The organism is Lachnoanaerobaculum orale, from assembly GCF_003862485.1.
Classification (GTDB): domain Bacteria; phylum Bacillota; class Clostridia; order Lachnospirales; family Lachnospiraceae; genus Lachnoanaerobaculum; species Lachnoanaerobaculum orale.
The window spans coordinates 307,567-365,237 of sequence record NZ_RRCM01000001.1; the positions used below are offsets into that span (position 1 = coordinate 307,567).

53 protein-coding genes (2 of these 53 only partly in view) are annotated in these 57,671 nt (G+C 38.3%); 44 read left to right on the forward strand and 9 right to left on the reverse strand.

Annotated elements, in window-relative coordinates:
- From accD to EHW90_RS01735, 36 genes are all read left to right on the forward strand, one after another.
- Positions 1 to 293 carry the final stretch of an acetyl-CoA carboxylase, carboxyltransferase subunit beta gene (gene accD, locus EHW90_RS01560; protein ID WP_124950703.1) on the forward strand. 1,408 nt of this gene lie to the left of the window's left edge, so 293 of the gene's 1,701 nt are visible here — the last part of the coding sequence; its start codon lies off the left edge, out of view; the stop codon is at positions 291 to 293.
- Between the two features lie 16 nt (positions 294 to 309).
- A complete protein-coding gene (locus EHW90_RS01565; protein ID WP_124950705.1) occupies positions 310 to 1,491 on the forward strand; it encodes an NAD(P)H-dependent flavin oxidoreductase in 1,182 nt (393 codons plus the stop codon).
- A gap of 257 nt (positions 1,492 to 1,748) precedes the next feature.
- Positions 1,749 to 3,092, forward strand: a complete 1,344-nt coding sequence (locus tag EHW90_RS01570) for a serine hydrolase (RefSeq protein ID WP_124950707.1) — start codon at positions 1,749 to 1,751, stop codon at positions 3,090 to 3,092.
- A 7-nt stretch (positions 3,093 to 3,099) separates the two neighbouring features.
- Positions 3,100 to 3,960, forward strand: a complete 861-nt coding sequence (locus EHW90_RS01575) for a metallophosphoesterase (protein ID WP_124950709.1) — start codon at positions 3,100 to 3,102, stop codon at positions 3,958 to 3,960.
- Positions 3,961 to 4,005: 45 nt separating this feature from the next.
- A complete protein-coding gene (locus EHW90_RS01580; RefSeq protein ID WP_124950711.1) occupies positions 4,006 to 4,800 on the forward strand; it encodes a segregation and condensation protein A in 795 nt (264 codons plus the stop codon).
- Positions 4,793 to 5,389: an SMC-Scp complex subunit ScpB gene (gene scpB, locus EHW90_RS01585; protein ID WP_124950713.1), complete on the forward strand. Its 597-nt coding sequence runs from the start codon at positions 4,793 to 4,795 to the stop codon at positions 5,387 to 5,389. Before EHW90_RS01580 ends, scpB begins: the two co-directional genes overlap by 8 nt.
- Before the next feature lie 10 nt (positions 5,390 to 5,399).
- Complete coding sequence (locus EHW90_RS01590; RefSeq protein WP_124950715.1) at positions 5,400 to 5,831, forward strand: dUTP diphosphatase; 432 nt, start codon at positions 5,400 to 5,402, stop codon at positions 5,829 to 5,831.
- On the forward strand, positions 5,803 to 6,648 hold the full coding sequence (locus tag EHW90_RS01595; RefSeq protein ID WP_124952611.1) for a tetratricopeptide repeat protein: 846 nt from the start codon (positions 5,803 to 5,805) through the stop codon (positions 6,646 to 6,648). Before EHW90_RS01590 ends, EHW90_RS01595 begins: the two co-directional genes overlap by 29 nt.
- A 7-nt stretch (positions 6,649 to 6,655) precedes the next feature.
- On the forward strand, positions 6,656 to 7,900 hold the full coding sequence (gene hflX / locus EHW90_RS01600) for a GTPase HflX (RefSeq protein ID WP_124950717.1): 1,245 nt from the start codon (positions 6,656 to 6,658) through the stop codon (positions 7,898 to 7,900).
- Positions 7,901 to 7,994: 94 nt separating this feature from the next.
- Positions 7,995 to 8,690 (forward strand): lecithin retinol acyltransferase family protein, encoded by a 696-nt coding sequence (locus tag EHW90_RS01605; RefSeq protein WP_124950719.1) that lies wholly within the window; start codon positions 7,995 to 7,997, stop codon positions 8,688 to 8,690.
- Positions 8,691 to 8,783: 93 nt separating this feature from the next.
- Entirely contained in the window at positions 8,784 to 9,428 is a 645-nt protein-coding gene (locus EHW90_RS01610; protein WP_124950721.1) for a YigZ family protein, read from the forward strand.
- Between the two features lie 32 nt (positions 9,429 to 9,460).
- Entirely contained in the window at positions 9,461 to 10,360 is a 900-nt protein-coding gene (locus EHW90_RS01615) for a magnesium transporter CorA family protein (protein ID WP_124950723.1), read from the forward strand.
- Positions 10,361 to 10,447: 87 nt separating this feature from the next.
- On the forward strand, positions 10,448 to 11,563 hold the full coding sequence (locus tag EHW90_RS01620) for a carbohydrate kinase family protein (protein WP_124950725.1): 1,116 nt from the start codon (positions 10,448 to 10,450) through the stop codon (positions 11,561 to 11,563).
- Positions 11,564 to 11,572: 9 nt separating this feature from the next.
- Complete coding sequence (locus tag EHW90_RS01625; RefSeq protein ID WP_124950727.1) at positions 11,573 to 12,415, forward strand: class II fructose-bisphosphate aldolase; 843 nt, start codon at positions 11,573 to 11,575, stop codon at positions 12,413 to 12,415.
- A gap of 150 nt (positions 12,416 to 12,565) precedes the next feature.
- A complete protein-coding gene (locus EHW90_RS01630; protein WP_124950729.1) occupies positions 12,566 to 13,579 on the forward strand; it encodes a sugar ABC transporter substrate-binding protein in 1,014 nt (337 codons plus the stop codon).
- 93 nt (positions 13,580 to 13,672) lie between these two features.
- Positions 13,673 to 15,157: a sugar ABC transporter ATP-binding protein gene (locus tag EHW90_RS01635; RefSeq protein WP_124950731.1), complete on the forward strand. Its 1,485-nt coding sequence runs from the start codon at positions 13,673 to 13,675 to the stop codon at positions 15,155 to 15,157.
- A gap of 8 nt (positions 15,158 to 15,165) precedes the next feature.
- Complete coding sequence (locus EHW90_RS01640) at positions 15,166 to 16,122, forward strand: ABC transporter permease (protein WP_124950733.1); 957 nt, start codon at positions 15,166 to 15,168, stop codon at positions 16,120 to 16,122.
- Positions 16,123 to 16,253: 131 nt separating this feature from the next.
- Positions 16,254 to 17,084, forward strand: a complete 831-nt coding sequence (locus tag EHW90_RS01645; RefSeq protein ID WP_243113882.1) for a sugar ABC transporter substrate-binding protein — start codon at positions 16,254 to 16,256, stop codon at positions 17,082 to 17,084.
- Position 17,085: 1 nt separating this feature from the next.
- The gene (locus tag EHW90_RS01650; protein ID WP_124950737.1) at positions 17,086 to 18,417 is read left to right on the forward strand and encodes a sensor histidine kinase; all 1,332 of its coding nucleotides are present in this window, start codon (positions 17,086 to 17,088) and stop codon (positions 18,415 to 18,417) included.
- Positions 18,410 to 19,063: a response regulator transcription factor gene (locus tag EHW90_RS01655; protein WP_124950739.1), complete on the forward strand. Its 654-nt coding sequence runs from the start codon at positions 18,410 to 18,412 to the stop codon at positions 19,061 to 19,063. The genes EHW90_RS01650 and EHW90_RS01655 overlap by 8 nt, the downstream gene beginning before the upstream one ends.
- Entirely contained in the window at positions 19,060 to 20,376 is a 1,317-nt protein-coding gene (locus EHW90_RS01660; RefSeq protein WP_124950741.1) for an ABC transporter substrate-binding protein, read from the forward strand. Before EHW90_RS01655 ends, EHW90_RS01660 begins: the two co-directional genes overlap by 4 nt.
- Positions 20,373 to 21,056, forward strand: a complete 684-nt coding sequence (locus tag EHW90_RS01665) for a D-lyxose/D-mannose family sugar isomerase (protein WP_124950743.1) — start codon at positions 20,373 to 20,375, stop codon at positions 21,054 to 21,056. Before EHW90_RS01660 ends, EHW90_RS01665 begins: the two co-directional genes overlap by 4 nt.
- An 89-nt stretch (positions 21,057 to 21,145) precedes the next feature.
- Positions 21,146 to 22,147: a LacI family DNA-binding transcriptional regulator gene (locus EHW90_RS01670; protein ID WP_124950745.1), complete on the forward strand. Its 1,002-nt coding sequence runs from the start codon at positions 21,146 to 21,148 to the stop codon at positions 22,145 to 22,147.
- Between the two features lie 25 nt (positions 22,148 to 22,172).
- Positions 22,173 to 23,564, forward strand: coding sequence for an ABC transporter substrate-binding protein (locus tag EHW90_RS01675; protein WP_124950747.1), 1,392 nt, complete (start codon positions 22,173 to 22,175; stop codon positions 23,562 to 23,564).
- A gap of 53 nt (positions 23,565 to 23,617) precedes the next feature.
- Positions 23,618 to 24,517, forward strand: coding sequence for a carbohydrate ABC transporter permease (locus EHW90_RS01680; protein WP_124950749.1), 900 nt, complete (start codon positions 23,618 to 23,620; stop codon positions 24,515 to 24,517).
- A gap of 11 nt (positions 24,518 to 24,528) precedes the next feature.
- Complete coding sequence (locus tag EHW90_RS01685) at positions 24,529 to 25,368, forward strand: carbohydrate ABC transporter permease (RefSeq protein ID WP_124950751.1); 840 nt, start codon at positions 24,529 to 24,531, stop codon at positions 25,366 to 25,368.
- Between the two features lie 11 nt (positions 25,369 to 25,379).
- Positions 25,380 to 27,668, forward strand: coding sequence for a glycoside hydrolase family 65 protein (locus EHW90_RS01690; RefSeq protein WP_124950753.1), 2,289 nt, complete (start codon positions 25,380 to 25,382; stop codon positions 27,666 to 27,668).
- A 16-nt stretch (positions 27,669 to 27,684) separates the two neighbouring features.
- A complete protein-coding gene (pgmB, locus tag EHW90_RS01695; RefSeq protein WP_124950755.1) occupies positions 27,685 to 28,329 on the forward strand; it encodes a beta-phosphoglucomutase in 645 nt (214 codons plus the stop codon).
- A gap of 12 nt (positions 28,330 to 28,341) precedes the next feature.
- Positions 28,342 to 30,723 (forward strand): glycoside hydrolase family 31 protein, encoded by a 2,382-nt coding sequence (locus EHW90_RS01700; RefSeq protein WP_124950757.1) that lies wholly within the window; start codon positions 28,342 to 28,344, stop codon positions 30,721 to 30,723.
- Positions 30,724 to 30,881: 158 nt separating this feature from the next.
- The gene (locus tag EHW90_RS01705) at positions 30,882 to 31,469 is read left to right on the forward strand and encodes a hypothetical protein (protein WP_009663219.1); all 588 of its coding nucleotides are present in this window, start codon (positions 30,882 to 30,884) and stop codon (positions 31,467 to 31,469) included.
- On the forward strand, positions 31,462 to 31,716 hold the full coding sequence (locus EHW90_RS01710; protein ID WP_242822875.1) for a hypothetical protein: 255 nt from the start codon (positions 31,462 to 31,464) through the stop codon (positions 31,714 to 31,716). The genes EHW90_RS01705 and EHW90_RS01710 overlap by 8 nt, the downstream gene beginning before the upstream one ends.
- A gap of 43 nt (positions 31,717 to 31,759) precedes the next feature.
- Positions 31,760 to 32,104 carry a protein-export chaperone SecB gene (locus EHW90_RS01715; RefSeq protein WP_243113883.1) on the forward strand — a complete coding sequence of 115 codons (345 nt, stop codon included), beginning with the start codon at positions 31,760 to 31,762 and terminating at the stop codon, positions 32,102 to 32,104.
- A 90-nt stretch (positions 32,105 to 32,194) separates the two neighbouring features.
- Positions 32,195 to 32,545 (forward strand): arsenate reductase family protein, encoded by a 351-nt coding sequence (locus EHW90_RS01720; protein WP_124950759.1) that lies wholly within the window; start codon positions 32,195 to 32,197, stop codon positions 32,543 to 32,545.
- Positions 32,536 to 34,755, forward strand: a complete 2,220-nt coding sequence (locus tag EHW90_RS01725; RefSeq protein WP_124952612.1) for a glycoside hydrolase family 3 protein — start codon at positions 32,536 to 32,538, stop codon at positions 34,753 to 34,755. Before EHW90_RS01720 ends, EHW90_RS01725 begins: the two co-directional genes overlap by 10 nt.
- Positions 34,756 to 34,909: 154 nt before the next feature.
- On the forward strand, positions 34,910 to 35,824 hold the full coding sequence (locus EHW90_RS01730; RefSeq protein WP_124950761.1) for a dihydrodipicolinate synthase family protein: 915 nt from the start codon (positions 34,910 to 34,912) through the stop codon (positions 35,822 to 35,824).
- The gene (locus EHW90_RS01735; RefSeq protein WP_124950763.1) at positions 35,821 to 36,771 is read left to right on the forward strand and encodes an ROK family protein; all 951 of its coding nucleotides are present in this window, start codon (positions 35,821 to 35,823) and stop codon (positions 36,769 to 36,771) included. The genes EHW90_RS01730 and EHW90_RS01735 overlap by 4 nt, the downstream gene beginning before the upstream one ends.
- A gap of 49 nt (positions 36,772 to 36,820) precedes the next feature.
- Here the strand turns inward: EHW90_RS01735 and EHW90_RS01740 are convergent, their stop codons facing one another.
- The 7 genes from EHW90_RS01740 to EHW90_RS01770 form a co-directional block, all read right to left on the reverse strand.
- Positions 36,821 to 38,185, reverse strand: a complete 1,365-nt coding sequence (locus EHW90_RS01740; RefSeq protein ID WP_124950765.1) for a TrpB-like pyridoxal phosphate-dependent enzyme — start codon at positions 38,183 to 38,185, stop codon at positions 36,821 to 36,823.
- 164 nt (positions 38,186 to 38,349) lie between these two features.
- Entirely contained in the window at positions 38,350 to 39,681 is a 1,332-nt protein-coding gene (locus EHW90_RS01745) for a uracil-xanthine permease family protein (RefSeq protein ID WP_124950767.1), read from the reverse strand.
- Positions 39,682 to 39,695: 14 nt separating this feature from the next.
- Entirely contained in the window at positions 39,696 to 40,643 is a 948-nt protein-coding gene (gene arcC / locus EHW90_RS01750) for a carbamate kinase (protein WP_124950769.1), read from the reverse strand.
- Positions 40,644 to 40,782: 139 nt separating this feature from the next.
- A complete protein-coding gene (gene ygeW, locus EHW90_RS01755) occupies positions 40,783 to 41,979 on the reverse strand; it encodes a knotted carbamoyltransferase YgeW (protein ID WP_124950771.1) in 1,197 nt (398 codons plus the stop codon).
- Between the two features lie 119 nt (positions 41,980 to 42,098).
- Positions 42,099 to 43,427: a YgeY family selenium metabolism-linked hydrolase gene (locus EHW90_RS01760; protein WP_124950773.1), complete on the reverse strand. Its 1,329-nt coding sequence runs from the start codon at positions 43,425 to 43,427 to the stop codon at positions 42,099 to 42,101.
- Positions 43,428 to 43,463: 36 nt separating this feature from the next.
- Positions 43,464 to 44,657 carry a diaminopropionate ammonia-lyase gene (dpaL, locus tag EHW90_RS01765; RefSeq protein WP_124950775.1) on the reverse strand — a complete coding sequence of 398 codons (1,194 nt, stop codon included), beginning with the start codon at positions 44,655 to 44,657 and terminating at the stop codon, positions 43,464 to 43,466.
- 36 nt (positions 44,658 to 44,693) lie between these two features.
- On the reverse strand, positions 44,694 to 45,356 hold the full coding sequence (locus EHW90_RS01770) for a helix-turn-helix transcriptional regulator (protein WP_124950777.1): 663 nt from the start codon (positions 45,354 to 45,356) through the stop codon (positions 44,694 to 44,696).
- A gap of 376 nt (positions 45,357 to 45,732) precedes the next feature.
- Between EHW90_RS01770 and EHW90_RS01775 the strand changes: the two genes are divergently transcribed.
- The gene (locus EHW90_RS01775; protein ID WP_124950779.1) at positions 45,733 to 46,242 is read left to right on the forward strand and encodes a hypothetical protein; all 510 of its coding nucleotides are present in this window, start codon (positions 45,733 to 45,735) and stop codon (positions 46,240 to 46,242) included.
- Between the two features lie 2 nt (positions 46,243 to 46,244).
- Here the strand turns inward: EHW90_RS01775 and tadA are convergent, their stop codons facing one another.
- Complete coding sequence (tadA, locus tag EHW90_RS01780; protein WP_009447238.1) at positions 46,245 to 46,724, reverse strand: tRNA adenosine(34) deaminase TadA; 480 nt, start codon at positions 46,722 to 46,724, stop codon at positions 46,245 to 46,247.
- A 192-nt stretch (positions 46,725 to 46,916) separates the two neighbouring features.
- Here tadA and EHW90_RS01785 point away from each other — a divergent pair, with 192 nt between their 5' ends.
- From EHW90_RS01785 to prfB, 4 genes are all read left to right on the forward strand, one after another.
- Positions 46,917 to 47,612, forward strand: coding sequence for a response regulator transcription factor (locus EHW90_RS01785; RefSeq protein WP_040458430.1), 696 nt, complete (start codon positions 46,917 to 46,919; stop codon positions 47,610 to 47,612).
- Positions 47,605 to 49,884, forward strand: coding sequence for a sensor histidine kinase (locus EHW90_RS01790; RefSeq protein ID WP_124950781.1), 2,280 nt, complete (start codon positions 47,605 to 47,607; stop codon positions 49,882 to 49,884). The genes EHW90_RS01785 and EHW90_RS01790 overlap by 8 nt, the downstream gene beginning before the upstream one ends.
- A 140-nt stretch (positions 49,885 to 50,024) precedes the next feature.
- Positions 50,025 to 51,836 carry an ATP-dependent zinc metalloprotease FtsH gene (ftsH, locus tag EHW90_RS01795; RefSeq protein ID WP_124950783.1) on the forward strand — a complete coding sequence of 604 codons (1,812 nt, stop codon included), beginning with the start codon at positions 50,025 to 50,027 and terminating at the stop codon, positions 51,834 to 51,836.
- 82 nt (positions 51,837 to 51,918) lie between these two features.
- Positions 51,919 to 53,053, forward strand: a protein-coding gene (gene prfB / locus EHW90_RS01800) for a peptide chain release factor 2 (RefSeq protein WP_124950785.1) whose coding sequence is annotated in 2 segments (ribosomal slippage) — positions 51,919 to 51,993 and positions 51,995 to 53,053 — 1,134 coding nt in all. Because the reading frame shifts where the segments join, the coding sequence is not laid out codon by codon here.
- A gap of 49 nt (positions 53,054 to 53,102) precedes the next feature.
- Here prfB and EHW90_RS01805 read toward each other — a convergent pair.
- The gene (locus tag EHW90_RS01805) at positions 53,103 to 53,741 is read right to left on the reverse strand and encodes a hypothetical protein (RefSeq protein WP_243113884.1); all 639 of its coding nucleotides are present in this window, start codon (positions 53,739 to 53,741) and stop codon (positions 53,103 to 53,105) included.
- Positions 53,742 to 53,881: 140 nt separating this feature from the next.
- Between EHW90_RS01805 and EHW90_RS01810 the strand changes: the two genes are divergently transcribed.
- From EHW90_RS01810 to EHW90_RS01820, 3 genes are all read left to right on the forward strand, one after another.
- Positions 53,882 to 54,949 (forward strand): ABC transporter substrate-binding protein, encoded by a 1,068-nt coding sequence (locus tag EHW90_RS01810; RefSeq protein ID WP_124950787.1) that lies wholly within the window; start codon positions 53,882 to 53,884, stop codon positions 54,947 to 54,949.
- 135 nt (positions 54,950 to 55,084) lie between these two features.
- The gene (locus tag EHW90_RS01815) at positions 55,085 to 56,206 is read left to right on the forward strand and encodes an ABC transporter ATP-binding protein (RefSeq protein ID WP_124950789.1); all 1,122 of its coding nucleotides are present in this window, start codon (positions 55,085 to 55,087) and stop codon (positions 56,204 to 56,206) included.
- Positions 56,196 to 57,671 carry the 5' portion of an ABC transporter permease gene (locus EHW90_RS01820; RefSeq protein ID WP_124950792.1) on the forward strand. It continues 180 nt past the right edge of the window, so only the first 1,476 of its 1,656 coding nucleotides appear in the window; it begins with the start codon at positions 56,196 to 56,198; the stop codon falls past the right edge of the window. Before EHW90_RS01815 ends, EHW90_RS01820 begins: the two co-directional genes overlap by 11 nt.

The window sequence follows — 57,671 nt, forward strand, 5'->3', positions numbered from 1 at the left end:
TTGAGCATTCCATATATTCAATACTTTCACCTGAGGGCTTTGCATCAATACTTTATAAGGATGCAAAGAAGAATAAAGAGGCTGCCGAGGTAATGAAAATCACTGCAAAAGAGTTGAAAGAACTCGGAGTTGTAGACAGGGTTATAAAAGAAAATATTCCTTTGACAATAGATACTATAGATGATGTTGTAGACGAGCTGTCTTCAAATATGGATGATTTCTTTGAGAAAAATGCAGTCAAGTCAGGCGAAGAGATTGCTAAAGACAGGTACAACAGATTTAGAAAATTTTAATAGCTGAAAGGTAAATATGGAAGTGTTAAAAATAGGTGACAGAAGTTTACTCTATCCTATTATACAAGGCGGAATGGGTGTCGGTATAAGCCTTTCCTCCTTGGCGGCACATGTGGCCGGAAACGGTGGAATGGGGATTATCTCTACGGCACAGATAGGCTTTAGGGATGATGACTTTTATAAAAATCCTATACCTACAAATCTTCGTGCTATAAAGACCGAGCTTTATAAGGCGAGAGCTTTGGCGGCGCAGGTGTTTGAAAAATTCAAGGATTCAAACAGGGCGGCGAAGTTTTTGGATAAATTAAAAGATTATGTGCCTTTTATAGGCTTTAATATAATGGTGGCAACCAATAAATATGCGGACTATGTAATAGAGGCTGTAAAAGCCGGAGCGGATATTATTATATCAGGTGCAGGATTGCCGATAGATTTGCCTGAGCTGGTGCAAAAGGGACAACAGATAAGCGGAAATGAGAAAAAAACCTGTATCGCACCTATAGTTTCAAGCAGAAAAAGTGCCAAAGTCATATTAAAGATGTGGGACAGAAAGTATAAGACCACCGCAGATGCTGTAGTTATAGAAGGACCGCTTGCAGGCGGACACTTAGGTTTTTCATATGATGAGCTTCATGAACTGGGTGCGGACACTATGGCGAGCAAAAACTACAAAAGAGATAAGTATGATGCCGAAATAAAAGAAATTATAGAAGAAGTAAGAATCTATGAAGAAAAATTCGGCAAAAAGATTCCCGTATTTGTTGCAGGCGGCATATATACAAAAGAGGATATAGAACATGCCATGAGTCTGGGTGCGGACGGTGTACAGATGGGTACAAGATTTGTAACCACATATGAATGTGATGCTCCGGATGATTATAAGCAGACATATATAGACGCGAAAGAAGAGGATATAGTTATTACAAAATCTCCTGTCGGTATGCCGGGAAGGGCAATAAGAAACGACTTTATGGACAGATTAAAGAGCGGACCTGTTCCGATAAGGCGTTGTTGTAACTGTCTTTCCACTTCGGTATGTGACAGAAAGACAATACCTTACTGTATCACCGAGGCACTTTGTTGTGCCGCAAACTCGGACGAGAGTCATGCACTATTGTTTTGCGGAGCCAATGCATACAGGGCAAACAAGATTGAGCATGTAGCGGACATTATAAATGAACTTACAGAAAATATATAGATAATATAATAAATTTTCAGACCGGGCTTTAGGAGCTCGGCCTTTTTATATTACGATTTTCTTAATATTATTCGTTTATACTTTACTAAATTACTCCGGTTTAGTATAAAGTCATAGCTATGTAAGATTTACTTAATATTTGCGTTCAATATATGTGATACAATATTAACACATGAGGCATAATCATACAGAAGCTCATTATAGTATTTTTGCTGTGATTAGAGATTGTCCTCAATAAAATAAAGTAGGAAGGAAATATGAGACTTAAGAGAATAATTTCAACCGGATTGGCTATAGTCTTATCCGTAACTGTAATATCTTTTGTACCTGAATCTATAGCTGTATATGCGGCGACACCGCCAAGTATAGGCGCACAGGGAGCGGCGGTATACAATGCCAATACAGGCGAATTTTTATATGAGAAAAACGGCGATACTCAGTTTGCGCCGGCATCCATCACAAAGATAATGACAGGCCTGCTTACAGTGGAACAGGCAAATCTTGACGACACGGTATACTTTAACAGTTCGGCTGTCGCAAATCTTGAGAGCGGTGCAACAGTTTTACCTGTCAGAGTCGGAGACAGTATGAGTGTAAGAGATGCACTCTACGCAATGATGTTGGCATCGGCCAATGAAGTATCAAACGGGCTGGCGGAACATATAGGAGGGTCTGTTGCAGGATTTTCAAATATGATGAACAACAGAGCAAGAGAGCTTGGAGCGACTCATACAAACTTTGTAAATCCGAACGGACTTAACAATCAAAACCACAAAACGACAGCCAAGGATATGGCGCTTATTGCGGCTGAAGCATTTAAAAATCCGACATTCAGGGCTGCGGCAGGCGCGGGAAGTTATACTTTCACAGCTACAAATTCAAAGTCTGCGCCTTCTTCCGTAAAGATGCACCACAAGATGGTTACGGGAGAGATAAGTTGTGACGGAGTAATAGGCGGTAAGACCGGATATACAAAGAGTGCCGGGAATACTCTTGTAACGGCTGCCGAAAGAAACGGTATCAGACTGGTAGTGGTAGTTCTTAAATGTAAGGGCACTCACTATGACGATACGAAGAAATTGCTTGACTACGGCTTTTCTATAGCAAATAGCGGAGGAGTAAACATTGCTTCAAAGGACACAGGCAGAGCAGTTGCAAAAAGTCAGGCTGTTTCGGCAAAACAGGAGCAGAATATTACAATGGCGGACAGTGCAAAGGTTGAGCTTGCACCGAAGCAAATCAGAACATCTGTGATGAAGTCTGAAAACTACGGTCCGGGAATGGCACCCGATGTCGGTTGGAAGGAAAACAATGGCAACTGGTTTTATATAAAGTCTGACAATACAAGTGCCAGAGCGGAGGTTCTTAATATCAACGGTAAAAAGTACTGGTTTGATGCGGACGGACGCATGGCAAGAGGCTGGAGACAGGATACCGGCGGTTCATGGTACTATATGGAAGATTCAGGTGCTATGAACTCTTCATCCTGGCTTAATTATAACGGACTATGGTATTATTTGGGAAGTGATGGTAAAATGTTGACAAATACCACCACACCGGACGGATATGTATTAAACAGCGATGGAGTCTGGGTAAGCTAGGAGTTTGATGAAAAATATATTTTCTAAAATTACAGGATTGGGAGCAGTGGGGTGTAGTGCCTTGCTGCTCCGTTCTTTTTATGAGAGAAAAAAGTTTAAGGTAGTACATTACAATATATCTACCGACAAGATAAAAGGCGGCAAAAAAATAGTCTTTTTGACCGATTTACATAACAACAGCTTCGGTAAAAACAATATAAAGCTTCTTGAGGCGATAGATAAAATATCTCCGGATATCGTATTGATAGGCGGAGATATGATTACGGTAAAAAGTAAGCTTGGAATAGAGAATGTCTTGCCGCTTTTAAAGAGACTTTCAGATAAATATACCTGTATATATGCAAACGGAAACCATGAGCAGAGGCTGTCTGAAAACAAGTTCGGGCTAAGTTATAGCAGATATAAGCAGATATTGGAAGATATGGGTATAGTATATCTGTCTGATGACAGTGTGGACATCGGTGAGAATATTCGTATTCACGGGCTTGACCTTGAAAAAAAGTATTATCTGCGAAGGTTTAAAAAACCGCTTGATATAGATTATATAAAGGAGAGGCTGTGTATTAAAAGGTCACATTATAACATACTTATGGCACATTCACCTCTTTTTATAAAAGACTATGAAAGAAGCGGCGTGGATCTGACACTTTGCGGACATTTTCACGGAGGAACGATAAGACTGCCGGCAGGAATCGGAGTAATGACTCCGCAGTTTCATTTTTTCAACAGATTGGTAGTGGGAATGAAAAGACTTGGAAACATGACAGAGATAATAGGAGCGGGGCTTGGTACACACAGTATAAATATCAGGCTCAATGATATGTCGGAGCTTGTGGTAATCAATCTTAAAGGTCGCAAAAGAGCTTGAAATTTGATACAATGATAAGGTTGAGTGAGTTGATGAGAGGTGAGTATGGAGATTTCATACAAATTGGAGAGATTTGAAGGTCCGCTGGATCTTTTGCTGTATCTTATAGAGAGAGACAGGGTGGACATATACGATATTCCGATAGTGAGTATAACCGAGCAGTATCTGAATTATATGAATCATTTGGAGACGGACGACCTTGACCTTATGAGTGAATTTATAGTGATGGCTACAACACTTTTGGATATAAAGGCGAGGATGCTTTTGCCTCTTGAAGAGGATGAAGAGACAAAGGAAGTCATTGACCCGAGAGCCGAGCTGGTGGAGAGATTGCTTGAGTATAAGAAGTACAAGCTTATGGCAAATGAACTTGCCGGTAAGTACTTTGATGCAGAGAAGATACTTTATAAGAGTCCGACTATTCCTGATGAGGTGGAACAGTACAAAGAGCCTGTAGACCTTGACGAGCTTTTCGGAGATTTGAATCTGCATAAGTTAAGACAGGTCTTTGACCGCGTGATGAAGCAAAAGGACAACCGAATAGATAAGGTAAGAAGCAATTTCGGCACTATAAAAAAGGAACCTGTATCGCTTGAGGCGAAGATAAAGGATGTAATGGAGTATGCCAGAAAACATAGGAAGTTTACCTTTAGAGCATTGCTTGAAGATCAGCCTACAAAGCTTGAGGTCGTTGTCACTTTTTTAAGTGTGCTTGAGCTGATGAAAATAGGTAAGATTGCACTGTCACAGGAAGAAGTTTTCGGTGAAATGCAGATAGAGACTTTGGAAGAAGAGGGAAAGGAGGAAACGCTAGACCTTAGCGATATACTTGATGGCTAAATTAACCAAGACGGAGGCGGCAATAGAGGCGATACTCTTTGCACTGGGAGCTTCTGTAGAAATCAGACAGCTTTGTGCGGCCCTTGAGATGAAAGAAAGTGAAGTTATTCAAAATCTTGAGTCGTTAAAAGATAAATATAATAAGGAAAACAGAGGTATACAGATAATAGACTTGGGAGACTGTGTGCAGATGTGTACCAGGTCCGAATACTATGACAAGCTTATCAAAGTTTGTAAGACTCCCAAAAAGCAGGTACTGACTGATGCTATACTTGAGACATTGTCAATCATTGCATACAAGCAACCTATAACGAAGTCTGAGATAGAGCATATCAGAGGAGTTTCATCGGATCATGTGGTGAACAGGCTTGTGGAGTTCGGTCTGGTGTACGAGGCCGGTAAGCTGGATGCTCCGGGAAGACCGGCACAGTTTGCGACCACGGAGGAGTTCCTCAGAAGATTCGGTATAGAGTCAAAAGAGTCTCTGCCTAGGCTTGATTCCGACCTTGAGGCGGAGATTGTACATGAGGTGGAAGAAGAGACCGGCTGGAAGTTCGGCTTTGAGAGCGAAGCAAACCAAAACAAGTGAGGATAAACAGTTGAAGATAAAGATAAAATACTTTAGTGAGAAAATTGAAAAACTCAAATTCATTGACGGCAAAAGTGATTGGATAGATTTGAGAGCCGCCGAAAGGGTGGAACTTAAAAGCGGAGAATATAAGCTGATAAAACTCGGCGTGGGAATGGAATTGCCCAAGGGCTATGAGGCGTTGGTGGTACCTAGAAGTTCCACATTCAAAAACTTCGGCATACTGCAGACCAATTCTATGGGTGTGATTGACGAGTCATACTGCGGAGACAATGATGAGTGGAAGTTCCCGGCACTGGCTATGAGAGATACCGTTATAGAGGTAAATGACAGAATATGTCAGTTCAGGATAATAAAACATCAGGACGCGTTTACATTTGAAGAAGTAAAAGAATTGAATGAGGTTGACAGAGGTGGCTTTGGTAGTACAGGGAAGAATTAGAAGATTTTTTGCGGTAGGTGTACTTGCCGTCATTATGCTTGGCGGATGTTCAGGCAAGGAGAGAAAAAACTTTGAAGCCGGAAAGGCACTTTTAAATGAGGGAAAGTATGCCGAGGCGGTGGAAGCGTTTGACAAGGCTATAGAAGCACATGGCAGCAACAGTATAAGAGGCCTTGAAATAGATATACTCAGATACAGAGCGGAGGCGGAGTACAGGGCAGGAGATTATAAGGCGGCGGAGCACAGCTACAGGCTGCTTACATCTGCAGATGAGAACAGAAGCGAATACATGGATATGCTCGCTATCATATATACAAAGCTCAGCAATACGGATATGGATATAAATATTGACAATGCCATAGAGATGTATGAAAGGGCAGCAAAACAGGATGATAAAAGCGAGCTTCATATCAATGCAGGTATTACTATAGCAGAGTACTACGAGGATATGTATGACAAAAAGATGGATGCGACATACCTTGACAGTGCCGAGGAGTTTTTGGAGAAACTTTTAAAAGAGACCGGAAGGAAGAATGCCAAGGTATTGGCGGTATATGCAAAGCATATGTCAAAGCGAGAGGACTATGATAAGGCACTTGAAGCCGTGGATGAGGGCATAGCACTGCTTGAAAAGAAAAAGCTTAATAAAAGTGAAGATGAGACCTTGAAATCTTTGATGTTTTCAAGGGGTTCATGCTATGAATATAAGAGTGATTACAACAAGGCACTTGAAGCGTTCAACGCATATATTGAAAAATACGGTGAGGATGAGAGCGTTTCACATGAGGTGGCATTCTTAAAGGCAAGAATAAGATAGGTAATATATGAGTACATTTGAAACAAAGGAAATAGTTGAGAAAGTTATACTTCTCGGAGTGGATGTAGGCGACGATACAAAAGAGTCTATGAAAGAACTTGCGGAGCTTGTGGACACGGCAGGGGCTACAGTGCTTGACAGTATTATACAGTCAAGGGAGAGGATACATCCCGGCACCTATCTTGGAAAAGGCAAGATAGAAGAGGTAAGAGAAAGAATAGAGAGGCTTGATGCCACAGGTGTGGTATGTGATGACGAGCTTACACCTGCACAGCTTAGAAATCTGGAAGATTTGCTGGATACCAAGGTAATGGACAGGACCATGGTTATCTTGGATATATTTGCAAAAAGAGCCACGACAAGTGAAGGAAAGATTCAGGTTGAGCTGGCTCAGCTGAAATTTTCTGCAGCAAGGCTGATAGGACTTAGAAGCAGTCTTTCAAGACTTGGTGGCGGAATAGGTACCAGAGGTCCCGGAGAGAAAAAACTTGAGATGGACAGAAGACTTATTCATGAGAGGATTTCACAGCTTAAGTCGGAGCTTAAGAAGGTGGAAAGCCACAGAGAGCTGATAAGAAAATCAAGGGATGAAAACCTTGCCTTTAATGTGGCTATAGTGGGATATACAAATGCGGGCAAGTCGACACTTTTAAACAAGCTGACAGATGCAAATATTTTGGCGGAGGACAAGCTCTTTGCAACACTTGACCCGACTACAAGGAAGTTGAAGCTTGGAAGCGGTCAGGAAATACTTGTAACGGATACTGTAGGCTTTATAAGAAAGCTTCCTCACCATCTTATAGAGGCGTTTAAATCAACACTTGAGGAAGCCAAGTATGCCAATCTTTTGGTACATATGGTGGATGCATCAAATGAGGAGGCAAGCTCGCAGATGCTTGTGGTATATGATACGCTCAGAAGCCTTGATGTGGTGGATAAGGATATAATTACAGTCTTTAATAAGACAGACCTGATAAAGGAAGGAGAGGAACTTCCGAGAGATTTCCATGCGGATAAGATTATTAAGATGTCTGCAAAGACGGGAGAGGGCATTGAAGATTTAAAGAAGACTATTGAAAATATATTGCAAAATCAAAGAGTATATTTGGAACATATTTTTTCTTATAAAGATGCAGGTAAGATTGCACTTATCAGAAAGTTCGGAGAGATTAAAAGTGAAGAGTACACAGACGACGGTATCTTGATAAAGGCGTATATTCCTGCGGAGATTTTCGGGAAAGTGATGGGGTAGCATAAAATTTGCTTGAAAAAGTTTTATAAGTAGTATATATTAGTTATACCTAACTTAGTGAGACCTAACTATATTATATTACTTTGGGGGGATTATGTTATTAGCGCTTTTGATTGCAGGTAAGCTTTTGATGAAACCGGGTGGCGACAGACCCAATAAGGAAGAGAAGATTACCGGAAAGCAGCATTTTTGGAGAGATAAAAAAGTAAAGAACGGATACAGACTGCAACAAAATCTGCTTGATGACCATGCAAGGATTTTGGATAAGGATAATATAAGAAAAGCCACCGGAAGTATGAGTGCTATGGAGGATAAGTTTGAAAGACTGGCTTCAGACAGCTTTTTAAAGCCCGGAGATGTGATAGGGGTATCAAGAAAGTGGTATGATCACTACGGTGTATATATAGGTGAAGGAAGGGTCATTCACTATGCGGATAAGACTAAGGATTTCGGAAGAAATGTGAGTATCTATGAAACAGACCTTGAAGGTTTTACACAAGGTTGCAAGGATTATTTTGTACTGCATTTTCCAAAGGCGGGCGGTCCTCCGAGAAAGTTAAGGAGCAGCACCGACTTTACTGAAAATCCGAGAGAGGGAACAGGTATATTTGATTTTATATTTAAGGCAAAGTATCAGCTGTTCTCACCTGAAGAGACAATAAAGAGAGCCAAGTCAAGGCTTGGAGAGAGATCCTACAATCTGACTAGAAATAACTGTGAGCATTTTGCTCTGTGGTGTAAGACCGGAGTATCGTTTTCACGCCAGGTGGATATGGCATTATCAATATAATTTATTAAGACTGTCAAAGCTTAAAAAGCTGCCGGCAGTCTTTTTATTTATGTGAACATTTGTTATAATCTGTCTAAAAGTAGGAGATAACCAATGAAAATCATTCTGGAAACGAAAGAGACTGAGATTGTAGAAAAGAAATCAAGGTTTATAGCAAATATTGCGGCAGTATCTTCAGAGGAAGAGGCAATCGAGTTTATAGAAAAAATAAAGAAAAAATATTATGACGCAAGGCATAATTGTTATGCGTATATTATAGGGGACAAGGGCGACAAGAAAAAATGTTCTGATGACGGAGAGCCGCAAAGAAGTGCCGGAATGCCTATGATGGAAGTGCTTGAAAACCAAGGTTACTTTGATATAGTTGTAGTGGTAACAAGGTACTTCGGAGGTACACTGCTTGGAGTGGGCGGACTTATAAGAGCATATCAAGGTGCCGTTATAGAAGGTTTAAATGCAAGTGTCAGTGGAGAAATTCACGAAGGATTCAGGGCAAAGTACAGGTTTGGTTATGATTTTTACGGTAAAATAAAGTATATAGCGGAGAGTGAAAATATAGTGATAGAAGATACTTTATTTGACGAGAATGTCACGATGAGTCTTATATTTGAAGACGGTGAGAGTGAAAGACTGCAAAAAAAGCTTGTAGAAGAGACCAATGCAAATATAGAAAGACTGCTTTTGGAGAAGATAAAATATATCACTGTGGATAACAAGTGGTATAAAGAATACAGATAGAAAAGGCTTGAATTAAGCTTGAGGATTTATAAATGCAAATGTATTTGGGAGAAGAAGGAAAGAAATACTATTGGAGAGCTGTAGATGTCAGCAATATAACGGATGTAGAGACATTGGAGAAAAAATTTGACTTAACCGAAGAGATGTCCGAGTATGTGCTTGACTCAAATGAGAGAGCGAGAGTAGATTATGACGGCAAGAATCTGTTTGCGGTAATACATGTGCCTGCATTTACACAAAATGACGGACACTATGAGACAAGGTCGATAAAATTTTTTGTAAATGCGGACAGTATCTTTATGTTTGTCACATATGATACAAATTATATTGTGCCGCAGATTGAAAAGCTTATAGAGGTGGAAGAGGCAAGCAGTTCGATGATGCTGTTATTTTTGTGCCTTTTTGTTATATCCGACTCGTTTTTGCCGATACTTGATAAGCTTAATGAAGAGAGACTGCATCTGAACAGAAGGCTTAGAAACAACACAAACAATCAAGGGATTTGGGATTTGTCGGACCTTGAGGTAGGTCTTATCTACCTTGGAGCTGCAACAAGGCAAAATGTTGTGGCAATAAGGCAGATGAGGATAACTACGGCAATAAAGAAATGTTCAAATGCCGAGAAGGAGCAGCTTGAGGATGCCTACATAGAGGCGAAGCAGGCAAGTGAGATGGCGGATATGGCATCAAGCATAGTGGAGCAGATGAGCGGAATGTACAACAATCTTATAAATATCAGGCTGAATGAAACAATGCGTATCATGACCGTATGGTCACTGCTTATGACAATACCGACAATTATCTCAGGATTCTTCGGCATGAATGTGGATTTGCCCTTCACCACAATGAAAGGCGGATGGATACTTATAACACTTATCACAGCCGTATTACTGTGGATAATGTGGAAATTTATATGGAAAAAACTGTGGTAGGAATAATAGTTACATTGGTTATTTAATGACTAATGTAACTATTATTTTTTTGCTGTTTTAGGTAAATTGTTTTTGAAAGGGGGAAATATGAAGAAAAAAATAATAGTTGCAGGACATATATCCTATGATATTACACCGATAATATATAATACAAACGGTAAAGATTTTGGTAAACTTATAAAACCGGGAAAACTTATCAATATCGGTAAGGCTACAGTTGCAAACGGCGGAAGTGTGAATAATACAGGTATGGCATTGCATAAGTTCGGTGCGGATGTTGAGCTTATTGCCAAAATCGGTAATGATGAGTTCGGCAGACAGATAATGGAAAAATGTAAAAAAGAGGGTGCAAAGACAAGTTTTATAATATCAGACAGTGAGGATACCTCATATACAATAGTGATAGCACCGCCGGGATTTGACAGAAGTTTTTTACATTTTACAGGAACCAATGATACTTTCAGTTTTTCGGATTTGGATATGTCAAAAATAGAAGGCGGATATTTGTTTCATTTCGGGTATCCGACGTTGATGGAGGGGTTCTATAAAGATAATGCCAAAGATCTTATACAAATGTATAAGAATATAAAGGAATTAGGATTGATTACGAGCCTTGATGTGGCGGCAATAGACCCTAACAGTGAGTCAGGAAAGCAGGACTGGAAAGAAATATTAAGACAAGTATTGCCATATGTGGATGTATTTGAACCAAGTTTTGAAGAGTTATTATGTATGGTTGACAGAGACGGATATGACAGACTTTTAGAAAGGTCTTCGGACAATGATTTATGTGCATGCCTCAGTTTAGAAAAGGATATAGTACCGCTTGCTAAGAAAGTTATGTCTTTAGGTGCATCAATATTGCTTATAAAATGTGGTGTAGCAGGTATGTATCTGTGCACGGCAAGTGATATATCACAAAAGTTAAATCTGGACAGTTCTTGGAATGATTTCAAACATTTCCAAAAAAGTTTTAAGCCTGACATAATAAAGTCGGCAATAGGAGCGGGAGATACGGCGATAGCGGCATTTCTTTATGGAATAACCAATAATTACAGTCCTAAGAAAGCAATGGAAATAGCGGCGGCTACAGGTGCAATGTGTATTACGGAATATGATACATTTAGCGGATTGTTAAGTATAGATGAACTGGAAGAAAAAATAAAAAACAACTGGGAAACTCAAGATTTTATCTGTGAGTAGGGGGGGATTATGTTAATAACATTGAAGAATATTTTAAAAATGGCGGAAAGTAAAGATATGGCGATAGCTGCATTTAATGTTACATCACTTGAAGGTGTATTGGCGGTGATAGAAGCGGCGGAGGATGAGGATACACCTGTAATATTACAATTTGCCAATGCGGCACATAGTAAATATATTTCACTTGAAGATATAGGAAGAGTGATGGTGGCATTTGCAGATAGGAGCAAAGTACCTGTATGCGTACATTTAGACCATGGCAACAACTTTGATGAAATAAAGAGAGCGTTGGATTTAGGATTTACAAGTATAATGTATGACGGATCTGAACTGTCGTTAAAACAGAATATAGCAAATACAAAATATGCGAAGATATTGGCAGATGAGTATGGAGCAAGTATAGAGGCGGAACTTGGCTCTATGGGAACAGAAGGTGAGAACGAGAACATTTTAGGAGCATATACAGACCCCGAAGTTGCAAGGGTATTTGTAAATGAGACAGGAATAGATGCACTTGCAGCATCATTCGGAACAGTACATGGAATATATAAGAGCAGGCCGAATCTGGACTTTGATATAATCAGCGGAATAAGGAAACTTTGCGGTATTCCGGTAGTAATGCATGGCGGCTCGGGAATCAGCGATTCGGATTTTAAAAAATGTATAGATTGCGGAGTGAGAAAAATAAACTACTATACATATGCGGCAAAGTATGCCGGTGATGCTATAAAAGATATGATTAAAGATAAAAACGGAAATATATATTCGCATGATATACTGGTTGAGATAAGGCGAAATATGGTAAAGACATATAAGGAGACAATAAGAGTGTTCAAAAATACACAAAAATAGATTATATACTTTGATATATAAACTTAAAATATTATAAATATATAAAGATATGACAAATGTCAATACGAATATATTACATAAAACAGTTTTTATTAAGTATCATTATGCTATTATAGCTATAAGCCCAAAAGGGTATGAAAAGGAGGATTTATGAAAAGGAAGTTAATGGCAGGTGCATTGGCACTGACAATGGTAGCAAGTTTGGTTGCATGTGGTGGAGAAAAGAAAGCGGCTTCTGAGGGAGACAGCAAAGAGGCTGTTACAACAGAGAAGAGCGAGGCTCAAAGCACCGGTGAGAGCAGTGGAAAGCACTACAAATTCGGCTATACATGTATGGATGGAACTAATCCGTTCTTTGTTACAATTCAGGACAAAATAAAGGAGTTGGTAGAGGCAAAGGGTGATGAACTTATTGTAACGGATCCGGGAAATGATGTTACAAAGCAGATTTCACAGGTTGAAGATATGCTTTCACAAAAGCTTGACGGTCTGTTTATGAATCCGGTTGATGCACAGGGTATTATTCCGGCACTTGATATGGCTAAGGAAGCAGGAGTACCGATGGTTGGATTTGATACTGAAGTTGGCGATATGTCATATTTAGTTTCATATACAGGTTCAGATAACTATAATGCAGGAAAAGTGGTAGGAGAAGATTTGGTAAAGAAAGCTCCTAACGGTGGTAAAATCATAGTTCTCGATTCTCCGACTATGCAATCTGTTGTAGACAGAACAAACGGATTTATGGATGCTATCAAGGACCACGGCTTTGAGGTCGTAGCACAGCAGGATGCTAAGGGAAATCTACAAGTTGCAATGGGTATTGCAGAGGACTTATTACAGTCAAATCCTGATGTAGTTGCTATATTCGGCGGAAATGACCCTACAGCTTTAGGTGCTTTGGCGGCGGCAAATGCGGCAGGAATCAAAAAATGTATGATTTACGGTGTTGACGGTTCACCGGATATCAAATCAGAGCTTGCATCAGGTAATTCCTTGATAGAGGGAACCGGTGCACAATCTCCGGTTTCTATAGCGGAGAAGGCTGTTCAGATAATGTATGACTATGTAGAGGGCAAGAAGGTTGATGAGAGATACCCTGTAGATACATTCCTTATTACATCAGATAATGTAGCACAGTATGGAACAGACGGCTGGCAATGATATTCTCATCAAAGTATGAGCTGAAAAAAATATCAATTATAATTTTGGGCATCCTTTCGGGTGCCTTATTTTGAAAATAAAGCAGGTGAAACAGTGGCAGATAATATTTTATTGAGAATGAAAAGCATATCAAAAAGTTTCCCAGGAGTTAAGGCATTAGATAAGGTGAATTTTGAACTGAAGGCGGGAGAGGTACATGCACTTCTTGGAGAAAACGGTGCAGGAAAATCAACGCTCATAAAAGTTCTTGGAGGAATATACAGCCTTGATGAGGGAGAAATAGAGATAGAAGGAAAGAAAGTATCTATAGATTCAGTACATGATGCTTCAAATAATAATATAGCAATAATACATCAGGAACTTGTATTGGTACCATATATGAGTGTTGCAGAGAATATATATTTGGGCAGAGAAAGCGGTAGAGGGTTCACTGTAAATATTTCAAAGATGGAAAAGGATGCTCAGAAAATACTGGATGATTTGGGTATGGATATAGATTCAAGAGAACTTATAAAGGATCTACCTATAGCAAAGCAGCAAATGGTTGAGATAACAAAAGCGGTATCTGTAAATGCCAAGATTTTGGTCATGGATGAGCCGACTTCCTCGATAAGTGACAGAGAAGTGGAAAATCTATTTAACATTATGAGAGATTTGACCAAAAAAGGGGTTGGTATTATCTATATATCACACAAGATGAGTGAACTTGAGGAGATATGTGACAGAGTAACCGTAATGAGAGACGGTGAATATGTAGGTACAAAGGTTGTAAAGGATACCAATAAAGAAGAACTTATAGCTATGATGGTTGGAAGAACTTTGACCAATTACTATGTTAGAGACTTTATGCCGTCTAAAGATATTATACTTAAAGTAGAAAATCTAAGTGATAATAATAAGGTAAAAGACGTCAGCTTTGAGCTAAAAAAAGGTGAGATAATCGGATTTGCCGGACTTGTAGGTGCAGGAAGAAGTGAGACAATGGAAGCCATATTCGGACTTTCAAAGGATGTTACAGGTACAATTTATATTGACGGAAATAAAGTTGATATAAAAGATCCGAGAGATGCTATAAAAAACGGACTTGCTTTAGTACCTGAGAGCAGAAAAGAACAAGGGCTTTATCTGATACAGGACATAAAATATAATACTACTATTGAAGTATTGGATGAGTTTATAAAAAACTTGAATGTAAATATTAAAAAGGAAACGGAAATAACTAAAAAGTATATAGATATGATGAATACTAAGACACCGTCACAAGAGCAGATAATAGGAAATCTATCCGGAGGTAATCAGCAAAAGGTAATGATTGGAAGGTGGCTGGCTACAAATCCGAAGATTCTTATATTGGACGAGCCCACAAGAGGAATAGATGTCGGGGCAAAGTCGGAGATATATAAGATAATGAATGAGCTTGTGAAAAGCGGCGTATCAATCATAATGATATCGTCAGAGTTGCCTGAAATAATAAACATGAGCGATAGAGTATATGTTATGGCGGCAGGTATGATAAGAGGTTGCATAGAACATGAAGAAATATCACAAGAAAGTATTATGGCACTGGCCGCTATATAGGAGGTTGTATGAAAAAGACGTTAAATTTTTTTAAAGAGAATATGGGAATAATAATTGCATTGCTGGTGCTTGCAATATTTCTTACAGTGTTTCCTGCAACAAGCAGTTCATTTCCTACAACAAAAAATGTTTTTAATGTATTAAGGCAGATATCTACAAATATGCTTCTTGCCTGTGGAATGACAATGGTAATAATACTTGGAGGTATTGACCTTTCTGTAGGTTCCGTAATAGCGCTTTCAGGAGTACTTGCGGCAGGTTGCGTATCAAGATATGGAATGAGTATACACCTGGCGATGATTATAGGAATACTTATAGGACTTATAATAGGTGCATTCAACGGTTTTGTTATTTCAAGAACCACTATACCTCCGTTTATAGTGACATTGGCTACTATGAATATTGCGAGAGGTCTTGCAGGAGTATATACAGGAGGATCCCCTGTACGAGTTGTTTCAAAACAGTGGCAGTGGATCGGTGCGGGATATATTGGAATTATACCGGTACCTGTTTTAATAATGATAGTGGTATTTATTTTATCCGTACTTATTATGAACAGAACAAAGATAGGAAGATATATATATGCGGTTGGCGGAAATACATTGGCAGCAAGATTTTCAGGAATAAGCGTATCAAAGGTAAAGTTTTTAGTTTATACATATTCAGGACTTATGGCCGGACTTGCCGGAGTGATTTTGGCTTCTCGTATGTATTCAGGGCAGCCTACAGCAGGTGACGGTGCCGAAATGGATGCGATAGCGGCAGTTGTAGTAGGCGGTACTTCTATGTCGGGAGGATATGGAAAACTTGGCGGAACATTGGTAGGTGCATTGATTATAGGAATACTCAGCAACGGACTTAATCTTATGAATGTAAATTCTTTCTGGCAGACAGTTGTAAAGGGTATTGTAATATTACTTGCAGTATTTATCGACTATATTAGAAATTTAAAAAAGAGTAAATAATGAAAAAAATCGACAAAAACAGGCTAAGGGCATTTTATATGCTCTTAGCATATGTTTTTTTATTGTGTTTATTGATATTTTTTGTGAAGTTTAGAAGTAGGAATAAGAAAATTATATTTGGATCAACATATATGACAATGAATAATCCGTATTTTAACGTACTTAACGAAAATTTAAGGGATACTATTGAAGCAAATGGTGATATACTTATAACAAGGGATCCGGCACAGAGCCAGAGCAGACAAAATGCACAAATTATAGATATGCTTAATGAAGGTATTGATATTTTATTTGTAAATGCAGTGGATAGGAGTGGAATAGAAAGTGCATTATATGAATGCAAAAAAAGGGGGGTTCCGGTTATTTTGTTGGATACGGATGTGGATGACAGAGTAGGGGTAATAAGTACTATTCAGTCTGATAATTACCAAGCAGGTGTATTGTTGGCGAATGATTTGTTGAAAAAAAAGCCGGAGGGAGCAAAAATTCTTATTGTAGCAAACCTTATTGCTTCATCTATGGTTCAAAGGAGACAGGGATTTATAGACACTATAAAAAACAGACCGGAGTATGAGATTGTAGACGAGATAGACGGGGTTAGTGAAATAGAAACTGTAAATGAGGCTATGAATAAGTACTTGAGGTCAAACAGTAAGGAAATAGATGTAATTTTCGGAATGAATGATCCTACAGCAATAGGTGCATTGGCGGCATTAAAAGAAAAAAGAGGGACAAATCTTTTGATTTACGGGGTGGACGGTTCACCGGATGCCAAAAAGCTTATAAAGCAGGGGTTATTTACCGCTACCGTAGCACAGCATCCTATATCTATGGGTAAGGCGGCGGCAAGAACGGCATATGATTACTTGAATAAAAAAGATATAGAGAGTGATATTTATATAGGTGTTGACCTTATAAATGCAGGAAATATAACTAAATTTGATATATCAAAGTGGCAATAATATGAAAAGTATAGGAAACTTAAAAATAAACAAAATACTTGAGCTTATGCTTATTATATCCGTTACAACGATGATTTTGATTTCAGGATTTGTATGGATAATCACGGCAAGAATAATAGATATGCATGAAGCAAAGTTGTTTATATCAAGATCTGTGAGCATACCCGGTAATACAATGCATATATTTATATTTACAGTTATTTCGTCTATATGTTTTATATTGACTTTTAGTGTAAGGAGCAGCAACAGATTAAATGATACATACATAATATTTGTAACATTTATTATCGAGTTTATTTTAGAGTTGATATGCATTATATTGTTGAATTTTAATTACAACGGAATATTGCTTTGGACGTTTGCAAATGCCCTGATTTATTTGAAGAAAAATAAATATATATCAATAGTTATAGTAGCTGCAACCGTAAGTTATTTGTTTACAACACATGATTTAGTCAAGCTGTTTATAAATATATATGATATTTCAGCATATATAAGGGTTTGCAGTACAAGTTTGCAGACAGTTATATTTTTTATATACAATACACTTAATTTGATGACGGTAGTAAGTTTTATACTTTGTTGCATCAGTATAATAGTGAACAAAGAAGAAATTATAGAGAAAAATATTGAGCTTAATAAACAACTTGAAATAGCAAACTTTGATTTGCAAAAAGCCAATATAGAGTTGGAGAGATCCTTAATGGACAATGCAAGACTTGCAGAGATTAGAGAGAGAAATCGTATAGCCAGAGAGATACATGATACTTTGGGACACACACTTACAGGACTTGCCGCCGGAATAGATGCCTGTATAGCACTTGCAGGAGATGAGAAGACTCCGCTTAGAAATCAGTTGGATCTGTTATCTAAGGTAAGCAGAAACGGTATAAAAGATATCAGGATGAGCGTCAGTTCACTGAGACCGGATGCACCTGACAGGCTGAATCTGGAAAGTGCGATAAAAGAACTTGTTGAGAATACAAAGAGGGTGGCAGGCGTAAATATAATATTTAATAGTGAAGATATAAATTTAAAGTTTGATGAAGATGAGGAGATGGCTATATATAGAATTGTACAGGAGAGTTTGACAAATTCTATAAGGCATGGAAATGCTAAAAATATAGAAGTCGTTGTAAAGAAAAACTTCGGGAGTATCGGACTCATGATTCATGATGACGGAATAGGTTGTGAAAAGATTGAGTCAGGGTTTGGCCTTAGACATATAAGAGAAAGAGTAAATATGTTAAAAGGACAGGTAAATTTTAGAAGTGAGAACGGCTTTATTGTGGAGGCGATGATACCGATAAGATGGGGAGAGGAATATGGTTAAAGTTTTAATTGCAGATGATCAGGAACTGATAAGAGAAAGCTTAAAGATAATCCTTGACAGTAAACCTGATATAGAAGTGACTGATGCGGTGTCTGACGGGCTTGAGGTAATAAGAAGTATCAGAGAAAAAAGACCGGATATAATACTTCTTGATATCAGAATGCCAAGACTTGACGGCGTGTCATGTACAAAGATTATTAAGGAAGGTTACCCTGATATAAAGATAATCATACTTACTACGTTTGATGATGATGAATATGTATTCAATGCACTGAAGTACGGTGCAAGCGGTTATCTGCTTAAAGGAATAAGTATGGACAGTCTGGTTGAGGCGATAAATACGGTATATCAGGGACAAGCAATGATAAATCCTGATATTGCTTCAAAGGTTTTAAAGTTTTTCTCAAAATTGGCTGTAAATAATGAAACTATACATGTACCTGTAGAAAACATAAAAATGATTACAAAAAATGAATGGACTATAATAAAGGAGGTTTCAAAAGGTAAAAGTAATAAGGAAATTGCCAAGGACTTAAGTTTCTCGGAGGGAACTGTAAGAAATTATTTATCGAATATATTGGATAAATTGGAACTTAGAGACAGAACTCAGTTAGCTATTTGGGCAATCAGCAGAGGTGAGCTGTGAAAGCAAAAAAAGTTGGTATATTTATATATACAGGTATAGCCTTTTTGATTATTGTTTTAGGTACAGTTTTTTATAAATTCAGACCTAAAGAAACAGTGATAGAGTTTGCCATGTTTAACGGCAGTAACTGGGGAGTTGCGGTAAAGGAAAGTTATTCCGTCATTGACAGTGCAATAGAAAAGTTTGAAAAAGAGCATAAGGGTATAAAGATAAAGTATGAGAGCGGTATTCCGAAAGAAGATTACAGTGAGTGGATGGCAAAAAGAGTTCTAAAGGATGAGATGCCGGATGTATTTATGGTACTTGATGACGATTTTGAAAATTATATAAATCTGGGGCTCATAGAAAAACTTGACGGATATGTGGACGGTGATAAAAGTTTTGATATAAATAAGTACTATAGTGAGATTGCAAATTCGGGAGTCTTTGAGAGACACAGGTATGCCCTGCCATATGAAGCGATGCCGACATTGATGTTTGTGAACAGAACATTGCTGGAAAATTTGCATTTGAATATACCTGAGAATAACTACACTTTTGAGGACTTTTATAAAGTATGCAGGATGGTAACTCTTGACAGAGATTTGGACGGTAATCCTGATTATTTCGGAATATACAGATATGATTGGATAAATGCCGCATTATCAAACGGTGTTACATTGTTTACAGAAGACGGAAAGAATTCATATTTTAATCAAGAAAGCTTAGCGGATGCAATCAGATTTGTAAAAAGCTTGGAGGATTTGAACGGCAATCAAAATGTAACAAAGGAGGAGTTTGACAGCGGAAAAGTAGCATTCAGTCAGATGTCACTTGCAGAATACAGAACGTATAAATCTTATCCGTATAAAATAAAAAAGTATACCGGTTTTGCATGGGACTGTATACCGATGTCGGCAGGAAAGACAGGGAATAATGTCAGTATGGTTGACAGCTTGAATGTTGCAATAAGTGCCAAATCGAAAAAGAAAAAGTTGGCATGGGAGTTTTTGAAAACTTTAAGCTATGATACACAGATACAGCAGAAATTGTATAATGATATGCCGGTAGCATCTGTGCTTAAGGAAGTTATGGAAAGTAGAGAATCTGAGAATATATTTAAAGAAAATGAAGATATTATCGATTCTAAGCTTATTTGCCAAATATTGGAAAACGGTAGTGCTAAGCCGAGATTTAGCGGGTATGAAGACGCTATAGCATTGGCGGACTCCAAGATTTCAAATTTAAATCAGGGAGATGATATAGAAAATGCACTTAGAATATTGCAAAGACAAATGAGCAAATATTTGTTACAAGAAAGGGGAAAGGAATGAAAAGATCACAAATTAACAGCATCATAAGAGAGATGGAGGAGCTTATAAGGGAGAACGGCTTTAATCTGCCGCCGTTTTGCAACTGGACTCCAAAGGATTGGGAAAACAAGGGGCATGAATATGATGAAATAAGAGATAATATGCTCGGATGGGATATCACGGATTTCGGACTCGGAGATTTTGATAAGATAGGTTTCGGGCTTATTACACTCAGAAACGGGAACAGAAACAACGAGAAGTATAAAAAAGTCTATGCGGAAAAGCTTTTATTCTTAAGAGACGATATGATGGCACCTATGCATTTCCATTGGTTTAAATCGGAGGATATTATAAACAGAGGTGGCGGTACACTTCTTATAAAAGTATATAATGATGACGGCAAGGGCGGACTTGCCGACTCGGATGTGCTTATAAACTCAGACGGAAGATCATACTATGTAAAAGCGGGAAGCCTTGTAAAACTTTTGCCGGGAGAGAGTATCACCATATGGCCACATCAATACCATGAGTTCCATGTGGAGCCTGGAAGCGGAAGTGTGCTTATAGGTGAAGTTTCCCAATGTAATGATGACAATATAGACAACAGATTCTATGAAGATATAGGCAGATTCCCTGATATAGAAGAGGACGAAGAGCCGTACAGACTGCTTTGTAATGAGTATCCGGTAGCGAAGGATTGAGAAAAATATTGACTATTTAATGAATAAGTAGTATCATAAAAAATACCAAAAACGTTTTTGTAGTTTGAAATTTTGGAGAATATTTTGGCGTGGCATCTATAAAAGAAGTAGCCGTGGCTGCAGGTGTTTCCGTGAGCACAGTGTCGCGAGCCCTAAACGGTTATACTGATGTAAGAGAAGATACAAGAAAGAAGATAATGGATATTGCGCAGGAACTTGGTTACAGGCCAAGTCAAAGTGCAAGAAATCTTTCATCAAAAAGAAAAGAGAATGTCGCTATACTTATTTCCGGTTTGGGAAGTAACAGCCCTGTGGATGAGTTTACGGGTAATGTTTTGAAAGGTCTGAATTCATATATACAAGGTAAGAATATGATCATAGCTATGTATGGTATTTCTTCTAAGATGCAGGCAAATCAGAAATTATCGGAATTTTGTAGAGAATACAGTCTGTCAGGGGTTATACTTGCAGGATTAAAACTTGGAGATCCCTATATTGAAGAAATAAAACATACAGATATACCATGTGTAGGTATAGATATAAAGCTTGAGGGAAAGATGGGAGCATCCGTACTTACAAATGATATTGAAGCTTTCAGGGAAATTACAAACTATGCTATAGAAAAAGGATTTTCACAGCTTGTACTTGTAAAGGGAAAGAATGAGGCTTCGGTTACACATGAGAGGTATGCAGGTTTTAGAGAGGCACTTAAGGATAAGGGTATTTCACAAAAAGAGGTGGATGTTCTGGAGTGTAGATTTGATGAAAATCTGGCTTATAAAAAGGTGAAATCATATATAGAAAAGCATAAGAAAAATAAAGGAAGAACTTTTGTATGTATGAGTGATCTTATGGCTGTTGCGGCTGCAAAGGCTATAGAGGATCTGGGTTACAATGTAAGTAAGGACTTTATTGTTACAGGGTTTGACGGTATACAGCTTTTAAATTATATTAGGCCGAGGATAGCTACAATAAATCAAAATATAGTAAAAAAAGGCTATGAGGGTATGCGTTTACTTATGAAGATAATAAAGGGAGAAGATATACCAAGAACAATATATGTAAAGCATAAACTTATAGAAGGTGAGTAAAATTTAACTTAAGGAGGGTTTTATAATGAAACTGAAAAAACTTTTAAAGTCGGGAATAGCACTTGGACTTTGTTTGGGACTTTCAGCATGTTCTGGAGGAGGAGCTTCATCAAACACATCAGGTGAATCTTCAAAGGCGGTAGAGTCCGGAGATTCAAAGGAGGCTAAGGACGGCGCTTCCGGAAAGGAGATTGAGCTTAAGATTCCTACATATTTGGCAGGAGAAAATGTAGGTGCTACATTCTTCCTACCGCAGGTGGAGAGATTTAATGAAAAATATGCAGGCAAATATAAGGTAGTTGTCGAAGAAGTTGTTCAAGATTCATATGCGGAGAAAATCAAGCAGCTTGCGGGACAAAATAAGCTTCCTACATTGGTACATTCACCCGGTTCAGGCGGTATAGATACACAGTGGTTTAAGCAGGTTATTCTTGACAATGATATGGCATATGATTTGACAGATTTCGCAAAAGAATATCCTGATGTTTCATCTTCATGGATAGAAGGTTCAAAAGAGTTTTGTACAGTTGACGGAAAGATTATTTGTAATCCGCTTATAGTGTTAAGACCTATAGGATTATATTACAATGAGTCTCTTTATAAGCCTGAGAAAGACATAAGAGATATGAGTATGGATGAGTTTATTTCAGGTCTTGGTGACAATAAGTTGGCATTTATGACATCTGAAAATGCATGGACTTCATCACTTATGCTTGCCGCTCTTATTGCAAATGAGGAAGGTGGAGTTGAGCTTTTAAATAATAATACAAGTGAAAAGCTTTGGGATTATAATACTCCTGTAATGGTAAATGCTGTAGGAAAGTTACAAAAACTTTTACAAAACAATGCATCAAGCAATACTGTAGGTGCAGCTTATGCAGATGCGGCAAATGCATTTATGAGCAATAATGCGGCTTTAATATGTAACGGCTCATGGATGGCATCAGAGTTTAATGAGGATGCAAAGGATAAGTGGAGCAACGGCTTTGACGGAAAAGATGTAAAGACAACCATATATCCGGGAAATGTTGCACTTGCAAACCCTAAGGCATATGGGGATTTCTGGATATCAAATGCTGCAAGTGATGAGCAAAAAGAAGCTGCAAAGGCATTCCTTGCATTTAGAGGATCAAAAGAAGAGATTGAAGCTTACATTTTGGCAGAGGGTGGAAACGCTCCAAATATTAAACACAGTGATGATTTCCTAAATAAACTTAAAGAAAATAATATATTATATCAACTTGATCAGAGTATGAATGCGGATACAAAATTCGTAGCTACTCTTGGAGATATATTACCGGCTTCTGTAGCTGATACAGAGTTTGGAAAACTTCTTCCTAAGTTAATTGACAACTCTTTGACACCGGAACAATTCTGTGCAGAGCTGACAAAGAAGGCACAAGAGGCTAAGCAATAAATATTTGTATGCTCCCTATATAGGGAGCATATTTTAGAATAAGGAGGACTTTGATGAGTTCAAAGAGGAAAATGGCTGCAAGCAAACTTGAACGTAAAAACTATAAATGGATATATTTATTTTTACTTCCCTCTTTTATTGTATTTGTAACCTTTTATATACAACCTATATTTACAGTTTTCTACACATCATTTACAAAGTGGGACGGATTTAATAAACCGAAATTTATCGGTTTAACAAACTATATAAATATGTTCGGTAATACAGCATTCAGATATTCTTTGAAAAACCTGTTGCTATGGTCGATTATAGCGGCTGTGCTTCATGTGGGTTTTGGAGTATTAGTGGCCTTTGCTATATTTAAAAAGCCCTACGGGTGGAAATTTACCAGAGCGGTTTTTATGATACCGAATGTAATAAGTGCCGCCGCATGGGCAATGATTTACAGATTTATGTTTCATGATGACATGGGAATGATAAATAATCTGATAAGAAAGATCAATCCGGATTTTCATGTTCAATGGTTTTATCAGTCACCTTTTGCTTTTATTGCAGTAACTTTAACATGGCTCTTTTATGCTGTAATCGTAACATTGATAGTATTAAATGATTTGTTTGCAATACCCGGCGATCTGTTTGAAGCTGCTCGTGTTGACGGTGCTTCCGACTTTCAGCTTATAAAATATATACAGCTTCCTCTTTGCAGAAATGCGATAGGAACATCCATTATAGCCTCGATTACAGCAAGAGTGGCAATGTATGAGCAGATAGCTCTGACAACAGCAGGCGGGCCGGGAGATGATACCATGAATTTACCGGTGATACTGGTAAAATCCATAATGGATCTGAAATACGGATATGCAAATGCAAATGGTGTGATAATGTTTATTCTCGGACTTTTCATATTGTGGCTTATAAATAAATTGTTCAAAATGAATGAAAGTGTATATTAAGGAGGGCTTTTATGAATTTAAAAAATAGCGGAAAAATTTTATCAAAAGTATTCACTTATATTTTGCTTTTATTTACTGTGATAATTTCTATTTTTCCAATTATATGGGTAGTTATGTCGGCATTTAAAGATAATGCCATGATTTTATCCGATCCTTTTTCATTACCGAAGCAGATAAGCTTTGAACCTTTTGTATATATATTTTCAAAATATGATTTTGCAAGATATTTTATAAACTCATTTTTAATATCCGTAAGTTCTACATTAATAGCACTTATAATTTTTGCAATGGGAAGTTACGTACTTGCAAAGTATGAGTTTCCGGGAAAAAATCTGGTTTTCATATTATATACAGTCACATTGCTCGTGCCCGCACAGTCAAAGGCACAACCAATCTTTTCTCTTATCATGAAGCTTGGACTTTATGACAATATTTGGGGAGTGGCGCTGGTATATATCTCCATGGGACTTGCAATATCAACTTTTATATTAAAACCTGCATTTATGGCTGTTCCGAAGTCTTTGGATGAAGCAGCTGTAATAGAAGGTGCAAACTTTTTTACAGTATTTTGGAAGATCAATTTACCGCTTGCAAAGGGAGGACTTGCTACAGCAGGGATTTTAATGTTTTTAGGAAACTGGAATGAATACTTCTATGCTTCCATACTGACATCATCAGACAGTACAAGGACTTTGCCTCTTGCATTACAGTTTTTTACGGAAGCATTCTCATATAACTATCCGAGGCTTTTTGCGGCATTGACAGTAGTTATACTGCCCGGAATAATACTGTATATTTTGGCACAAGAGCAGGTACAGGCTTCTGTAGCAAGCTCGGGAATAAAGGGTTAGAGAGGATTATTATGCAGCAGTTGGAATATAAAGGCACAGTAATCAAAGAATGTTTTTTTGAGAGAAAAAACATAAATAAGTTTGAGGCAATATTTACACAGGGAAACGGATATCTTGGAATCAGAAATGCACTCGAAGAGCATTATGTAGGTGAAATAAGAGATACTTTTATAACCGGAACATTTAATAAGGCATCAGATGAGGAGGTAACTGAGCTTCCTAACATTGCGGATGTAAGTGCAGTTAAGATTGTTGTAGACGGTGAAGAGTTTAGCCTTACAGAGGGAAAGATTTCTTCCTATGAGAGAAGTCTTGACCTAACTACAGGCGAGAGTACAAGAATTATTGAATGGGAAAGTCCAAAGGGAATAAAACTTAATCTTGTATTCAGACGTTTTGTATCTCTTGATAATGAGCATATCTTTGTACAAAAAGTGGAACTACTCTGTGACAAAGATGCAAATATTATTATAGAGAGCGGAATAGACGGTTCCGTAACAAATAGCGGGGCTATGCATTTTGAGGATATACAAAGACGAGTGTATGATGGCAAGTATATGGAATATATTGCAAAAACAACTCAGTCACATGTAAAGGTGATTCAAGGTGCTGTTTGCAGTCTGAATAAAGAAGCTTCTGTAATACCTGTTATGGGAAGAAGAACTCTTGCAAACAGATACAGCCTTAAAGTTAATGCAAATGAAAAGCTTGAATTTGAAAAAAAATCAATATTTTTTTCAGAAAGAGATAAAGAATTTACACATTTAGAGGAAGAGAACAGACTTGAAGAAATAAAAAAAGAGTCGGCAAAGTTGATACGTGAACTTGAGGAATTAAGTTATGATGAACTTTTCAAAAGAAGCAAATCAAAGTGGAAAGAGTACTTTGATAAAAGTAAAATAGATATCGGAACAGATGACAATTATATAAAGACCTCAATTAATTTTGCACTCTACCATTTAAGGATCATGGTAAAAGCGGATGATAACAGAGTTGGAATAGGTGCAAAAGCTCTGAGCGGTGAGGGATATAAGGGACATTCTTTCTGGGATACCGAGCTTTTCATACTTCCTTATTTTACATATACACATCCTGAAATTGCAAGGACACTTCTGGAATACAGATATCATAATCTTTACGGCGCAAGAATAAAAGCCAAAGAAAACGGCTATGAAGGGGCAATGTATCCATGGGAATGCGCATGGGTGGATGATGGAGAGGTAACGCCTCTTTATATGGGTGCCGATATAGTAACAGGTGAAATAACAAAGGTTTGGACCGGACTTATAGAGCATCATATAACAGCCGATATAGTGTATGCGATAGATAATTATTACAGAGTTACAAATGATAATGATTATATGGAAAGGTACGGATATGAGATAATATTTGAAGCCGCGCTTTTTTGGGCAAGCAGACTTGAATATATTGCAGACAAAGACAGATATGAGATAAGAAATGTTATAGGACCGGATGAGTATAAGGAGCATGTAGATAATAATGCATATACAAATTATATGGCTGCATATACTATGAGACTGGCACTTGAAAAGTATGAATATCTAAAAACTGAGAACGAGAAACTTTTTGATATTTTAAATTCCAAACTTGATTTAAAATATATAAAGGGTTGCATAGAAAAGAAATTGCCGAAACTTTACTTACCTCTACCAAATGAAGAAGGTATAATTCCACAGTCGGACACATTCTTAGGATTAAAAAAACTTGATATAAGTAAGTATAAAAACTCTGATGAAGTACTTGGAATCTACAATGACTATAATACAAAACAGCTAAATGAGTACATGGTTTCAAAACAGTCTGATACTGTTATGCTTTTGTATTTGTTCAGAGATTTATTTGACACGGAAACAAGAAAAAAGAATTTTATTTTCTATGAGGATAAGACCCTACATGATTCTTCACTGAGTAAGTCAACTCATGCTATTTTGGCAAATGAGTTTGACTTTGAGGAAATGTCATATAAGCTGTTTAAAGGAGCTATAAGTGTAGACATGGGGACAAATATGAAGTCATCTGATGAAGGTATACACAGTGCCTCAATAGGAGGGATATGGGCTGTATATGTATTTGGATTCGGCGGTGTAATGATTGATAAAAAAGGTTTAAGCATCAGTCCATGTCTGCCCAAAGGATGGGATTTTTTAGAGTTTCCACTGGTTTATAAAGGAACAAGTTTAAGAGTCAGAGTGGAAAAGAATAATGATGTGAGTATACAAAAAATTGACGGAAACAGTGTGGAGATTTATGTAAAAGGAGAGAAACTCCTTATTAAGTAAAGGGGTGGTTACAGTAATGGAAAGAAAATATAAAGGCATAATATTCGACCTTGACGGAGTAATATGTCATACAGACAAGTATCACTATATGGCTTGGAAAAACATTGCAGACGGTTTGGGTATATATTTTGATGAAGAAATAAATAACAGACTCAGGGGAGTAAGCCGTATGGAGAGTCTGGAAATAATACTTGAAAGGTCTGATAAAAAGTACAGCGACAAGGAAAAAGAAGAGTTTGCAAATAAAAAAAATGAGCTGTATAAAGAACTTTTAAATGAGATGAGTGAGAAAGACCTTGATAAAAAAGTTAAAGACACTTTAGATATTTTAAAACAAAGGGGATATAAGACGGCAATAGCTTCATCAAGTAAAAATGCAAAGCTTATACTTTCAAAGTTAAATCTTATTGATTTTTTTGATATTATAATAGACGGAAATGATATAAAATATTCAAAGCCTGACAAAGAAGTGTTTGAAAAAGCGGGGATAGGTCTGAAACTTTTACCAAACGAATGTCTGGTTGTTGAAGATGCAGCTTCGGGAGTAGAGGGGGCAATAAGAGCCGGAATGCAAGTTGCAGGAATAGGGGATGCAAAAAAGCTCGGTGATGTGAGTTACAGTTTGGAAAGCTTTGAAGATTTGCAAAAGTATTGTATATAGAAAGAGAGAAAAATGGTAAATACAAAGGCGGCAAAGGATTCAATAATTAAAGGAAATAATTATCGCATAAGTATTCTTACAGACAGACTTATAAGATTTGAATACAGTAAAAAAAATATATTTGTAGATGAAGAGACGGCGGCTGTTACAAACAGAAAGTTTCCGAAAGTAAAGTTTGATATTTTAGACAGTGAAGACAAACTGGTTATAGTTACAGATTATCTAAGAGTAATATATGATAAAAAAGAATTCTCAGGCGAAGGCTTAAGGATCAATGTGAGCGGTAACTACGGAACAACTTCAAGTGTATGGCATTATGGAGATAAGAATGAGAGTTTAAAAGGAACAACAAGAACACTTGATGCCATAGACGGAGAAACAGAGCTTGGAGAGGGAATTGTTTCAAGGCAGATGTGGTCTGTGGTGGATGACAGCAATTCAATGCTTATAACGAAGGACGGATTTAAGCTGAGGGAGGATGAGGAAGCAATAGATCTGTATTTCTTCGGATATGGACTTGATTTTTTGACAGCATTGAAGGATTTCTATACTCTTAGCGGAGAATTACCTCTACTTCCAAGATTCACTCTTGGTAACTGGTGGAGCAGATATTATAAATACACTCAAAAGTCATATCTGGAGTTGATGGACAGATTTGACAGTGAAGATATTCCATTCAGTGTGGCGGTTATAGATATGGACTGGCATATTACGGATGTGGAGGGTAGATTCGGTACAGGATGGACAGGTTATACATGGAATAGGGAACTTTTCCCAAGTCCAAAAGATTTTCTAAGTGAACTGCATACAAGAGGATATAAGGTCTTACTGAATGTACATCCGGCAGACGGTATAAGGGCATATGAAGATTGCTATAAGGATATGGGAGAATTTATGGGTGTAGATATTAAAAAGGAAGAACCTGTACTTTTTGATATTGTCGACGATAAATTCAGAGAAGGATATTTTAAACATGTTCATCATCCGCTTGAAAAACAGGGAGTCGATTACTGGTGGATAGACTGGCAACAGGGGGAAAATTCAGGACATAAGGGACTTGATCCTCTATGGCTTTTAAACTACTTTCACTATAAGGATTCAGAGAGAGAAGGCCGTGGAAGAGGTCTTATACTTTCAAGATATGCAGGAGTGGGAAGCCATAAATATCCTATAGGTTTTTCGGGAGATACCATTATCACATGGGAAAGTCTTGATTTTCAGCCGTATTTTACAGCTACAGCATCAAATATCGGATATGCATGGTGGAGTCATGATATAGGCGGACATATGAACGGTATAAGAGATGATGAGATGTTTGTCAGATGGGTACAACTTGGAGTATTCTCACCGATAATGAGATTGCACAGTACCTGCAATGAATTTTCCGGAAAAGAGCCTTGGAAGTACAATCAGATTGCCGAAAGAATAGTTAAAAGATATTTGAGACTTCGTCACAGACTGATACCATATCTTTATACCATGAATAAAAGGGCAAATGTGGATAAGCTTCCTTTAATACTGCCGCTTTATTACTATGAGCCTGCAAATGATAAGGTTTATAATTATAAAAATGAGTATTATTTCGGAGAGGATCTGATAGTATGTCCTGTGACAAGAAAAATTGATACAGAGAGCGGATTGGCAAAGACCAGGATATGGCTTCCGGAGGGTGAATGGTTTGATATCTTTACCGGAGTAAGGTATAGAGGAAATCGTGAACTTGAAATCTACAGAAATCTGGAAGATATCGCCGTATTTGCAAGAGAGGGAAGTATTTTACCTCTTGATGCAAATGTAAGTACAAATGAGATATCAAGTCCTGCAGAAATGGATCTGTTTATTTTTGCCGGTAAGGACGGAGAGTTCACTCTTGCCGAAGATGAAAAGGAATTTAATACTTATGTCGAGTCTGACTGGGCATATACAGGATATGAGATTCTGGAAGGCAATGCAAAGAGAATATTTAGAATAAACCCTGTTTCGGGAAATAAAAATGCTGCAAGGGAGAAGAGAAGATTTAATCTCTATTTCTACGGTGCAGGAAAAGAAAGTGAATTTGATATTTTACTCGATAAAAAGAAAATAGAACCTGTAAGTATTGAATATGATGAAACAAAAAATGTTTTAATTATAAGATTGCCTGAAATTTCCACAAAATCCACACTGGAGATTGAAGTTAAAGCCTTTGACTACAGCTTGCATAAGAGCATACAAAACAAAGTATTTGACATTCTAAATAAGGCACAGATAGAATATGATTTAAAGACAGCTGTAATGGAGGTGGTACGAAAGTATAACTCTCAAAATGCGTGTGAATTAATTGGTGAAATTTACTGTGTATGTGAAAACGAGTTTGTTAGAGGAGCTATAATAGAGCTTTTATCTGCAAAATAGAGAATGCAATAAAGAAGAAAGTGAAAAGTATTACAGACTGCTTTATAATGAGTATCATGAAGTGGGAAAATAAATTTTTAATTGTATAGATAATAACATAGAAAAATGTTAGAATATAATATATATTATTGAGAGAGTATTGGTCACATGGAGAAATAATGAGATATACTGAAAGCTACTATAATCTAAGCCATGGGACAGATATTGCATCTGCAGAAGATATTAAAACCAATGGCTTCACTTTAAGAGGAGATAAGACAAGTTGGTGTGGAGAAGGTGTATATTTCTATGATATAAAGGCGAAAGCCTGGTGGGCAGCTAAAAGAAAATGCAATGAGTTAAAGCAAAAGGGCAAAGGTAGTATTAAGGCAACAGTTATTTTAGCTGATATAGAAGATATATACAAGGATGAAACATTTGACTTAAGGGTAAAAAAAGACGTGGACGATTTTGAAAGCTTTGTCAATTCAACGTTATCAGATGATTATAAAATTATTATTGAAGGAGTTGATGATGAAGTAGAGAGGAAAATTTTATTGAGGTCTATGTTGATTTCGTTTTATGCTGAAGAAAAACATTACAGGTTGATAATAGGTAATTTTAAACAACGTCCACAACCATTATATGAGCACACAATTGAGTTTGCAGATTCATTAGACATGGTTTTTGGAGTAGAGACAATATATTGTGTCAAAGATACCGGTATAATCAGCAATATTCGAATAGGAGGTAAGCAGGGTGAATAGTTTGATGGACAAGTTTATAATGTATGCGAAAGAGCAGTTTGGATATGATATTTCACTGACAGAAGCTGATACTCCGGATACATTTGAGTCATTATTTGGAGTAAGCTTCATCGCAGAAGAAGAAAATACAGCAGTATCCTATGATGAAAAATTTATATATAAGAATGATTCAGCTATAGTAGCGAATATGGATACAGTATATTTAGATGATGGCTGTATACAACAGGATATTGGCTTAGCTGCTTAGTGAGGTGAGAATGGATATTAAGGACATTAGATCAAGCCTACAAATGAAGAACTTTTATTTTAGCAAATTTTCATTTGTGAGGGATAAGGTTATTAAAAATGGTGAACTTAATGCAGATATAAAGAAGGGTATCATTCCTATCGGTAACCATGAATACAATGTAATATTGACAACTAAAATTGAGAAGGATGATATGAACATAGAATTGGTAGCGGAAGCACAATTTTTATATGAGTCGGAGGATCATTCAAGAGAAGAGTCAATAATAAATACAAATACGGTTGCGATAATGTTTCCATTTATTAGAAGTCAAGTTACCCTATTGACATCGCAGCCCGGTATGGCTCCGATTATACTTCCGCCGATTAACACGCAGAAGTTAAAGTGATATATAGTATATCTAAAAAACAGTATTAAAAAAATAGTTTGGCTTTATTTTAAGCCGGACTATTTTTAGTTTATTAAAGGAGGAGATTTTATGTTAGTATTTCATTATCCGAAATGTTCAACTTGTGTGAAGGCAAGAAAGTGGTTAAGGGATAAAAATGTGGAGTTTACGGAAAAGAATATTGTGGAGGAGACTCCAAGTGTGGAAGAGTTAAAGAAGGTTTTGGAGTATTCAGGCCTTCCTATAAAGAAGCTTTTTAATACAAGCGGTATGCTCTATAGAGAGCTGAATATCAAAGAAAAAATGGATACTATGAGTGATGACGAAAAGCTTAAATTGCTTGCAGAAAACGGAATGCTTATAAAAAGACCTATAGTTTTGGGAGATGATTTTGCTTTGGTAGGTTTTAAGGAGAGCGAGTGGCAGAAAAAATGGCAGTAAAGGCATCAGATAGAGTAAAGTTTTATAAGAATAAAAACGGTGCAACTGTAGGCAGCTGTGACAGAAAGGTATTTGAAGTTGAAGGACTGTATTTTAAGGATATAGACGGCTCGGGAGAGTTTAAAGACTTTGATGATTGGAGAAATTCACCGCTTCAAAGAGCGCAAAGTTATGTAAAGGTACTAAGCACTGATGAGAAGATAGGTCTGCTTTTTGCAAGTGACTGGAGAATGGGACTTGATCAGGAGGATAAGAGTAAGCTTGATGAATCGGGAGTATTGGATGAAGGAGAGCTTGTAAATGCCAAAACAATCTTCGGTATACAAAATCTTCCAAGTACATCTGTTGCAATTAAGGAATGGTTTGCAAGACATCTTATATTCAGAAAAAATCCAAGTCCTAATGACCTTGTAGACTGGGTAAATCAGTTAAATGCAAAGGCTGAGGAATGTGAGCATTTTGTTCCGGTTGAAATAATTTCAAATTCAAGAAATGAAAACGGTGAAACAATATTCGGAATGAATGATGCTACAGGTGTGTTTGCAACCTGGCCGGGAACTCTTGGTATAGCGGCTATTGCAAGAGGAGAAGGTCTTGGCGTTATCGAAGAATTCGGAAATACCATAAGAAAAGAATGGGATGCGACAGGTATCAAAAAAGGCTATATGTATATGGCCGATGTACTTACAGATCCAAGATGGCAAAGATCCTACGGCACATTCGGTGAGGATCCGAAGCTTATCAAAGATATATTTGAAAAGCTTGTACCTTTAGTACAGGGTAGTGATAAAGGAGTGACTGCAGACGGAGTGGCTATGACCGTAAAGCATTTCCCGGGCGGAGGTGCCAGAGAGAACGGTTTTGATCCGCATTATAAGGCAGGGCAATGGAATGTATACGCTACAGAAAACAGCTTAAGAGAGTATCATCTTCCGGCATTTGAAAGTGCCATAGCAAAGAATGTTTCATCTATAATGCCATACTATGCAAAGCCTGCAAACGATAAGAGTGCAAGCCAAAAGGATCTAAATGGTAATGATATAGAGATGAAGCCTCTGGGATTTGCCTACAATGATTACTTTATAAAGAAACTTTTGAAAGAGCAGCTTGGATTTAGAGGTTATATAAATTCAGATACAGGTATTGTCCACAATATGTGTTGGGGAGTTGAGGCCCTTGATACAGCTGAAAGAATTGCCTTTGCCATAAATAACGGAGAGGTGGATCTTATAAGCGGCTTGTTTGATTTAAAAGAAACGAAAGAAGCTATTGAAAGAGCAAGTAATGACTATTATGAGAGCCATGATATACCGGCAGGCTTTAAAAAGGCGGATATTACACTGAGTGAAGCGGCGCTTGATAAGGCGATAACAAGGACATTAACAGAAATGTTTGCACTTGGAATATTTGACAATCCTTACAGAGATCCTAAGGCGGCCAAAGATATAATAAATGATAAGAAAGATAGAGAAGTCGCAGAGCTTGCTCATAGAAAGAGTGTGGTTTTATTAAAGAATGACGGAACTATTCCTTTAAAGAAAGGCGTGAAGGTCTATATTGAATGCTTTAATAAAAATGCAGAGCAGGCAAAGGAAAGAACTGAAAAACTTAGAAAGCGCTTTTGTGACAGGCTTAATATAGTAGAAGAGTTTGAGGATGCCGATATTGCAATATTGCTTGTAAATCCGACTTCCGGAGAGTATTTCAGTGCTACAAAGGGATACTTGGAGCTTGGCATATGTGAAGGTAAAACTGTTTGTAATGTAAGTGAAGACGGACTGCCTTTGGAGGAAACACATGAGGAAACCACTGTTGCAAATGCAAAGAGAATAAAGGCTATATCGGATACAATCCACAAGAACGGAGGCAAGGTGGTAGGAAATATAAATATTTCACTGCCATGGCTTTTAGGTAAGTTTGAGCCTTATGCGGATGCACTATGTGCAGGATTTGATACTTATGATGAGGCTGTTTTGGATGTTATATCAGGTGAGTTTTCGCCGGTTGCCAAGCTTCCGCTTACATTACCAAGGGGAGATGAAGTTATTGCCGTAAATAAAGACGGAGTATGCGTAAGTCCTAATGATGTACCGGGATATGATAAGGATAAATATATGCCTGAAAGTATGAAGGATGAAAACGGAAAGGCATATGCATACAGAGACAGTGCAGGAAATTATTACGAACTAGGCTTCGGATTGAGGTTATAAAAAATAAAGCATAGAAAGTTTTGAAAGTACTTTCAAAATTATTTTATTTATTGAAAAACTATTCAATGAGTGATATTCTAAGCTTATAAATATTTGATAGGGGGTCAAATTTATTTTGGCCCTTTTGATATTATCTCTGGTATAAGGAGGAACTATGAGAGATTTAGATAAATATAAGGGTGTTATACCGGCATTTTATGCCTGCTATGATGAAAAGGGAGAGATAAGTCCTGAGAGAGTAAGAGCTCTTACAGAGTATTTTGTGGATAAAAAGGTCAGAGGTGTTTATGTAAACGGTTCTTCAGGTGAGTGTATATATCAAAGTGTAGAAGACAGAAAAGTTGTTCTTGAGAATGTAATGAAGGTTAGGGGAGACCTTACTGTAATAAATCATATAGCATGTAACAATACAAAGGACGGTATGGAGCTTGCCGCTCATGCGGAAAGTCTTAAAGTAGATGCTATAGCCGCAATTCCGCCTATTTATTTTAAGCTTCCCGAGTATTCCATTGCACAGTACTGGAATGATTACAGCAGTGCAGCACCGAATACGGATTTTATTATCTACAATATTCCACAGCTTGCAGGAGTGGCTTTAAGCAGAAGTCTCTATGCAAAGATGAGAGAGAATAGAAATGTTATAGGTGTAAAGAACTCATCAATGCCTACATATGATATTCAAGGATTTGTTAGAGACGGAGGAGACGACTACATTGTATTTAACGGTCCTGATGAGCAGTTCGTATCAGGCAGAGTAATAGGTGCAGGAGCCGGAATAGGCGGAACATACGGTGCAATGCCTGAGCTTTTCCTTGCAATGAATGAGAGCATAGAGAGCGGTGATATTAAGAGAGCAAGAGATATTCAGTACGATGTAAACGACATTATTGAGAAGCTTACATCAGGTCATGGAAATATGTATGCAATGATAAAAGAAGTCCTTAGAATCAATGAGGGACTTGATATCGGCAGCGTAAGAAAACCTTTGGTTGCATTGACAGATGCTGATAAAGAGATTGCAAAAGCGGCAGCAAAGATGATAGTTGATGCTAAAAAGAAATTTCTATGATGAATAAAGTGTATTTGGGAATTGATATAGGTGGAACCGCAGCAAAGTTCGGACTTGTTGATGAGAACGGCAACATACTTCAAAGGGATGAGTTCTCGGTATCATTTGACGGATATGAAACTCCAATACTTAAGACTGTTTTGGAAAAAACGGAGTATTTTGTGGCTTCAAGCGGACTTGCTTTCACTGAAATATCGGGTATCGGTGTATCCGCTACAGGGCAGATAGATTCCGAAAAAGGTGAAGTTATCGGCAGCGCCGGACATATAAAGAACTGGGTAGGCTCAAAGATAAAGGAAAGCTTTGAAAAGAAATATTCTGTCAAAACTATAGTTATAAATGATGCAAACAGTGCAGCTCTCGGTGAAAAATGGATAGGAGCGGGAAGAGGCTATAAAAATATCGTTGCTATAACCATAGGAACCGGAGTGGGTGGCGGTATTATAGTTGATGATAAAATCTTGCTTGGAAAAAGAGGACTGGCAGGAGAGATAGGACATATAGTGATACATGGAAGCGGAGAGAGTTGTTCATGCGGAAATGTAGGTTGTCTTGAAAGATATGCATCCACAACAGCGCTTGTAAGGAGTGTCTCAAAACTGCAAAAGGAAAATCCGACAGCTTTTCCGAAAGACTTTGAAGAAAATATCAACGGAAGAAAGATATTTGATGCCTTACATAAAAACAGTCTGTTAAGGCAGGCGGTTGATAATTGGGTGGATGATATTTCACTTGGAATTATTTCACTTGTTCATATCTTTAATCCTGAACAGGTTATTATAGGCGGTGGAGTAAGTACAAGAAAAGAGTTTATAGAAGCCTTAAGTAAAAAGGTACATGAAAAGGTAATGCCGAGATTCTTGGAAGGACTTGAAATAGTTCCTGCAAAACTTGGCAATGATGCCGGCCTTGTCGGTGCGATATATTATTTGAAAGAGAATAAATAAAATTGAGCTTTATTTCATAATCTTGTACTATGAAATAAAGCTCTTATTTTTAGTCTACCTTCGGCAGCATAGCCGCATATTTTTTGAGTTCTTCATCACTTGGAACGGTATCATCCATCTTTCCGTCATGGAATTTCTCATAAGCTACCATATCAAAGTAACCTGTACCTGTAAGTCCGAATACGATAGTCTTTTCCTCACCGCTTTCTGTGCATTTCTTAGCTTCTTCAATAGTGGCATATATAGCATGTGAGCTCTCAGGAGCAGGGAGTATACCCTCTGTTCTTGCAAAGTACTCTGCAGCCTTGAATACATCTGTCTGGTTTACTGAAATTGCTTCCATATATCCGTCGTGATAAAGCTGTGAGAGTGTAGAACTCATTCCATGGTATCTGAGACCGCCGGCATGGCTTGGTGAAGGAATAAAATCACTGCCAAGTGTATACATCTTTGCAAGAGGTGTCATCATACCTGTATCACAGAAGTCATAGGCAAATGTTCCCCTTGTAAAGCTTGGACATGATGCAGGCTCTATAGCAATAATTCTTACATCACTTTCGCCTCTAAGTTTCTCACCCATGAAAGGAGAGATAAGTCCGCCAAGATTTGAACCGCCTCCTGCACATCCTATAATGATATCAGGTTTGATATTGTACTTATCAAGCGCGGCCTTAGTCTCAAGTCCGATAATTGACTGGTGTAAAAGCACCTGGTTTAATACACTTCCAAGTACATATCTGTAGCCTTCACTTGTAGTGGCCTTTTCTACCGCCTCTGAGATGGCGCAGCCGAGGCTTCCTGTAGTTCCCGGATGCTTTTCGAGGATTCTTCTTCCCACTTCCGTTTCCATAGAAGGTGAAGGTGTTACTGAAGCGCCGTAGGTTCTCATTACCTCACGTCTAAAAGGCTTCTGTTCATAAGATACCTTAACCATGTATACCTTGCAGTCAAGTCCAAAGTATGCACATGCCATAGAAAGTGCGGTACCCCATTGCCCTGCACCGGTTTCTGTAGTAACACCTTTAAGTCCCTGCTCTTTAGCATAGTAGGCTTGAGCTATAGCCGAGTTTAACTTATGGCTTCCGCTGGTATTGTTTCCTTCAAATTTGTAATAAATCTTTGCCGGTGTGCCGAGTTTTTTCTCAAGGCAGTACGCTCTGACAAGCGGAGCCGGTCTGTACATTCTGTAAAATGATCTTATTTCCTCAGGTATCTCAAAAAATGCTGTAGTATCGTCAAGCTCCTGCTTTACAAGCTCGTTACAAAATACATGTGACAACTCGTCGGCAGTAACAGGCTTATGTGTTCCGGGGTTTAAAAGCGGAGCCGGCTTATTCTTCATATCAGCTCTTACATTGTACCAATATTTTGGCATCTCATTTTCTTCCAAATAAATCTTATAAGGTATCTCCATACACTCTCTCCTTTCAGCTAAATACTTGCCGCCGGCAAATATTATTTAGTAAAGTATACATTGATATAGTATTTAAGTCCAGTAGGGAATGAAAATTTAACGAAGAGTTTGAAAATATATTCAAAAAAGGCTGTCGCACGCGACAGCCAAAATGTTTTAATATATTACTTTGTATCCTTTGACTTTGGAAGTACAACATTCAATAGTACAGCCATGATAGTTGCAACAACTACAGGGCTCTTTCCGAAGATAGTAGTAAATATTTGTGGGAATGCGGCAAGTGAACCCTGTGCCTGCGAAATACCTACACCGAGAGCTACTGAAAGTCCGACAATAGATGTGTTTCTAAAGTCCATCTTCTCTGTAAAGATAAGCTTCACACCTGTCATTGCTATTGAAGCAAATACTGATATTGTAGCACCACCGAGTACACATAACGGAATAGTGGTAAGGAGTGCAGAGAACTTAGGTATAAGACCTGCTATAAGTATTATAATACCTGCAAGTCCAAGAACCGCTCTGTTTATAACCTTTGTTGTTGTTACAATACCCACGTTCTGTGAGAATGTAGCTGTAGGAAGTCCACCAAGTGCGGCACCGACTATATTTGAGATACCGTATCCTATGATACCGCTTCTAAGCTCATCACCTGTAGGAAGTCTGTCCATAGAACCGCTTGTTGTAGCTGATAAATCTCCGATAGCCTGAATAGAGTTTATAGCAAACAAAAGTCCGATTGCTATACAAGCTCCCGGGTCAAACTTTACACCGAAGTGAAGTATCTGAGGTAGTGAGAATACACCTGCACTTGCTACTGATGAGAAGTTGACCATACCAAGCACCAATGCAAGAATATAACCGCAAATCATTGCCACCAATATTGAAGCAAGCTTTAAGATACCTGTAGCAAAGTTGTTAAGTACTATAACAATAATAAGTGTAAAAATAGCCACTCCCCAGTTCTTTACAGAACCGTAGTCATCCTTTCCAATACCGCCTGCCATATAGTTTACAGCAACTGAGTAAAGTGAAAGACCGATAGTAAATACTACAGTACCTGTTACAAGCGGTGGGAAAAGCTTCTGAATTTTCTTGACAAAGAGACCTACCAATATAGCAACAATACCACCGACTATCTGAGCTCCAAGTATGGAAGCTACACCCGAAGTTTTCGCAATATCCTGCATAGTAGGAACGTATGCAAAGCTTATACCCATGATAACAGGAAGTTTTGCACCGATTCTAAATGTCTTGGTACCTATACCGAAAAGCTGTAAAAGTGTAGACAATGCGGCAACTACCAAAGCCGCCTGAACCATAAGCACTCTGTCAGGATCTGAAAGATTTGCCTCTCTAGATACGATAATGGCAGGTGTTATACAGCCTACAATCATTGCCACAACGTGCTGAAGTGCAAGCGGAAGAGCATCTGAAAATTTTGGAAATCCATCCATTTCAAATATTGAAGCATACTGCTTTGTTGTTTGATTGCTCATAATATTTCTCCTTATCAATCAACAATTTTTGTACCGGTTTTGCCGTTGATGGCGTCTTTAGCCTTCTCAAGCAATGTTATCATAGCAGTCTTATTTTCGCCTGATGAAGCGAAGTCTACTGCAGCAAGTACCTTTGGAAGCATTGATCCCGGAGCGAACTCTCCGTCATCAGCATACTTTAAAGCTTCAGCTGTGCTGAGCTTATCTAACCATTTTTCATTTTCTGTGCCATATCCGATGGCAACCTTTTCAACAGCGGTAAGGATGATAAGTGTATCTGCACCTACATTCTTTGCAAGAAGAGCGGCAGCAGCGTCCTTATCTATTACTGCAGGTACACCTGCAAGATGCTTACCGTTTGAAATAACAGGGATTCCGCCACCGCCGCAGCAGATAACAACCTGTCCGTCATCAGCCATAGACTTAATAGCTGAAAGCTCTATGATTTCCTTTGGAGCAGGAGAAGCAACAACTCTTCTGTAACCTCTGCCGGCATCCTCTTTTACAATCCAACCTCTGCTGCCTGCAGCTGCAAGAGCTTCGTCCTTGCCCATGAACTTACCGATAGGCTTTGAAGGGTTATCAAATGCCTTATCATTTTCGTCAACTCTTATCTGAGTAACTACTGTAGCGATAGGCGGAACTTCAAGATTTCTGTTTAAGAACTCCTCATGAAGAGCGTTCTGGATATCATAGCCTATATAAGCCTGACTCATTGCAACACATACTGACAGTGGAGTAGGATCAGAGTCTGTAGAATGAGCATACTCTGTCATAGCATTGTTGATTACACCGACCTGTGGACCGTTACCATGTACAATCAATACCTCATGGCCTTCTTCAATCAAATCCACGATAGCCTTTGCGGTTGTCTTTACAGCCACCATCTGTTCTTTCAGGTTGTTGCCGAGGGCATTACCGCCAAGAGCGATTACAATCTTGCTTTTGAATTTTTTTGTCATAAAATCTCCCCTTAATAAAATTTCTAGGAAATGTTAAAAAAAAGACAGGTTTTTGTGACCTGCCTTTTGGTTTATAGGCAGCAGTGAAATGATTGTCTATATTTAACTACTGCCACATGGATAAGTACTTTGACTTATATTATTCTGAAAGGATTCTGTCCTGTCCACGTGCCTCAAGTTTCTCAAGAACCTTAGCAGGATCTTTGAACTTCTCAAGAAGGATCATAGCAGCGATAACATATGGCTTGAAGCTTGCTTCTTTGTAAAGCGGATCTCTGTATCTGTCAAATACTGAACCGTCAACCTCGCCTTCCTTGCAAGAAACGCCTGTGATATCAGCAGGTAAGCAGTGAAGATAAAGAGCCTTACCGTCCTTTGTAAGCTTCATCATTTCTTCTGTACATGCCCAATCCTTGTGCTCTGCATTCTGAGCAAGAAGTTCCTTCTCTAAAGCCTTGATTCCCTCTGAATCGCCCTCTGCATAAAGGTTTGTTCTCTTCTCCATAGCTGCAAACGGTGCCCATGACTTAGGATAAACGATATCTGCATCCTTGAATGCTTCCTTCATGTCGTTTGTGATAGTGAACTTACCGCCGCACTCAGCTGCCTGCTTCTCAGCCTGCTCAGCAACCTTAGGCATTACCTCATAACCTTCCGGATGAGCTAAAACAACATCCATACCAAGTCTTGTGAAAAGACCGATAACACCCTGTGGAACTGAAAGAGGCTTACCGTAAGATGGTGAATAAGCCCAGCTCATAGCAATCTTCTTACCCTTAAGGTTCTCAAGACCGCCGAACTCATGGATTACATGAAGAGCATCAGCCATACACTGTGTAGGGTGGTCGATATCGCACTGAAGGTTTACAAGAGTAGGTCTCTGCTCAAGAACGCCGTCCTTGTATCCTGCCTCAACAGAATCTGCAACTTCGTGCATATAAGCATTACCCTTACCGATGTACATATCATCTCTGATACCGATAACGTCAGCCATGAAAGAGATCATGTTAGCTGTCTCACGAACTGTCTCACCGTGAGCGATCTGTGACTTACCCTCGTCAAGATCCTGAACCTCAAGACCTAAAAGGTTACAAGCTGAAGCGAAAGAGAATCTTGTTCTTGTAGAATTATCACGGAAAAGTGAAATTCCAAGGCCTGAATCAAATACCTTTGTAGAGATGTTTCTCTGTCTGAGATCACGAAGTGCATCTGCAACTGTCCATACAGCGTTAAGCTCGTCGTCTGTCTTCTCCCATGTAAGGAAGAAATCGTTCATGAACATATCCTGTGTCTTTAGGCCTTTTAACTTTTCAACTAAATTCTTGAAATTTGACATTTTTTAAACTCCTTATTTTAAAAGCATTGCTTTAGTTTTTATAATATACAATTTATGTTACATTCCCGGATAAACTGTGTATCCGGGATTATAATCTATCAAAATATAATCTATACAGATTAGTCACAGTAGTAAGCAGGAAGAGCTGCATAGAATGCCGCACAAGTTACCAAGTCTTTCTTCCATGTGATCTCGTTTGGTGCATGAGCCTGTGCCTCTGCTCCAGGTCCGAATCCGATTACAGGGATACCGTTTCTACCCATGATTGAAACACCGTTTGTAGAGAATGTCCACTTGTCAAGAAGCGGTCTAACCTCACGCTCAGGTGTAGTCTTAGCATTACCGATTCTCTTATCACCGAAGAGATCCTTGTAAGCTGCAACAGCACTTGTACAAACCTTGTGATCCTCAGGAAGTACCCAAGTAGGGAAGTAGCACTCGATAGGGTATACAACACCTGTAAATGAAGGTCTGTCATAGTTGTACATACTTACAACTACATCATCGCCGTACTTCTTAACTGCAGGAAGTTCTCTGATTTCCTCAAGACATGACTCCCAAGTCTCACCTACAGTCATTCTTCTGTCAAGAGATACTGCACAAGAGTCAGCTACTGCACAACGAGAAGGAGATGTGAAGAAGATCTGTGAAGCTGTAACAGTTCCTCTACCAAGGAATCTTGCTTCCTTCCACTGATCGTTGTACTTAGGATTGAGCATCTTTACAAGACCTCTGATCTCTGTAGACTCTGCATCACCGTTGTTGTTAAGTGCACGAACATCTCTTAAGATATCAGCCATCTTGTAGATAGCGTTGTCACCTCTGTCAGGAGCTGAACCGTGGCAAGAAACACCCTTAACATCGATTCTGATCTCCATACGTCCTCTTTGTCCTCTGTAAAGACCGCCGTCTGTAGGCTCTGAAGATACAACGAACTCAGGTCTGATCTTATCCTCATGGTAGATATACTCCCAGCAAAGACCGTCACAGTCCTCTTCCTGAACTGTACCTACAACCATTACACGATACTTGTCGTTAAGAAGTCCGAGATCCTTCATGATCTTTGCAGCATATACTGCAGAAACTGTACCGCCAAGCTGATCTGAAACACCACGACCGCCGATTTCTTCATCATCCTCAAATCCCTCATACGGATCGAAGTTCCAGTTGTCTCTGTTTCCGATACCTACTGTATCAATATGTCCGTCAAAAGCGATAAGAGTCTTGCCTGATCCCATGAATCCCATAACGTTACCCTGCGGATCAACCTTAACCTCGTCAAAGCCTACCTTCTCCATCTCAGCCTTAATTGTAGCAACGTGAGCAGCCTCGTCAGATGACTCGCCCGGATTGGCAACTATAGCACGAAGGAAAGCTGTCATATCAGCCTTGTATCCTTCAGCTAAAGATTTAATCTTTTCCAACTCTTCTTTTGATAATTTACCCATTGTTTTGTTCCTCCTTTAAAAAATAACAACTATATCTTATCTTTCCTTAGCTTCCCAGATAATATTTCTCCAACGCTGCGGATCTGTGTCGCCCTCGGTTGAGAAAAGTAATACCTTTGAATCTTTAGTTAAGTTTAGTTTCTCTCTAAGCTCCTTGTATTCATCGTCCATCATAATAGTAGCGAGAGCACCGAACGGAGCGGCTCCGGACTCACCTGAAAGTACCTGAGGATCGCCCTTTAACGGAGCGTTTAACATACGCATACCTCTGGCAGCTACTTCATCTTCTGCAGCTATAAAGCATGTTACATGGTTCTTTAAGATATCCCAAGATGTGATATTAGGCTCACCGCAAGCAAGACCTGCCATGATTGTATCCATATCTCCGTCTACGATTCTTATATTACCGTCTGCAGTCTTAGCACCCTTATAAAGACATGCTGCAGCTTCGGCTTCAACAACTACCATGATTGGAGGGTTCTCTTTGTACTTATTGGCAAAGTAACCTACCATTGCACCGGCAAGTGAACCTACACCTGCCTGAACAAATACATGAGTAGGTCTCTCGGCAAACTGAGCGTCAGCCTCAAGAGCCATAGTACCGTAACCCTGCATTATCCATGAAGGTATCTTCTCATAACCTTCCCAAGCTGTATCCTGAACTACAACTCCGTGCTCAACCTTAGCGGCAAGCTTTGCAGCCTCACGAACACATTCGTCATAGTTTACATCTGAAATCCATGCATCGGCACCCTCAGCCTTGATATTGTTAAGTCTTGTCTGTGTAGAACCCTTAGGCATTATAATTACTGATTTCTGATGTAACTTGTTTGCTGCCCAAGCCACTCCACGACCGTGGTTACCGTCTGTAGCGGAGAAGAATGTAGCAGGTTTGAATTTCTTTGCAAACTCCTCAGATGTAAGAACTGAATAAGGTAATTCCGATACATCTACATTCATTTCATCAGCTATGTACTTGGCAATTGCATATGAACCGCCAAGAACCTTGAATGCATTCAAACCGAATCTGTAAGATTCATCCTTAACCTTAACCTCGCCTAAACCGAGGAACTTAGCCATCTCCTTTAAATCAGCCAAAGGTGTTTCGCTGTACTGAGGGAAGCTTTCATGAAAAGCTTTAGCCTTAGTCACCTCTTCAACCGACATTATCGGAAGATTAGCATCGTCTGTTTTGGGCATATTGTTAATGACCCATTTTAGTTGTGACATGAAATTTAAACCTCCTAAAATTGTTAAGCAAAATGCTTATTCATCCACTGCTTTTGCTTGATCAATGTAGCTATACAGTGTAAACTTACTAATTCCAAAAAATTGAGAAATTTTATCTCCGGATCTTGTAATAAGGAAGGCACCGGCATCCTGTAAAAACTTGATTGCCTTAACCTTTTCATCCTTTGTCATAAGTGCGGGAGTCTTCCCCACAAGCTTCACGCTTTGTTCAATCAGGTTGTCGAGCAGGTCGTTCACACTTAAAGGAATCTGACCGTAGATATCTTCGCCTGTGGTTTCGATATTTTCCACTATATTGGATAGTGCTGATTGAGCATTTATGAAATTGGTCATATCGTGGTTTATACCGAGTATGAATCTGTACTTACCGCTTTCATCCTTTAGAAAGATAGTGGAAGATTTTAAGATTCTGCCGTCTGAAGTATGTGTTCGATAGCCGAGGTGATCACTTACATTATCCCCTTTTTTTAAAGCTTCGAGAGTCTCCAGTACTATCTTTGAAGCACCGTCACCGATCTTTCTTCCAGATACATGACCGTTTATGATGTAGCAAATAGTGTGCTCAAGGTCATTAGCCTGTAAATCGTGAATGCATACTTCACAGTCATTGCCGAACTGTCTGGCGATACCGTGTGCAATCATCACTAAAGATTCCAAAGTTAAGTCATCTCTGTTCATAACACTATCGCTACTCCTTTCTAATTTACACGCCTAAATTTTTTTTAGGTATGTATACTATAGCACTTTAATCAAAGCAAATCAATAGGTATCTAAAAAATTTTTAGGTAAGCAAAAATATTATAAGAGTGAATATAGACGGCTCATTTTAATAAATTTTAAACAATAAATGACGCACTTTTATATTGCATACTATCGAAAAATTAATATATATAGTACACAAAAATAAGATATTTTTTTATGTACAGTTTTCAAAAAAAAATTTATAATAGTGTTTGAGTCGTGGTATAACAATTATACTAGAGCTTAATAAATTAGTTAATAATCAAGTCCTATATAATATAGTAGAGATTTGACAGTAGAATAAGGGAGGTTTATGAGAAAAATCATAGTAACATTATCCTGTATCCTGTTGGTAGGATGTGGTGGAGCCAAAAAAGCGGATGTAGGAGGTTCTGTCGACATAAATAATGTAGAAAGCAGTACACAGACGGCAGGTACAGATGTAAAAAGTGAAGAGACTAAAGCTGACGGACAGGTAGATTATGACCTGAGCAGTATGGGTCCTGATATGGTATATGCCACAATATATCAGATGATGATTGACCCGAAGTCATATGTAGGAAAGAGTTTTAAGGTGACGGGAAATTATTACTCATCCTACAGTAAAGAAAACGATCAGTACTATCACTTTTGTATGGTAAAGGATGCCGCCGCTTGCTGTGCACAGGGCCTTGAACTTCTTTGGGCGGATGAGAGTATGAACAAGCATGAAAATTGTCCGGATGAAGAAGCCCTTGTCACAGTGGAAGGTGTATTTGAAACATATGAAGAGGGTCAAAATACTTACGGCAGATTAAAAGATGTAAAGCTTGTCAATGAGTAATATTATTCAGGCTTTATTTTTGCCTGCCTCAGAGATTTGAAAAAAGAACTTAAAAGTGAGGAGCACTCGCTTCTAAGTGACTCAGATGATATAAGCTCAACTTCGGTCTTATGGTTGAATCCGTCAGTTTGCAGGATGTTAAGCACTGAACCTGCACATCCTGCCTTCGGATTCATAGCGCCTAAGACCACTTTTTTTATTCTTGACTGCACTATGGCGCCTGCACACATAGGGCAGGGCTCAAGTGTTATATACATGGTACAGTCTTCCAGTCGCCAGTCACCTATCTTTTTGCAGGCTTTTTTCATAGCAATTATTTCCGCATGTGAGAGCGTACTTTTATCCTTGTTTCTTCTGTTATAACCTCTTGCTATTATCTTATCTTCAAATACGATAACACAGCCTATCGGAACGTCACCTATTGCCATTGCTTTTTTTGCCTGCTTTATAGCTTCTTTTAAAAAATAATTATCCCTATCCATTTTAATACCTGTAAGTCACAAAATTTTAACAGTTTTACCATATAATAGTTTCGGTATCAAAGTTTTTGTTTTTTTATATGAAAACAAATGGTATAATTGATACCGAGGTTGTGATAAAACAATCCATATAATTTGTATGTTAAACTAAAACAAAATGAAAATTATGTCAAGATATATATAAAGGATGGAACTATGGAATTGATATTGGTATGTGATGACGACAGAGAGATAGTAGACGCAATTAAAATCTATCTTTCAGGCGAAGGATTTGAAGTGCTTACAGCATATGACGGTGAAGAAGCTATACAGTTGATGGAAAAACACAAGGTGGATCTTTTGATAATAGATATAATGATGCCTGTACTTGACGGAATAAGGGCGACAATGCAGATAAGAGAGAACAGCACGATACCTATTATAATGCTTTCGGCAAAGTCGGAAGATGCCGATAAGATACTCGGACTGAATATAGGCGCTGATGACTACCTTACCAAGCCTTTTAATCCGCTTGAGCTGGTTGCCAGAGTGAAGAGTCAGCTGCGCAGGTACAAAAAACTTGGAAATATGTCGATGCCTGAACCGCAAAAGGTGGTTGTGGGTGACCTTGAGATAGATGATGAGACAAAGGAAGTAGTAGTGGCGGGAGAGCTTATCAAGCTTACACCTATAGAGTACAATATACTGCTTTTACTTGCCAAAAACGCAGGAAAGGTCTACTCAATAGATGAGATATATGAGCAGATTTGGAATGAAGAGGCTATAGGTGCCGACAATACGGTTGCGGTGCATATAAGACATATCAGAGAGAAAATTGAGATAAATCCTAAAGAACCGAGATACCTAAAAGTGGTTTGGGGCGTAGGATATAAGATTGAAAAGCATGGATAAAAATATATTTTTTTCAAGAGCTAAATTAAAGATTTGGGCAGTGGTCTTGCATTTGACGGCCTTTGCCCTGTTTGTGATAGGTATTTCCATAATATATTGCAATGATAATTTTAATAAGGGTCTGCTGTGGCTGAACTCCGAGAATTATGACGATTCGCCGGCGTTTATGAATCAGGTGGACTCGGATATTTCATTGCTTTTTTCGTATGCCGAGTTAAAGGATGTATTTGAAACCGACGGAAAGTTTGATATAAATAAGAAGATATTCGGTTTGAATATTGGTCCCAGCAACGATGTGGACTTTACGGTCGGCTCAATTATTGAGTATGCCAAAAGACACGGATACTATATTGATGAACATTATAAGCTGAGTGTTACCGACCAAAATCTGGTAAATCAGATAGAGGATACATCATACTTTGTAAACTACAGAACTTATGCCAACGACTCAAGTATATTGGAGCCGGGTGATGCATATATGAGTATGAAGACAGCTATAACCGAGAGTATAGGTCTTTTGTCAAAGTACTATGAGGCATATGAAAGATTTGTGGTACAGCCGTCCAATTTCAGATACAGACTTGAGTACGGTGATGTTTTGTATACAAACGACAGGTTGTTGAATGTAAAGACGGTATATGACTACGGCAAGTTTGCAATAACGTCTTCACAGGGTATGCAGGTGGAGACAAATATGAACAAGGTGCCGAATGAATTGTCTTTTTTGGCTGAAAAGATTACAGACAAGCTTCAAAAACCTTATAAAGTATATATTGCAATTAACACTCTTTATACGGCGACAGATGTCTACGCTATTGACAATGTGAACTATTTAAGTCAGAGAAGACTCTATGCCGTAGGTTTGGTATCCGTAACTATAGGTATTATACTGATGGCAATAAGCTTGGGTTATCTTATAGCTTTTTGCGGTCATAATGAGAATGAAACCGGAATAAGGCTGAACAACTTGTTTGATGCCATACCTTTTGAGGTGAAGCTTTTACTTTTGATTTTTGTTATTGTGCTGTTGGCTACAATCAACAATTTCATAGTAAATAAAGTCCTGCATATATATGTTGAAAAGAAGCGATGGGGCTTTGCAGGTCAGATGTTAAACTATGTTTCTATCTATCTGGTGACATTGCCTATTGCATTTTCAATACTCAGGGAGTACAAGGCCGGGCTTTTGTGGAAGAATTCATATACAAAGATTATAAAAGAGAGCTTCTCGGTCTATATGTTAAAGAGAACTTTCAAAAAGAAGCTCGGCTCAAACTTTTTGGTTATGATTTTGGTGGACTTTGTAGTGGTTATACTGTTTTTACTTACCACAATCAATGTAAAAAGCCTCTTCGGCCGTCTCACCATATTTATATGTTTTATTATCTTCCTTATTATAAATATTGTCATATTCAATAAGGTTTATAAGACTGCAATAGCGTTTGACAAGATTGCGGAGGCGATAAAGGAGATTGCAAACGGCGATACAAGGTACAGGCTTGATGAAAGCGAGTTTACAGGCAGAGAGATAAGTGTGGTAAAGGATCTCAACAATATAAGTAAGGGATTTCAGGGCGCCATAAACGAGCAGGTAAAGAGTGAAAGATTAAAAGCCGATCTGATTACAAATGTCTCACATGATATAAAGACTCCGCTTACTTCCATTATAAACTATGTTGACCTTATAAAGAGGGAAAAGCCTGAGAATGCAAAGATACAGGAATACCTTGATGTATTGTCTGTAAAGTCACAGCATTTAAAGAATCTGACTGAGGATTTGGTAGAGGCAAGCAAGGTATCAAGCGGAAATATCTCCGTTGAACTTAGGGATATAGATCTTGTAGAGATGATAAATCAGACAAACGGAGAGTTTGAAGAGAAGTTTGCTGAAAAAGGACTTAAAATCATATCCACACTTCCGACTACAGGTATTATGATAAAAGCCGACGGCAGACATCTTTGGAGAGTTTTGGAAAATCTCTACAATAATGCTTTCAAATATGCGGCTAAAAATTCAAGGATTTATATAGATATAACTTCAGAGAATAATATTGCCACATTTGTTATAAAGAATATTTCAGAAAATCCGCTCAATATAAAGCCTGACGAACTTACAGAGAGGTTTGTAAGAGGTGATGTATCAAGGACTACGGAGGGCAGCGGACTCGGACTTTCGATAGCCAAGTCTCTTACGATTTTGCAGGGCGGAAAGTTTGAGATAATAATAGACGGAGATTTATTCAAGGTACAGATAAGATTTAAGGCGGTCTGATATATATGAGTGAGTCTTAGGGCCCACTCATATATTTTACTTGATTATTAGCACTCGTTATGATATAGTGCTAATAACGACTCGGTCGTTATAGGAAGCACAGTATTTAGCATTAAGATATAAGAAAGAATGGAGAAAATATGGTAGAAGATCCAAAAAGCAGGAAGCCTTTCATTTATTACTATATTGTTGTTTTAGCAATAATGATGGCATTAAATTTTTTAGTTCTACCTTTTATCAAAGAAGGTCAGATAAAGCAGGTTGACTACGGAACCTTTATGACAATGACTGAAAAAGGTGAGATTTCAAAGGTCGATATACAGACCAATCAGATAGTATTTGTAGGAAAAAATGACAATGTAACATATAAGACCGGTCTGATGAACGACCCGCAGCTTACAGACAGACTTCATAGTGCAGGAGTGGAGTTTTCAAGTGATATTGTAAGAAAGGATTCACCGCTGTTGGATGCCGTTTTAAGCTGGGTATTACCTCTTGTAATATTCTATTTTCTGTGGAACGGAATTTCAAAGAAGATGTTTAACAGAGACAGTGCAAACTCGCTGATGTTCGGCGGTATGGGCAAGTCAGGTGCCAAGATATATGTAAAGTCATCTGAAGGCATCAAGTTCAGTGATGTGGCAGGTGAGGATGAAGCAAAGGAAAATCTTACAGAGATAGTTGATTACTTACATGATCCGAGTAAGTACAAGGATATAGGTGCTTCAATGCCTAAGGGTATCCTTCTTGTAGGACCTCCGGGAACAGGTAAGACAATGCTTGCAAAGGCTGTAGCCGGTGAGGCAAATGTTCCTTTCTTCTCAATGTCGGGTTCCGAGTTTGTTGAGATGTTTGTAGGTATGGGTGCTTCAAAGGTAAGAGACCTTTTCAAACAGGCAAAGGAAAAAGCGCCATGTATAGTCTTTATTGATGAGATAGATGCTATAGGTAAGAAAAGAGACGGACAGATAGGCGGAAATGATGAGAGAGAGCAGACTCTCAATCAGCTTTTAACAGAGATGGACGGTTTTGAGGGCAATTCAGGTGTTATGATTTTGGCGGCCACCAACAGACCTGATGCGCTTGATCCGGCGCTTACAAGACCCGGAAGATTTGACAGAAGAGTACCTGTAGAACTTCCCGACTTAAAGGGTAGAGAGGAAATACTCAAAGTTCATGCTAAGAAGATAAAGATTGCGGATGATGTTGATTTTAAGCTGATTGCAAGAATGGCTTCAGGTGCCTCGGGTGCGGAGCTTGCAAATATTATAAACGAGGCGGCGCTAAGAGCGGTAAGAGATAAAAGAAAGTTTGTAAATCAGTCCGATCTTGAAGAAAGTATTGAGGTTGTTATTGCAGGCTATCAAAAGAAAAATTCCATTTTGACGGATGCGGAGAAGTGGAGAGTTTCATACCATGAGGTGGGACATGCGCTTGTAGCCGCAAAGCAGACCAATTCGGCACCGGTTACAAAGATAACCATTATTCCCAGAACTTCGGGAGCGCTCGGATATACTATGCAGGTGGATGAGGGTAATCATTATCTGATGACAAAGAGTGAGCTTGAAAATAAGATTGCCACTCTTACAGGCGGAAGAGCGGCAGAGGAAGTGGTGTTCGGAGATGTTTCCACAGGAGCTTCAAATGATATAGAGCAGGCTACCAAACTTGCAAGAGCTATGATTACAAGATACGGAATGAGCAAAGACTTTGATATGGTTGCGCTTGAGACCGTTACCAACAGGTACCTCGGAGGTGATACTTCTTTGGCGGCTTCGGCTGAGACCGCCGCTGTTATAGACAAACAGGTAGTGGCCTTGGTAAAAGCTCAGCATGAGAAGGCTGCACAGATACTTATGGAAAACAGAGAAAAACTTGAAGAAATATCTCATTTCCTGTATGAGAAGGAAACCATCACAGGTGATGAGTTTATGGAGATATTAAACAGGTAATGTTTACATAATCTTAAAACTTTAATATAATATCGTTGATATTCGTTTGGATATTTAGAAAAAAATGAAAGTGGGTGAGCAAATGGTAGAATTAGACGGTTTTAAAACCACACTACAATCCTACGAAAAAATATTGCTGGAAGTGAGGGATTCACTTTGACTTGGACAGTAAGGAAAAAAAGATAATTGAGCTTGATCGTGCTATGGAAGAGCCTACATTTTGGGACGATCCTAAGGAGAGTACCAAGATAGTAAGAGAGGCAAAACAGCTCAAAGATACTGTCGAAAAATATAATAAGTTAAAGTCCGAATACGAAGATATCGGAGTCCTTATAGAGATGGGCTATGAGGAAAATGATGAGAGCCTTATACCTGAGATAGAAGGTATGCTTGAAGCGTTTACAAGAGAAATAGATGATTTGAAGATAGCCACACTGCTTACAGGTGAATACGACTCTTCAAATGCCATCATGAAACTTAATGCAGGTGCAGGCGGAACGGAGTCCTGTGACTGGTGTTCAATGCTTTACAGAATGTATACAAGATGGGCGGCTAAAGAAGGCTACACTGTAGAAGTTCTTGATATGCTTGAGGGTGATGAGGCAGGAATAAAGTCCGTAACATTGCAGATAAACGGTATAAATGCCTACGGTTATCTTAGAAGTGAGCATGGTGTACACAGACTTGTGCGTATATCGCCTTTTAATGCGGCAGGAAAGCGTCAGACCTCGTTTGTGTCCTGTGATATCATGCCTGATATAGAAGAAGACCTTGATGTGGACATCAATCCGGATGATTTGAGAATAGATACTTATCGTTCATCAGGTGCCGGAGGTCAGCATATCAACAAGACTTCTTCAGCTATAAGAATCACACATATCCCTACAGGCGTGGTGGTACAATGTCAGAATGAAAGAAGCCAGTTCCAAAACAAGGACAAGGCTATGCAGATGCTTAAGGCAAAGCTTTTCTTATTAAAGCAGCAGGCTAATGTCGAGAAGCTTTCGGATATCAGAGGTGATGTAAAGGATATAGGCTGGGGAAATCAGATTCGTTCCTATGTAATGCAGCCATATACAATGGTAAAGGATCACAGAACCGGAGCAGAGAGCGGAAATGTAAGTGCCGTACTTGACGGAGATATAGATAAGTTTATTATTGCATACCTTACGTGGCAGAGCCTAGGTTGCCCTGCAAGAAATGCGGGGGATGAATAAGTCAGAAATAAAGAAACCGACTGTGAAAAAAGTTTTCACGGTCGGTTTTTTAATATTGCATTTTTAGAGATTCGCTCAATAAAAACATATTGTTGAGATAATGCTTATATTGTGGCCCTTTTTTATTAAAATCATCTTCGTTTATTCCTCTATAAACATAAATTGCAGTTTCAAAAAAGGATGAATTGGACATAAAGTAATCTTTATCGGGTATATAAATCAATATAATCTTAGGAGAATCTCCGATTTTTACAAATCTCTCATAAAAATCTGTATAAAAGCGGGAAGTCGCCAAATTTTGTGGAAGTTGCCAAATATCATTAGTAGGAATATTCGGATTGTTTTTGTGGGTATTATAATTAATCATTGATATGGCTGATTCTGCTGTCATTCTGTCAAGTTCACTATATAATACTTTAGTCAGACCATAATCTTTGGAAAGCAGTAAAATCATATCATCAAGTGATTTCTTCGGCATAATAATATCATTTTTATAAAAATTATAGACTGACGGTAAAAAACTGATATCTGTAGTAGATATATCTCCGATAGTCCGATAATTACAAATGTATTGATTCATAAAGTTCTCCTTATTTTTAATCAAAATCACCCATTTGCAGCTTTTTAATATTGTATCTAATTTGATTACGGGATATTTCAAGATACTTATATCATATTCTTCTCTCATTTTCATCACCTAAATTCCTTAATATGTTATTCTTTTTACCTTGTTCAGAATTTTGGATATATCGACTTATTATTGGGTTTATTTTACATTTTTATACAGATATAATCACTATATAAGTTTTACGTAACGGAGGAATATTTATGAAAAAGCAAGTAATTGCAATATCTTTGGCAGCTATGACTGCATTCAGTCTTATGGCTTGTTCAGGTCAAAAGAGTGAGGCAACGGCAAGTTCCGATGCTAAGGTTGAAAGCAAGGATACAAAGGACGGGGATCTTAAAGAAACAGGAAAGCTTGTTATATACAGTCCTTTGACCGAGTCTATGATCGATGAGATGATCACAAAGTTTGAAGAGGAAACCGGAATAGAGGCGGAGTGCCTTGCAATGGGAACCGGAGACGCTCTTAAAAGAATCGAGACGGAGGCTGATAACCCTCAAGCGGATGTACTGTGGTCGGGAACAATCGGTACAGTAAAGAATAAGAGTGAGTATTTTGCAGATTACAAATGTGCAAATGAAGATGCATTCTATGATGAGTACAAGAATAAAGAGGGCAATCTTACAAGATTTGACACAATACCTTCTGTAATCATGGTAAACACAGATTTGATAGGAGATATCAAAGTTGAAGGTTATGAGGATTTATTAAATCCTGCACTTAAAGGCAAGATAGCCTTTGCAGAGCCGTCAGCATCATCTTCATCATTTGAGCACCTTGTTAATATGCTGTACGCTATGGGTAACGGTGATCCTGATAAGGGTTGGGACTATGTAGATAAGCTTGTAGACCAGTTGGACGGAAAGCTTCTTGGAGGTTCATCAGCAGTTTATAAGGGAGTAGCGGATGGTGAGTATACGGTAGGACTTACATTTGAGCAGGGTGCTGCACAGTATGTAGGAGCAGGTTCGCCTGTAAAAGTGGTATACATGAATGAAGGTGTTATCTTTAGAGGAGACGGTGCATATATAATAAAGAACTGTGCCAATGAGAGAAGTGCTCAGATCTTCCTTGACTGGTTGACAAGTAAAGAGACACAGGAATTTATGAATAGTACACAGTATCGTAGAAGCATCAGAAAAGACGTTGAAGCAGGTGATGCCATGAAGCCTATGAGTGAAATCAAGGTTATCACTGACGATGAGACCAATACAGCTGAGCATAAGTCCGAATGGTTGGATAAGTTCAAAGAAATATTTACAAAATAAATTATGGAAAAGCTGCTGCATAATACAGAACAATACAAGTAAAAGCTAAAGTGATTTAGATATAGCTTGTAAGAGTTGTGTTGGCGGCAGCTCTTTCTTTAACCGGAAAGAATAACTATATATCAGGAGAAAAAGATGAGCGTTAGTATAAATGTAAAAGATGTTGTAAAAAAATATGGTGATATAACAATAATACCGGATCTGTCCACCACTATAAAAAACGGAGAGTTTTTTACACTGCTTGGACCTTCAGGCTGCGGAAAGACAACATTACTGAGAATGATAGCGGGATTTAACTCAATAGAGGGCGGTACAATAGCATTTGATGATAAAATTATAAATGATACGCCGGCACAAAACAGAAATATAGGAATGGTTTTTCAAAGTTATGCGATCTTCCCGCATCTTACAGTAAGGCAGAATGTAGAGTACGGACTTAAGATAAGAAAAGTACCTAAGGCAGAGATGAAACAAAGAGTGGATGAGATTTTAAAGATAGTAAAGATAGAAGAGTATCAAGACAGACTGCCTGAGAGATTATCGGGCGGACAGCAGCAAAGAGTTGCGCTTGCAAGAGCGATAGTTATACATCCGCAGGTACTTTTAATGGATGAGCCGCTCTCAAACCTTGATGCAAAGCTTAGAATAGAAATGAGAAGTGCAATAAGAGATGTACAAAAGCAGATAGGAATAACTACAGTCTATGTAACTCATGATCAGGAAGAGGCACTTGCAATTTCGGACAGAATAGCTGTAATGAAAGACGGTATTATCAGACAGATAGGCAGTCCGCAGGATATCTATGCCAGACCTTATGATGCATTTGTTTCCACATTTATCGGACACTCAAATCTTTTTTACGGAACTCTAAAGAGTGCGGATGGAGGCTACAATGTAGTATTTAATAACGGTTTCAGTATATTTATGGATAATATATCAAGTGAAGCTAAGGACGGCGAAGAAGTAGTAATATCTGTAAGACCTGAGGAGTTTTCAATTTCTGAAACCGGAATTGATTGTAAGATTCTAAGCAGAGTTTTCCTAGGAAAATATACCAACTATTTCCTTGAGTTTGCAAAGGGTATGGTGCTTGATAATCAGCCAAGTATTGAATACTCTCAAGACCTCGGTCAGGCGGAAAGAATATTTGATGAGGGAGAGAGTATAAAACTGCTTCCGAACAAGAAGAAAATCAATATATTTACAAAGGATATGGAAAAGAGTCTTATAAAGGATGTGGTAAAGTATGCTGAATAAGAAGATTAAATTAGATTTCTGGAATATAGTTACGTTATTAATAATTATAGTTTTTGCGATTTTCCTTATTTATCCTTTACTAAGCCTGTTTTTAGACGGTTTTAAAGACAGTAAAAGTGGTGTGTGGTCTTTGATGAACTACATTCAGTTCTTTTCAAAGAAATATTATACAAGTGCACTTATAAATTCTTTTAAACTTACAATAAGTGTAACTGTAATAGCTGTTTTGATAGGAGTTCCTTTAGCATATTTTATGTCTTTTTATAAGATAAAAGGGAAAGGAATCTTGGAGGTACTGTTTATTATATCAATGATGAGTCCGAACTTTATCGGAGCTTATTCATGGATACTTTTGCTTGGAAGAAACGGAAGTGTTACAAAATTTTTGGAAAAAGCACTTGGTATAAATATGCCTTCAATATACGGATTTGCAGGAATGTTACTTGTATTCTCTCTTAAGCTCTATCCTTTTATTTATATCTATGTATCGGGGGCATTAAAAAAGATAGACGTAGCACTTTCAGAGGCGGCGGAGAGTTTAGGCTGCGGTGGACTTAAAAAGGTATTTACGGTTATTATGCCTCTTATAACCCCGACACTTGTTGCGGCGGCGCTTTTAGTATTTATGAACTGTATGGCGGATTTCGGAACACCGGCTCTTATAGGTGAGGGATACAGAGTTATGCCTACTCTTGTCTATTCGGAGTTTGTAGGTGAGTCGGGAGGGTCTGCAAACTTTGCAGCTTGTATGGCTACAATAATGATAATTATAACCGCTTTGGTGTTCTTCTTGCAAAAGTGGTACATAAATACAAAATCATTTACAATGAGTTCGATAAGGCCTATACAGCCGAAGGAACCGAAGGGGATCTTTAAAGTACTTATTTATTTGTACATATATATGCTTGCAGGTCTTTCTATAATTCCGCAGGCTATGGTGGTATATACATCATTTAAGGCGACAAGGATGCAGGTGTTTGTGGACGGATTCTCTTTGGGAAGCTACAAAAAGGTTGCCGATAAAGCATTGGCGGCGGTAACAAATACATATGTATTTTGCTTCTTTGCAATTGTAATTATTATAACTTTGGGAATGTTGATAGCATATCTTACAGTCAGAAGAAGAAGTGTACTCACCTCAGCTATAGACAGTATTGCAATGTTCCCTTATATTGTACCGGGATCGGTTCTCGGTATCACTCTTTTGATAGCATTTAATCATCAGCCTTTGATGCTTGCGGGTACGGCATTTATAATAATTATATCATTGGTAATAAGAAGATTGGCGTATACATTGAGGTCAAGCTCTGCTATACTTTATCAAATAAGCCCGAGTATGGAGGAGGCTGCTGTAAGTTTGGGAGATACTCCTGCAAAATCCTTTGTAAAGGTTACAGCAAAGATGATGCTTCCGGGAGTGGCTTCAGGTGCTATTTTGAGTTGGATAACAATAATAAATGAGCTG

Coding starts and splice junctions, on each gene's coding strand:
- EHW90_RS01570 (WP_124950707.1), top strand. CDS start 1,749: ATGAGACTTAAGAGAATAATTTCAACCGGATTGGCTATAGTCTTATCC.
- EHW90_RS01735 (WP_124950763.1), top strand. CDS start 35,821: ATGATGAATAAAGTGTATTTGGGAATTGATATAGGTGGAACCGCAGCA.
- EHW90_RS01740 (WP_124950765.1), bottom strand. CDS start 38,185: ATGGAGATACCTTATAAGATTTATTTGGAAGAAAATGAGATGCCAAAA.
- EHW90_RS01605 (WP_124950719.1), top strand. CDS start 7,995: ATGTTATTAGCGCTTTTGATTGCAGGTAAGCTTTTGATGAAACCGGGT.
- ygeW (WP_124950771.1), bottom strand. CDS start 41,979: ATGTCAAATTTCAAGAATTTAGTTGAAAAGTTAAAAGGCCTAAAGACA.
- EHW90_RS01645 (WP_243113882.1), top strand. CDS start 16,254: ATGACAATGAATAATCCGTATTTTAACGTACTTAACGAAAATTTAAGG.
- EHW90_RS01720 (WP_124950759.1), top strand. CDS start 32,195: ATGTTAGTATTTCATTATCCGAAATGTTCAACTTGTGTGAAGGCAAGA.
- EHW90_RS01790 (WP_124950781.1), top strand. CDS start 47,605: ATGGATAAAAATATATTTTTTTCAAGAGCTAAATTAAAGATTTGGGCA.
- EHW90_RS01775 (WP_124950779.1), top strand. CDS start 45,733: ATGAGAAAAATCATAGTAACATTATCCTGTATCCTGTTGGTAGGATGT.
- EHW90_RS01725 (WP_124952612.1), top strand. CDS start 32,536: ATGGCAGTAAAGGCATCAGATAGAGTAAAGTTTTATAAGAATAAAAAC.
- EHW90_RS01655 (WP_124950739.1), top strand. CDS start 18,410: ATGGTTAAAGTTTTAATTGCAGATGATCAGGAACTGATAAGAGAAAGC.
- EHW90_RS01640 (WP_124950733.1), top strand. CDS start 15,166: ATGAAAAAGACGTTAAATTTTTTTAAAGAGAATATGGGAATAATAATT.
- EHW90_RS01760 (WP_124950773.1), bottom strand. CDS start 43,427: ATGGGTAAATTATCAAAAGAAGAGTTGGAAAAGATTAAATCTTTAGCT.
- EHW90_RS01680 (WP_124950749.1), top strand. CDS start 23,618: ATGAGTTCAAAGAGGAAAATGGCTGCAAGCAAACTTGAACGTAAAAAC.
- EHW90_RS01620 (WP_124950725.1), top strand. CDS start 10,448: ATGAAGAAAAAAATAATAGTTGCAGGACATATATCCTATGATATTACA.
- EHW90_RS01770 (WP_124950777.1), bottom strand. CDS start 45,356: ATGAACAGAGATGACTTAACTTTGGAATCTTTAGTGATGATTGCACAC.
- pgmB (WP_124950755.1), top strand. CDS start 27,685: ATGGAAAGAAAATATAAAGGCATAATATTCGACCTTGACGGAGTAATA.
- EHW90_RS01700 (WP_124950757.1), top strand. CDS start 28,342: ATGGTAAATACAAAGGCGGCAAAGGATTCAATAATTAAAGGAAATAAT.
- EHW90_RS01730 (WP_124950761.1), top strand. CDS start 34,910: ATGAGAGATTTAGATAAATATAAGGGTGTTATACCGGCATTTTATGCC.
- EHW90_RS01610 (WP_124950721.1), top strand. CDS start 8,784: ATGAAAATCATTCTGGAAACGAAAGAGACTGAGATTGTAGAAAAGAAA.
- EHW90_RS01815 (WP_124950789.1), top strand. CDS start 55,085: ATGAGCGTTAGTATAAATGTAAAAGATGTTGTAAAAAAATATGGTGAT.
- EHW90_RS01650 (WP_124950737.1), top strand. CDS start 17,086: ATGAAAAGTATAGGAAACTTAAAAATAAACAAAATACTTGAGCTTATG.
- tadA (WP_009447238.1), bottom strand. CDS start 46,724: ATGGATAGGGATAATTATTTTTTAAAAGAAGCTATAAAGCAGGCAAAA.
- EHW90_RS01625 (WP_124950727.1), top strand. CDS start 11,573: ATGTTAATAACATTGAAGAATATTTTAAAAATGGCGGAAAGTAAAGAT.
- EHW90_RS01675 (WP_124950747.1), top strand. CDS start 22,173: ATGAAACTGAAAAAACTTTTAAAGTCGGGAATAGCACTTGGACTTTGT.
- scpB (WP_124950713.1), top strand. CDS start 4,793: ATGGCTAAATTAACCAAGACGGAGGCGGCAATAGAGGCGATACTCTTT.
- EHW90_RS01715 (WP_243113883.1), top strand. CDS start 31,760: ATGAAGAACTTTTATTTTAGCAAATTTTCATTTGTGAGGGATAAGGTT.
- arcC (WP_124950769.1), bottom strand. CDS start 40,643: ATGACAAAAAAATTCAAAAGCAAGATTGTAATCGCTCTTGGCGGTAAT.
- ftsH (WP_124950783.1), top strand. CDS start 50,025: ATGGTAGAAGATCCAAAAAGCAGGAAGCCTTTCATTTATTACTATATT.
- EHW90_RS01575 (WP_124950709.1), top strand. CDS start 3,100: ATGAAAAATATATTTTCTAAAATTACAGGATTGGGAGCAGTGGGGTGT.
- EHW90_RS01580 (WP_124950711.1), top strand. CDS start 4,006: ATGGAGATTTCATACAAATTGGAGAGATTTGAAGGTCCGCTGGATCTT.
- EHW90_RS01615 (WP_124950723.1), top strand. CDS start 9,461: ATGCAAATGTATTTGGGAGAAGAAGGAAAGAAATACTATTGGAGAGCT.
- EHW90_RS01690 (WP_124950753.1), top strand. CDS start 25,380: ATGCAGCAGTTGGAATATAAAGGCACAGTAATCAAAGAATGTTTTTTT.
- EHW90_RS01565 (WP_124950705.1), top strand. CDS start 310: ATGGAAGTGTTAAAAATAGGTGACAGAAGTTTACTCTATCCTATTATA.
- EHW90_RS01810 (WP_124950787.1), top strand. CDS start 53,882: ATGAAAAAGCAAGTAATTGCAATATCTTTGGCAGCTATGACTGCATTC.
- EHW90_RS01705 (WP_009663219.1), top strand. CDS start 30,882: ATGAGATATACTGAAAGCTACTATAATCTAAGCCATGGGACAGATATT.
- EHW90_RS01785 (WP_040458430.1), top strand. CDS start 46,917: ATGGAATTGATATTGGTATGTGATGACGACAGAGAGATAGTAGACGCA.
- EHW90_RS01685 (WP_124950751.1), top strand. CDS start 24,529: ATGAATTTAAAAAATAGCGGAAAAATTTTATCAAAAGTATTCACTTAT.
- EHW90_RS01745 (WP_124950767.1), bottom strand. CDS start 39,681: ATGAGCAATCAAACAACAAAGCAGTATGCTTCAATATTTGAAATGGAT.
- EHW90_RS01630 (WP_124950729.1), top strand. CDS start 12,566: ATGAAAAGGAAGTTAATGGCAGGTGCATTGGCACTGACAATGGTAGCA.
- EHW90_RS01665 (WP_124950743.1), top strand. CDS start 20,373: ATGAAAAGATCACAAATTAACAGCATCATAAGAGAGATGGAGGAGCTT.
- dpaL (WP_124950775.1), bottom strand. CDS start 44,657: ATGTCACAACTAAAATGGGTCATTAACAATATGCCCAAAACAGACGAT.
- hflX (WP_124950717.1), top strand. CDS start 6,656: ATGAGTACATTTGAAACAAAGGAAATAGTTGAGAAAGTTATACTTCTC.
- EHW90_RS01805 (WP_243113884.1), bottom strand. CDS start 53,741: ATGAGAGAAGAATATGATATAAGTATCTTGAAATATCCCGTAATCAAA.